Origin of the sequence: Bradyrhizobium jicamae (assembly GCF_018130215.1) — a bacterium.
In the GTDB taxonomy this organism is placed as follows: Bacteria; Pseudomonadota; Alphaproteobacteria; order Rhizobiales; family Xanthobacteraceae; genus Bradyrhizobium; species Bradyrhizobium jicamae_A.
The window spans coordinates 1-57,671 of record NZ_JAFCKQ010000041.1; the positions used below are offsets into that span (position 1 = coordinate 1).

Here is a 57,671-nt window from a genome sequence, read left to right on the forward strand (position 1 = left end):
CCTTAAAGCTAGACTAAAGGTCACACGCTTCGCGAATTACCACCCGTCACGCAAGACGGCCCTCGTCGGAGGCGTACTCAATGCCGACGCACAGACCGAACGATTCTTGGCCGCTCATGAAGAATCCGCCGAGAGGGACGGCGGAAAATTGCTTCGCGACGCCGTCAAAATCGATTTTCATCATGTTGCTCCTTAGCTTTAGTCCGATCTCGATCGACCGTCGGATCAGCCAGGTCGCAGAATGGATTTTCGGGTTACGGAAAGGCTTTTACCGCAAGTTGCAATTCTTGGACTCGGATCAGAGGCTGGCGCAAATGCCGCGCTGCACGAGGACTCAGTGCAAGCCTAAAAGCATCCCGCAACCGATAGTGGAAGGCAACGGGGGCCCGGGCTTTTCCGGTGATTAAGCGACAGGCGCCCTACTGCTTCGTGCTAGCGGGGGCCTTTTGCTGTCTGGGCGTTGGTCGCCCTTTCCTGGAAGCCAGCCGGACGACGCTCTTGCATTTCGGGCAACACAACAGCTGCACCTCGTATTCAGCATTCAGCGGCTCGACACCGATCGAGCGTCTCGGACCGCGGCAAGTCTCGCACAACTGCTCAACGGAAATGGTCATGGCGAACCAGATACGAGGCGAATTGTTTCGAGGGCGGCTATGCAGTGAGATCAAGAAGCAGGACGACAGAAAAGGGCGGCCCCGGCTCGTCACGGACCGAGGCCGTCAGGCGTAGGGTCCTCTGTCGCCCCAGAACGGGGGCCGGTGGACAGAGTAGCGTCTGATTATCAGTCCAGGCTTACACACACCTTACCGCGCGTTGGCTTTCTCGACCCGATCGAAGGCGGGTGCGTCGGGTTTTTCGCCTTGATCCAGTCTTTCGACGGGCCGCCGCGGCATTGACAAATATGCCCTCAGGTCGGCGGTGCAGCAGCCGTTCGAGGTTCGTTGCGCATCGACAGCGGCAGGCCTCGCAGATCCTCGTCGGTCGTGCACCGCATCGAGCCACGGGACCGTCGGTAACGCTGCGTTCAGCAGTCTGGGGCTATGATCTGCGGCGTCAGGTAACCCTTGCCAGCCTGCCTGATGCGTAGAGTTGGAATGAGGAAGGCCCCGGATCTGTCCCCGGGGCCTTTTCTTTTTTAGAGGTGCGACTCGCGAGCATCGGTGTTGGGTCCGTGTTGCGTTCCGGGATAGCGGGCACCCAGGCCCAACTCCCCGGCGCATCTCCATCCTCTTGTGCACACAGGGAGCGCGAAGCCGTCCACCAACAGGGGCGCCTTCGCCGGATTACAGAAGGAGAACCGCGGCGAGCGCGATCGCCTGCCAGGATTAAGGGGTATCCGGCAATCGCAATCTCGTCGGGCCGTCCGTTCGTCATGCTGGGACGGTTGTTTCAAACGCCAGCACGACGTTGATTCAAGTTAAACGACCCAAATGGGCCTCCAGTGTTCTTCGGCTGTGAACACAATGTTTTCTACTGGTCAGGAACGCATACCGAGATCTGAACGCAATAAGCCCGCCCCGAGAGGCGCCCTTGGTCGCCTTTGAACCCAGTCGGTGGCGTCCGGCACGTGGGCGGGATCGCCGCCAGTTGGAGCAAGCGGCGATCCCTGATCGCGCGGTACGCACGGCCAAGCGGCGTCGGCCAACCCGCGCAACTGTCGACAGGCTAAAATTCAGAACGCCCCCGGCAATTGCGATATCGGAGCAGAAAACCGACTCGTTAGGGGTAATCTCATGGGGTCGGGCCGAACAGGCCTTTCCCGGCCCGAGCCAAGCCGCGCAGGCTTACATCAACCTGTCAGTGATGGTTTCTATGTATTCTGGCGGCATGGCTGGGCGGGATCGTCGCCCCTTGGGGATGAAGCGGCGATCCCTGATCGCGCGACGGTCGGGGGATTGCGTGGGGCGCATCGGCCAATCTACACGACTGACGATATCGTAGATGCTAGAATGGAAGCAGCAATTGCCATTCCGGACTAGCCCTAAAGGCTGGGCGAAGCGGCGACTGGCCGATGAGTGCGATGCCGCGTATGAAGGCGGCGAGGTCGCTAAGAACGGTGGCGCTCGCGGCAACCAGTTTGCCGGCTTTCCGCGAGAGAACACTGCCACCTCGGCCGACCTCGGTCTCTCCCGCAAGTCGCCGCCGGGGATCATCGATATGAGCACTGCAGCGGTATCGCTGAGCACACGACGAACAAGTCCTGTCGTTTGCAGCATCAGATCATCTCGCGTTCGTCACCCGCATTTCAGACAGGGAAGACACCCGGCATCGGTGCCGGGTTGCCGACGTAGCGGTTGACCACGCGGAAGAGGTTCAGGATCGAGGCTTGGTTGGTGGTGATCGAATAGAGGTCGCAATACAGGATCCGCCGCCGATGCACTCGAAGCTAGATCACTCTCTTTTTGGAAGCTCGCAAGCTGCGAACGTAATACCCCTGTCTCTCAACGGCAGACTTGATCTCATCACTGACCTTGAAAACTCTTTGTCTGCTCTTGCGCCATTTATGACTGGAAGAGAGCACGGGTATCGCAGAGCCTCTGCTTAGTACGAGTACGTCGCGCTTATCGTTGCGATAGATATCAAACACTTCTCGCTCCGCTGATAATATTGAAACAAGCATGAAGTATATTTTCGTTCGTCCGGGTGGGTCAGCGTAGTATCTCGGACGACTGCGCGGGTTGTAAATTTGCAACGCCGACGACTTCTGCTTCACCGCGTTCCAAGCAGGGAACAGGTCGAACCCACATTGTGGATTGCGGGGGAAATTCTGACGCGTGCAACGATCGCCGTGGCGTGTGCCTGCAATTTACGGCGCGGCCGGGTTTGTTGTCTCCTCGAAGATCTTCACGCCCGTCGCCCTCGCGTACCAGCAGTGCTTCGCCGCTCCACCGGGGGGCCAGACTTGGTCCTCCGTGGTCATCCGGATGGACGCTCAACCTGCTTTTGTGCGGTTGGCCGCTTCAGCCTCCCGCGCCAGCCGTTCTGCCTTTAGGCGCTCTCGATTATCGTGGAACGCTTTTTGGGCTTTGGCGTAATCGGTCATAGCTTCCTTCGCGCTGACCGCCTTGAATACCTTGTGGGCTTCGCGTTCCGCAGCAGTCGTTGGCAGCCGCTTTCGGTCTCTGATCATAGTTGACCTCCCCACTTGGGGCTCAATAGTCAACGCGCGGAGAGGGCTTTCGATCCTGTCCGCCAGCCAACTCATCTGACCTTCGCCTTCAGTCCGATCTCGACCGGCGGATGGCCGCGGGGTCCGGGGAGATCGGCCTGGATGCGCCGCCAATCGTCGAGCGACTTCAAGGCGTCAGCCTTCACATAGGTCAACTCGCCGGTTCACGCCGGCGGGTTTTCCCTTGGCGCAATTTCCATTGTTTCAGGTGGTCGACGGCGACGCGCGCTATGTTCGGTCATGGCTTTCACCGCCTCATTTTCGTCGGCGCAGAAAGCGATGCTTCGCCGATCGGCAAACACCAGCCACTGGCGAAGGCCAACTTCCCTGATGACGTACTCGGTCATTTTCGAGCGTCCTGCAGCGAGTAGAACTGCATCTTATGCGAGCGACGTTGCTGTTCCATTAATCAGAAGCCAGCCGAGGCGGTGACGAATGGAGCGGCGAGCGAAAGGCCGGCGTTCTTTCCAGAGATTGGGAGCGGTCGCCGCCAGGAAGCGCGGGCCGCAACGTCCAGCCTCCTATGATTTCGGCCGCGACCTCTGCTTCCAGGGCATCGGCGCCTCCGGCTTTGCAATGGGAGCGATCGGGACCAGGGAGCCGCCCGCAAGCGGCGGGTTCGCGCTGCGCTATGCCGCGGTCATGCAGAGCCTGCGCGACGAATGGTGCGGCCACGATGATCAGACCAACCATCATGTCCCGATAGCGAGGCGGCTACTCATCGACCTCGTCGGCGGCGAGTGCGCGCAGTCCCTCCGCGAACAGTTCGCTTGGCTCCGAAACTCTTCTCGGTGGGGCCCGTCCGGACGTCTTCGGCGGGCCTTTTCTGTTATCGGACCAGACGGGAAAGCCTGAAACCAAAAGGTCTTCCGCCACACTGGATGAGACGCGCAAATCTCGAGGACAAACCTGGCAACCTTTTGAAAATACTGGCGATCCCGGCAGGATTCGAACCTGCAACCCGCGGAGTAGAAATCCGCTACTCTATCCAGTTGAGCTACGGGACCGTTAGCCGTCTTCTAGCACCGGCAATATGAAAAATCCGCTGTCGCGCCAAGCCTGTCCCGGCCGATTTTTTGTGAATGGGAGCCGTGGGCGTTCGCCGGGTGCGGCATTTTCGCGCCGTGCTGGCTTCTGTGAACGAACCCACATGTTCGCGCTTAACGTGCGTGATATTTCTGAACATGTCCAGCGTGTGATGGCCTGCGCTGGCTGAAACGACGCGAGACTGCCGGCAATCTGCGGATCAAACCCCATCAATGGAGATGAATATGCCTCATCATTTTGGTCGAGCAGCGTTACCCCTGTTGTGCCTCGCCCTCGCGGCCTCGGTCACCCCGGCGCGTGCGGAGCAGGCGCCGTCGATCCAGGTCGGATCGGATACCAGGGCGAAGTCCGTAACGGAATGTTTGAAGGACGCAAAGTTCGCCATCACGGAGACCGGCCTCAGCGTGACCTTCACGTCCGGGCCGCATATCGGCGGCGCCGGAACGCTGCGGGGCACCGGCGCGGCCGTGCTCGTCACCTGCCTCGAGCAGGGCGGACGAACCTTCATCGAGGTGGTCGGCACCAGCCTCGACGGGGGCGCCGCCGAGGAAGCCCGCAACCGGGTGCGCACCATCACGATGGGGCCGCCGAGCTGAGGCCCGCAATCGGTTCGCGATCGCGCCGGGTGGCGAGCCCGGCGCGACGCGTCATCCTCCTGTACCGTCCCCGCGAAACATCCACCCATTCCCGACATTGGTCCGAACCGATGCTTGCGATCGTGCGACAAAGGCGGGTGGGGACCGCGTGCGGCGGTTGCCCCACTCGGTTCGGCACTTCTCCGGTGCGGTCGAGGGATCGGTTTGGCAATGCAGGCCGCGACATCGTTGCTCGTTCATCTTGACGCCTTCACTCCGTCACCTTTTCGCGCATTTTTGTCTGCCACGCGGCTGACGTCCGCGGCCCAGGGAGCTCCATCATGGTCGGTTTGATTCGTGCCGCGGCATTTTGCGCCACGCTGGCGCTTGGCCTCAGCCTTGGTGTCGCACAGGCCGCCGACAAGGCCTTCAGGCGCGACGATCTCGCCGATTCCGCGATCAAGCTGGAGGCCCAGATCAAGAGCGAGGCGGGCGCCGTCAACAAGCCGGCCGCGACCTTGCGCACCGACGCGGACGCCGCCTTCAAGCGCAACGACTTCCGCTCGGGACTGCAGATCCTCGGCCAGATCGCGGCCACCACGCCGGAGGACGGCGCCAACTGGCTGCGGCTCGCCAAGACCATCTTCCAGATCCGCTCGAACAGCACGAGCGAGCAGACCTTCCTGCTGGAGCGGGCCTCGACTGCGGCCTACATGGCCTATCAGCGCGCCGGCAACCAGGGCGAGGAGGCCGATGCGCTCGCCGTGCTAGGCAAGGCCTTCGCGGAGCGCAAGCTGTGGCGGCCCGCCCTGGATAGCTTGCGGATGTCGCTCGACATGCGCGAGGTGGCCGATGTCCGCGGCCAGTATGAGAAGATGCGCGACGAGCACGGCTTCCGCCTGCTCGACTATACCGTCGATTCCGATTCGGCGTCGCCCAGGGCCTGCTTCCAGTTCTCCGAGGACCTGGCCAAACGCGTCGACTTCGCGCCGTTCCTCGCGCTCGCCGGCACCGACAAGCCGGCGCTCTCGGCCGAGGACAGGCAGCTCTGCGTCGACGGGCTGAAGCACGGCGAGCGCTACAACATCAACCTGCGCGCCGGGCTGCCGTCCGCCGTCAAGGAGGGCTTACCGAAATCGGCCGAGTTCAACATCTACGTCCGCGACCGCAAGCCCTTCGTGCGCTTCACCGGCCGCGCCTACGTGCTGCCGCGCACCGGCCAGCGCGGCATCCCGCTGGTCAGCGTCAACACGCAGGCGGCGGTCATCAACGTGTTCCGGATCGGCGACCGCAACCTGATCAACACGGTGATCGACTCCGACTTCCAGACCGCGCTGAGCAGCTACCAGCTCTCCGAACTCGGCGGCCAGCGCGGTGTCAAGGTCTGGTCCGGCGAGCTTGCGACCGCTGCTACCCTGAACCAGGACGTCGTCACAGCGTTCCCGGTCGACCAGGCGCTCGGCGACCTCGCGCCCGGTGTCTACGTGATGACCGCCACGGCCAAGGGGCCGGGCAGCGAGGAGGACGGATCGCTTGCGACGCAGTGGTTCATCGTCTCCGACATGGGCCTCTCGGCGTTCTCGGGTAACGACGGTATCCACGTCTTCGTCAACTCGCTGGCGTCGACCGATGCTGTGGCGAATGCCGAGGTGAAGCTGGTCGCGCGCAACAACGAGATCCTCGCGACCCGCAAGAGCGACGCGGCCGGCCACGTGCTGTTCGAGGCCGGACTCGCGCGCGGCGAGGGCGGACTGGCGCCGGCCTTGCTGACGGTGACGAGCGAGAAGGCGGATTATGCCTTTCTCAGCCTGAAGACCAACGCCTTCGACCTGACCGACCGCGGCGTCGCGGGAAGAGCGATTCCGACCGGTGCGGACGCCTTCGTCTATGCCGAGCGCGGCGTTTACCGCTCCAACGAGACCGTGTATCTCACCGCGCTGCTCCGCGACGGGCAAGGCAACGCGCTGACCGCAACGCCGCTGACCATGGTGATCGAGCGGCCCGACGGCGTCGAATTCCGCCGCGCCGTGCTACCAGACCAGGGCGCCGGCGGCCGCACGCTGGCGGTGGCGCTGAACTCGGCGGTGCCGTCAGGCACCTGGCGGGTCCGCGTGTTCACCGATCCGAAGGGCAATTCGGTCGGCGAAACCACCTTCATGGTCGAGGATTACATCCCCGAGCGGATTGAATTCGACCTCACGGCCAAGGACAAGCTGATCAAGGCTGAAGTTCCAGTGGAACTTCAGGTCAATGGCCATTTCCTGTACGGCGCGCCGGCCTCCGGCCTCCAGCTCGAGGGCGACATGCTGGTGGCCCCCGCGGCCGCCGGCCGGCCCGGCTATCCCGGCTACCAGTTCGGCGTCGACGACGAGCAGAGCGCGAGCAACGAACGCACCTCGATCGGCGACCTGCCGGAGGCCGACGCCAATGGCGCGGCGACCTTCCCGGTGAAGCTGGAGAAGGCACCGACCTCGACGCGGCCTCAGGAGGCCCAGATCTTCGTCCGCATGGCAGAGACCGGCGGCCGCGCGGTCGAGCGCAAGATCGTGCTGCCGGTTGCGCCTGCGACCTCGCTGATCGGCGTCAAGCCACTGTTCGGGGACAAGAGCGTCGCCGAGGGCGACAAGGCCGAGTTCGACGTCGTGTTCGTCGCTCCCGACGGCAAGCAGATGTCGCGGGACGGGCTTCGCTACGAACTGCTGAAGATGGAGTCGCGTTATCAATGGTATCGGCAGAACTCGTCCTGGGACTATGAGCCGGTCAAGTCGACCACGCGAGTGGCCGACGGCGATGTGAACCTTGCCGCCGACAAGCCGATGCGGCTCACGTTCCAGCCCCAGCCCGGCCGCTACCGGCTCGACGTCAAGTCGCCCGATGCCGACGGTCCGGTGACCTCGGTGCAGTTCGACGTGGGCTGGTATTCCGACGGCAGCGCCGACACGCCCGATCTGCTGGAGACCTCGATCGACAGGCCGGAATACGCGTCGGGCGATACCATGACGGTGTCGGTCAATGCGCGCACGGCCGGCAAGCTTTCGGTCTATGTGCTCGGCGACCGCCTGCTGACCACGGACAGCGTCGACGTCAAGGAAGGCACCCAGCAGGTCAGGATCCCGGTCGGCAAGGACTGGGGCACCGGTGCCTATGTGATGACGACCTTGCGCCGTCCGCTCGACGTCGCCGCCGGGCGGATGCCGGGCCGCGCGATCGGATTGAAATGGTTCGGCATCGACAAGAAGACCCGCACGCTCGCCGTCGAGCTCACGCCACCCGCTTTGGTGCGGCCCGGCTCGACGTTGAAGATTCCGGTCAGGCTCGGCGGGCTCAATCCCGGAGAGGACGCCAAGGTGGTGATGGCGGCGGTCGATGTCGGCATCCTCAATCTGACCAACTACAAGCCGCCGGCGCCCGACGATTACTATCTCGGCCAGCGCCGCCTCACCGCCGAGATCCGCGACCTCTACGGCCAGTTGATCGACGGCATGCAGGGCACGCGCGGCCAGATCCGGAGCGGCGGTGACGCCGCCGGCGCCGAGCTGCAGGGCTCGCCGCCGACTCAAAAGCCGCTCGCGCTCTTTTCCGGCATCGTCACGGTCGGGCCCGACGGCGCGGCGGAAGTGAGTTTCGACATCCCCGAATTCGCCGGGACCGCACGGGTGATGGCGGTGGCGTGGAGCGCCACGAAGCTCGGCCGCGCCACCACTGACGTCACGGTGCGCGATCCCGTCGTGCTGACCGCGACGCTGCCGCGCTTCCTGCTGTCAGGTGACAAGGGCACCATGAGCATGGACATCGACAATGTCGAAGGCACCGCGGGCGACTACTCCATCAGCGTCAAGGCGAGCGGACCGGTCAAGGTCTCGGGCAATCCGACCACGACCCTGAAGCTGTCAGCCAGGCAGCGCTCCTCGCTGTCGCTCGGGCTGGAAGCCGGGGGCGCCGGACGCGCCGAGTTCGACGTCGATATCGCTGGCCCCAACGGGCTGACATTGGCGCGGCACTACGCGCTCGACGTCAAGCCGGCGACGCAGGTCCTGGCGCGCCGCTCGATCCGGACGCTCGCGAAGGGCGAGAGCCTGACGCTGACCTCTGACATGTTCTCCGATCTCGTCCCGGGCACCGGCAGCGTGTCGATCTCGGCCTCGCTCTCGACCGCGCTCGACGCTGCGAGCATCCTGAAGGCGCTCGATCGCTATCCCTACGGCTGCTCGGAGCAGATCACGAGCCGCGCGCTGCCGCTGCTCTATGTCAACGATCTCGCCGCCGGCGCGCACCTGGCGATGGATACCGCGGTCGACCAGCGCATCCGCGACGCGATCGACCGGCTGCTGGCTCGACAGGGGTCCAACGGCTCGTTCGGCCTGTGGTCGGCGGGCGGCGACGATGCCTGGCTTGACGCTTACGTGACCGACTTCCTGACCCGCGCCCGTGAAAAGGGCTTTGTGGTGCCCGACGTGCTCTTCAAGAGCGCACTCGACCGCGTCAGGAACTCGGTGGTCAACGCCAACGAGCCGGAGAAGGACGGTGGCCGCGATCTGGCCTATGGCCTCTACGTGCTCGCACGCAACGGCGCCGCACCGATCGGCGATTTGCGATATCTCGCGGACACCAAGCTCACCAATCTGGCGACACCGATCTCGAAAGCGCAGCTCGCCGCTGCGCTGGCGCTGGTCGGCGACAAGGCGCGTGCCGAGCGGGTCTACAGCGCCGCGCTCGATGCGCTGAACCCGAAGCCTGTGCTCGAGTTCGGGCGGGTCGATTACGGCTCGGCGCTGCGCGACGCCGCAGCACTGGTCTCGCTGGCGGGCGAGGGCAACGCACCGCGCGCGACGCTGACGCAGGCGGTGTTGCGGGTCGAGGCGGCCCGTGGGCTTTCGTCCTACACCTCGACGCAGGAGAATGCGTGGATGGTGCTGGCGGCGCGTGCGCTCGCCAAGGAGACGCTGGCGCTCGACATCAACGGCCAGGCGATCAAGACCGCGGTCTATCGCAGCTACAAGGCCGGGGAGATGACGGGCCAGCCGCTCAAGATAACCAACACCGGCGAGGCACCGGTGCAGGCGGTGATCTCGGTGTCGGGCTCGCCGGTCACGCCGGAGCCTGCGGCCTCCAATGGCTTCAGGATCGAGCGCGCCTACTACACGCTCGACGGCGAGCCGGCCGATGTCGGCAAGGCGAAGCAGAACGATCGTTTTGCGGTCGTCCTGAAGATCACGGAAGCCAAGCCGGAATTCGGGCACATCATGGTGGCCGATTATCTGCCGGCCGGGCTCGAGATCGACAATCCGCATCTGGTGTCGTCAGGCGATTCCGGCACGCTTGACTGGATCGAGGATGGCGTCGAGCCCAAGGACACCGAGTTCCGCGATGACCGCTTCACCGCGGCGATCGACCGCGCCGCCAACGACAAATCGGTGTTCACCGTCGCCTATGTCGTGCGTGCGGTGTCGCCGGGCAAATACGTGCTGCCGCAGGCCTATGTCGAGGACATGTACAACCCTTCGCGCTACGGCCGCAGCGGCACCGGCGCGGTCGAGGTCCGGGCGGCGAAATGAGCGAGGCGGCGACCATCGGGCCGGTGCGCGGATCGCGCTGGCGCTGGATCAAAGCGACGGCAGCGATCACTGTCGTCGCGGCCGTGATTGTGACTGGCGCCTTCACGGCCTGGGTCGCTTCGCTCGGACCGTTGCCGATTGGCGAGGCGAGGCAGGTCTCGACCTCGGTGGTCGACCGCAACGGAAAGCTGCTGCGCGCCTATGCGATGGCCGACGGGCGCTGGCGGCTGCCGGTCGATGCGAAGACCGCGGTCGATCCAGGTTACCTCAAGCTGCTGTTCGCCTATGAGGACAAGCGCTTCTACCAGCACGGCGGCATCGATCCGCTGGCACTGTCGCGGGCGGCGTTCCAGCTCGCCACCCGCGGACACATAGTGTCCGGCGGCTCGACCATCACCATGCAGCTCGCGCGGCTGATGGAGCCGCGGCACCAACGCTCGGTGTACGCAAAATTGCGGCAGATGGTGCGCGCGATCGAGCTCGAGCGCCAACTCTCCAAGGACCAGATCCTCGACCTCTACCTCACGCTGGCACCGTTCGGCGGCAATCTCGAGGGGGTGCGTGCCGCCTCGATCGCCTATTTCGGCAAGGAGCCGAAGCGGCTCTCGCTGGCGGAGTCCGCACTGCTGGTGGCCTTGCCGCAATCGCCGGAGCGGCGGCGGCTCGATCGCTATCCGGACGCCGCGCATGCAGCACGTGACCGCGTGCTCGACCGCATGGTCGAGGATGGCGCAGTGTCGATGGAGGATGCCGCGCAGGCCAAGGAAACACCGGTGCCGAAGATGCGTCGGCAGATCCCGATCCTTGCGCCGCATTCCGCCGACCAGGCGATCGCGACGATGAAGGATGAGCCCGTCATCAAGCTGACGCTGGATGCCGCCTTGCAGAAAAACCTCGAGGCGCTGGCACGCGACCGCGCCATCGCGCTGGGGCCCGACGTCTCGGTTGCGATCATCGCGGTCGACAATGACAGCGGTGACGTGCTGGCGCGGGTCGGCTCGGCGGATTATTTCGACGAGCGGCGGGCAGGGCAGGTCGATATGACGCGCGCGGTGCGCTCGCCGGGCTCGACCCTGAAGCCGTTCATCTATGGCCTCGCCTTCGAGGACGGCTTCGTGCATCCCGACAGCCTGATCGAGGATCGCCCGATCCGGTTCGGCACCTATGCGCCGGAAAATTTCGACCTGACGTTCCAGGGCACGGTGCCGGTGCGCAAGGCGCTGCAATTGTCGCTGAACGTCCCGGCGATCGAACTGCTCGACCGCGTCGGCGCGAGCCGGCTGTCGTCGCGGCTTAGGCAGGCCGGCACCAGCCTCGTGCTGCCGAAGGATGAGACGCCGGGGCTCGCGATGGGTCTCGGTGGCGTCGGAGTGACCTTGCAGGATCTCGTGCAGCTCTACACCGGGCTGGCGCGCCTCGGCGCGACGAAACCGCTGCGCGAGATCGTGCGGGCCGATGACAACCGCGACACCATGCGGCTGATGGATCAGGCGGCGGCGTGGCAGGTCGGCAACGTCCTGCTCGGTACCCCGCCGCCGGAGAACGGCGTGCACGGAAAGATCGCGTTCAAGACCGGCACCAGCTATGGCTATCGCGACGCCTGGTCGGTCGGCTTCGACGGCCGTATCACGATCGGCGTCTGGGTCGGCCGTCCCGACGGCACGCCGGTACCGGGCCTGGTCGGCCGCGCCGCCGCCGCGCCGATCCTGTTCGATGCGTTCGCGCGGACCGGCAAGATGCCGGCGGCACTGCCGAAGGCGCCGCGCGGCGTGCTGGTCGCCAGCAACGCCAGGCTGCCGCCGCCGCTGCGCCGCTTCCGCCCGCTCGGCGAACTCGTGCGCTCCGGCAACGACCAGGCGCCGCATATCCAGTTCCCGCTGAACGGCTCGCGCATCGACGTCGATCATTCCGACGATGGCCGCTATGCGGCGATGCCGGTGAAGGTCGCCGGTGGCGTGCTGCCGCTGACGGTGCTGGTCAATGGTGTCTCAGCCGGAGACATCGACAGCCGGCGCCAGCGCCTGATCGACCCGCCCGGGCCCGGCTTTGCGCGCCTGACCGTCATCGATGCCACGGGGGCTGCGGATACCGTTGTGATCCGCGTGCAATGATCGCGCAGGAAAGCGGAACAGCACGGTTGTTTGCGCTGCAGTTTCATCGTATGCGAAGCCCATGGTGGATGGCCTCCAATCCCGGCGCTTTGGAGCAGGGCAACAGTCTGTAAAACCTGCGCATTCCAGCCGCAGGCTATTCATGGCGTTCGAGTTCGCGACGGCCAGCCAATGGCGTTCGGTCGCGTTCCTGACGCTGACCTGTCTGATCCTGTTCCTGCCCGGCTTCTTCACCATCCCGCCGATCGACCGCGACGAGGTGCGCTTTGCCCAGGCCACCAAGCAGATGGTCGAGAGCGGCGACTTCGTCGACATCCGCTTCCAGGACGACGTCCGCTACAAGAAGCCGGTCGGCATCTACTGGATGCAGGCGGCGGCACTGAAGACCATATCCGCGCTCGGGGTGCCGCGCGCGCAAGTCCGGATCTGGGTCTACCGCCTGCCATCGCTGCTCGGCGCCATCGGCGCGGTGCTGCTGACCTACTGGTCCGCGCTCGCTTTCGCGACACGGCGTGGCGCCGTGCTGGCTGCCTTGATGATGGCGAGCTGCGTGCTGCTTGGGGTCGAGGCGCGGCTGGCCAAGACCGATGCGATGCTGCTGCTCACCGTCACCGCGGCGATGGGTGCGATGGCGCGGGTCTATCTGTCCTGGCAGCGCGGCGAGGATCCGGCTCATCCGCCATGGGCGCCGCCGGCGATCTTCTGGACGGCGCTGGCGGCCGGCATCCTGATCAAGGGGCCGCTGATCCTGATGTTCGTCGGCCTCGCGATCGCCGTGCTCGCATTCCTCGACAGGTCGGCGGCATGGCTCTGGCGCATGCGTCCGGTCTGGGGACTGATGTGGATGCTGGTGCTGGTATTGCCGTGGTTCGTGCTGATCTTCCTGCGCGCCGGCGACGCCTTCTTTGCCGACTCGGTCGGTGGCGACATGCTGAGCAAGCTCGGCGCCCAGGAATCCCACGGCGCGCCGCCCGGCATCTATCTGCTGCTGTTCTGGATCACGTTCTGGCCCGGCGCGCCGCTCGCCGCCATGGCGGCGCCCGCAGTCTGGCGCGCGCGGCGCGAGCCCGGCGCGCAATTCCTGCTTGCCTGGCTGATCCCGTCCTGGCTCGTATTCGAGGCCGTGCTGACCAAGCTGCCGCATTACGTGCTGCCGCTGTATCCGGCGATCGCGATCCTGACCGCGGGTGCCGTGGAGCGGCGCGTGCTGTCGCGCTCCTGGCTGGTGCGCGGCGCCGCCTGGTGGTTTGCGATTCCTGCGCTTGGCGCGGTGCTCGTGATCGTCGGCGCGATCAAGGCGATTCATCAGCCGGTGTTTCCGGCCTGGCCGCTGTTTGCGGTCGCGATGGTGTTCGGCCTGGTCGCCTGGTGGCTGTTCGAGGACAGCCGCGCGGAGCGCTCGCTGCTCAACGCCGTGATCGCGGCGGCGCTGATGGCCGCCGGCACCTATGGCGTGGTTCTGCCGCGGCTCACCACGATGTTTCCGAGCCAGGAGGTCGCGCGCGCGCTGCGCAACGTGACCTGCGTCGGGCCCAAGGCGGCGGCGGCGGGATTTCTCGAGCCGAGCCTCGTGTTCATGACGGATACCTCGACCTTGCTGACCGACGGATCGGGCGCGGCCGATTTCCTGGCCCAGGGCTCCTGCCGCTTCGCGCTGGTCGAGCAGCGTTCCGAGCGGTCCTTCGTCCAGCGCGCCGAGGCGATCGGGCTGCGCTACAACGCGCCGGTGCGCATCGAAGGCTACAACATCTCCCAGGGCAAGGCCGTCTCGATCGCGATCTTCCGCTCCGAAGGAACGGAATGACATGCCGTCGCTGCCAGCACGCCCGGAGTCTGTGAATTATTTCGGACGATTGCTGACGCTGGTCCGGCTGTCGGCGGTTCAACTCGTGCGCGCACCGACGCATTCGCGCCGGTCGGAAGCGGGGCGCCGCGCCGCACGCCACGCGCTGCTGCTCGTGGTCATCGCCGGGGTCGTGATCCTGACATTGATGTACGCCGTCGACGTCGCGGAGATCAGCCTGATGCCGCCGCGCGGCACGCCGAGCCTGTGGTGGGTCCGGATCCTGACCGACTTCGGCAAGGACGTGTACGTGCTCTGGGCGCTCGGCGTCCTGCTCGTCGCGGTCGCGCTGGTGGCACCGGCTCTGCACGGGAGATCGCGCGTGATCGCTCTCGGCCTCGGCACGCGTCTGCAATACCTGTTCCTGTCGGTCGCGCTTTCGGTTGCCGTCGGCGAGGTCGTCAAGTGGATCGTCGGCCGCGGCCGACCCTTTGTCGGCGGCAAGGCCAATGCCTTCAACTTCCAGCATTTCGCCGGCACCGAAGCCTATGCGAGTTTCCCGTCGGGGCATGCGATCACGGCCTTCGCGCTGGCCTTCGCCGTGTCAGCGGTGTGGCCGCGGGCGCGCATCCCGATGCTGATTTACGCCTTGATCATCGCGGCGACCCGGCTGGTGCTGCTGGCGCATCACCCGAGCGATGTGGTCGCCGGCGCGCTGGTCGGCGTGATCGGCGCCATGGCGGTGCGCCACTGGTTCGCGGCCCGCCGCCTTGGTTTTGCCATCCATCAGGACGGCGCCATCGTGTCCCTGGCGGGGTCCCCGGAAGGGCGTCTCAAAAGGGTTGCGAGGAGCGCTTTCGCCTCATAAAAGCGGTCGCCCGGCGGCCGGACCGGGCCGGTTCCAGCCGCTGATAATACCAACCACGAGTGCCGATTTGCCTGCTCCCGACCAGATGCCGGTCGCCGTCTCCATCGTCGTGCCTGTGCGCAACGAGGCCGACAACGTTGCTCCGCTGATATCCGAGATCGCGGCCGCGCTCGACGACCGCTGGGCCTACGAGATCATCTACGTCAATGACGGCTCGACCGACGCGACGGGCGAGCGGCTCGCCGAGATCATGGCGCAACGCTCCAACCTCAGGCAGCTTCGGCATGCAGTGTCGTCAGGTCAATCGGCGGCAGTGCGCAGCGGAGTGCGCGCGGCGCGGGGCGCGATCGTGGCGACGCTCGACGGTGACGGGCAGAACAATCCGGCGTTCCTGCCCGATCTGGTCGCGGCGATCGAGAGCGGCGGCGGCCGCGTCGGCCTCGCCGCGGGCCAACGGGTCGGACGCAAGGATACCGGCTTCAAGAAGCTGCAGTCGCGCATCGCCAATGCCGTGCGCGGCACGATCCTCCGCGACGGCACCCGCGACACCGGTTGCGGTTTGAAGGCGTTTCCGCGCGAGGTGTTCCTGTCGATGCCTTATTTCGACGGGCTGCATCGCTTCCTGCCGGCGCTGGTTCGCCGCGAGGGATTTGCAATCGCCTATGTCGACGTCGTCGACCGCCCGCGCCATTCAGGTGTGTCGAACTATGGCTTCTTCGACCGGCTCTGGATCGGGATCCTCGATCTTGCCGGCGTGTGGTGGCTGATCCGCCGCAAGAAGCCGACGCCGACGGTCACCGAAGTGCCCGATGTCACTGAAGCGCCCGATGTCACTGGCGTGCCGGGCGCAACCGAGGTGAAGTGATGCTGATTCAATACGGCCAGGCGCTCAATGCCTATCTGTACGACGTGTTCGTCGCCAAGTTCGATTTCTGGCTGGCGTTCGGCCTCGTCGCGCAACTCCTGTTCACCGCGCGCTTCCTGGTGCAGTGGATCTCGAGCGAACGCGCCGGCCAGAGCGTGGTGCCGATGGCGTTCTGGTTCTTCTCAATGGGCGGCGGCTTCATGACGCTGATCTACGGCCTCGCCAAGCGCGAACCGGTCATCATCATCGGCCAGGGCCTTGCCACGCTGATCTATGTCCGCAACATCATGCTGATCGTGAAGAACCGCGGCAAGGCGTCGAAGACGCTCGAGCGGTAAATTGTGATCCGGAAAAGTGTGAAGCCGTTTTCCGAAAAGATCATGCGCGCGATGACGATTCAGCCCTATCTCATCGCGCTTTAGGTCAGCGAAACGACGAAGCGCAGGCTGATGAAGATCAGGTACGCGGACAGGGCGATCTCCATCTGGCGCTTGTTCAGCTGATGCGCAAGGCTGACGCCATAGCGCACCGTGAGCAAGCTCAGCGGGGTCAGCAGTGCAAACCCGATCAGCGATACATAGCCCAGCGAGAGCGGTGGCAGGCCGGGGTGCCCCCAGCCGGCCACGACGTAGCCGATCGCGCCGGGAATCGAAACGATGACGCCGACGCCGGACGCCGTTGCGACTGCGGCGTGGATGGGGAATCGGTAGAGGCTGAGAACCACGTTCGCCACCAGTCCACCGCCGATGCCCATAAGCGACGCCGACGAGCCGGTCACAAGGCCGTAGATCGCCATGGCGCTCCTGCCAGGCAACTTGTCTCCGAGCTTCCATGTGTCCTTGCCGGCCAGAAGCCTGACGGCAAGAAACAGGCAGACGAGGATGAAAACGGCCTTGAACAGGACAGGCCTGGCGAAAGCTGCGGCGATAACTCCGATGCCGACGCCGGCCGCGATCGGCACGATCCACATGCGCAGCACACCGGTGTTCACCTGTCCCTTCCTGGTGTGACCAAGAAACGACGAGATCGAGGTGGGCACGATGACGGCAAGCGAGGTGCCGACGCAGAGCGGCATCCGGATCTCGTCCGGCACGCCATAGAGTTCGAACACCTCGTAGAGCACGGGCACGATGACGGTGCCGCCGCCGACCCCGAACAGGCCTGCCAGGATCCCGGTGCATGCGCCAGCAGCCGCAAGCGCAGCGGCGAGCCATGCGGTGTGACCAAATGCGAGTGCGGCCATCGGTCATGCCTCCGCAGCTAATGGGGTGGGGGTAGTCTCGAATTCCAGGTCGTCGCACGCTCATAGGCCCGGGCCAATTGCAGAGCGGCGATGTCGCCATGGGCGGGCGCGAGAATCTGCAGGCCCATCGGCAATCCCTCGGGCGAAAAGCCGGCAGGCACGTTGATGGCTGGACATCCGGCCATGGTTGCCGGGATCACCACCTCCATCCAGCGATGGTAAGTATCCATGCTGCGACCGCCGACGGTTCTTGGCCACGTCAGGCTGGCATCAAACGGAAAACACTGCGCCGTCGGCAGGACCAGGAAATCGAATCTCTCAAACAGCCGGGCGACCGTCCGGCACCAGGCGGCGCGGCGCGTCGATGCCTCGAACACGTCCATGGCGGACAGACGCAAGGCGCGCTCGACCTCCCAGCAGGCCTCGTCCTTCATCAGCGCCCGCTTGGCCGGATCGGAGAAGCGGCCGGCGAGGGCGCCTCCGGTGAGCCAGGCGCGGAGAATGATCCAGTAGTCCCAGACCTCCTCCATCGGATGATCGACCGGCAGCGGCTCCACGTCACAGCCGATGTCGGCAAAGGTCTGCAGGGCGCTTTCGCAGAGATCGAGCACGCCGGGTTCGAAGGCGAGATAGCCGCCGAGATCACCGAGCCAGCCGATCCTGATGCCCTGAACGTCGCGTTTCAGCCGCTCGCGAAAGGCATTCGGATTTTCGCTGCCGGCCTGGACGGCGAGCAGCATGGCGAGGTCATCGACCGTTCGCGCCATCGGCCCGACCGTCCCGAGTGACGGCAGGCAAATGTCCCGTCCCTCGGCGGGGATCAGCCCCTGAGTGGGACGCAGTGCAAAGACGTTGTTGTAGGCCGCGGGATTGCGTATCGAGCCCGCGCTGTCGCTGCCGTCGGCGACCGGCAACATCCGCGTCGCCAATGCGACGGCGGCACCGCCGCTGCTGCCCCCGGCTGTGCGGGTTCGATCGAACGCATTGAGGGTGGTGCCGAACACCGGGTTGTAGGTCTGGGATCCCAGACCGAATTCGGCCGTGTTGGTCTTGCCGATCACAATGGCGCCCGCGCGCTTCATCCTGCGGACAAACCCCGCGTCTTGCGCGGGAAGGGCGTCGCGATGGAGCGGAGAACCTTGCGTGGTCCGCAAGCCCTTGGTCGCGGCGAGATCCTTGATGGCTTGCGGAAAGCCGTGCATCCAGCCCTGACGCTGGCCGTGGGCAAGGAGGTCGTCCTTTTCGCGCGCCTCCGCAAGGACGTCGCCGCGATCGCGCATCGACACGATCGCATTATGGGCCGGGTTGGTGCGCTCGATGTGGTCCAGATAGATCGTGGCAACCTCGGCGCAGGAAATGTCGCGCGCTGCAATCAGATTCGAAAGCGCGCGAGCGTCGAGATTGAGGACGGCGTCCTGCCGGACATCGAACGAGCCAGTCTTGAAATCCTGGAGGCTCGCTTGGTCTTCAACGGACGGATTGAAATTGCGCTTTTGATGAAACATGTTTTGCCAAGGCCCTGTTCATTGACGTTGCTCGTTGGCTGCGGCTCTGCCTAAGGGGACCTGCAGGTAGAGAATTGTTTTGTTTATGAAATCGCGTCCGGCGCGGTTCGGCCGGCTACTGTCGTCTGCGGAACGACCGCAGTATGCTCAGCACTGATAATTTCGGATGCGCGGTTCGTATTCGCCGGGCATTTGCCCAGACATCACTGAAATAAATCGCTCGAATTTTCCGGCAGCGTCTTGCCCAAGCATGGCGTTCGCGCCGCGTGAGGTAAAGTCAGACAGATCACATTTCGCAAAGTTTTGGTTCGATTGCGCTTGGCCAAATGCAGCCCGCTGGAAATCGTAAACCAATCCTGAAACCGTCGGATCAATTGCGACGAGTTCAGCTAGGCAGTTTCCAATCTTTTGCCGCTATCAAGGCTGGAACCGAAAACTGTCCAGCAAGGGTTGGGGATCAGAATGTTTGTCAATCGCCGCAAGAGCGAACGCCGTGCCTGCAGAAGCGTCGCCAAGATCCAGGTGGCAACCGGCTCGCTGCCGCGCGACTGCATGATCACGGATATCTCGTCCGGCGGCGTCAAGGTGATCGCCGAATATCTGGAGATTCCTCCGGAATTCACCATCATCTTCTCGACCGGCAGTCCGCGTCAGTGCCGCCTGGCCTGGCGCATCGGGCATGAATTCGGTGCCCAGTTCGTCGACTGACCTGACATTCGTGCGAGGGGCGGCGGGAAGCCGCCTCTAGCCTGGCCCGGTGACCCAAGATCGGGCAGGTATGACGGCGGCATGATACCGGGCTTAACCGGACCTTAGGGTTAAGCTGTGAGCATCCCGGAACCTTCGCTGTTCCGAGTCCCCGTTGATGTTCCAGAAGTCGTCCCGACAAATAAGCCGCGTGAGTCGTCTCGCGGGCGCCGCATCTGCTGCGATCCTGCTGATCGGGCTGTCCGCCTGCCAGACCTCGGGACCTTCCGACATCGCAGACATCACTGGGTCATTGGGCGACAAGGCGGACCAGACCCAGGCGTCTGCCGATCCCCGGCGCGACCTCGAGACCTATCGCGAGCGGGTCCACGCCAACCCGAAGGATGTCGACGCGGCACTGCAATATGCCAAGGCGCTGCGCGCCACCGGCCAGCGCGCGCAGGCGGCGGCCATGCTGGAGCAGGCGGTGCTCGCGCAACCCAACAACAAGGCGCTACTCGCCGGCTACGGCCGCGCGCTCGCCGACAACGGCAATTTCCAGCAGGCGTTCGACGTGCTCGGGCGCGCCCACACTCCGGAAGATCCGGACTGGCGCATCCTGTCGGCGCAAGGCGCCGTGCTCGATCAGCTCGATCGCCACGACGAGGCGCGGCAATATTATGACAGCGCGCTCAAGATCAGGCCCGACGATCCGTCGGTGCTCTCCAATCTCGGGTTGTCCTACCTGCTCTCGAAGGATCTGCCGAAAGCCGAGGAGACGCTGCGCCATGCCCGGGACCTCGCCCCGGCCGACATGCGCGTGCGCACCAATCTCGCCGTGGTGGTGAGCCTTGAGGGCCGGCAGTCCGAGGCGGAGACCATCATGAAGGCCAATCTGCCGCCGGAAGAGGGCGCCGCCAATGTCGCCGCGCTCAAGCGACTGCTGTCGCGCCGGGAGGCAAGCCGGTCGGACACGGACAAGATTCCGGTCGCCGGCGGCCGCCGCAACGACTGAAAGACCTTTTCGTTTCGATGGAATTGGAACGGAGTTCGAGATTGCCTGCGCCGATTATCCGGCGGCCCTGCGACCACCCTGCAGCTTGTTGAGGATCGGTGACAGGAATGAGTCTCGCTGTTCGGCGAGGTCGGGACGACCGGTCAGTCGATGCGCCATCCGCAGGAAGGTCTTGGTGGTGCGGTGACGTCCCGAGACCTCCGCAATCATCTGGCCATTGTTGGCGGCTTCGCCGAACAGCCGACAGTCGAACGGAATGCTGGCGATCGGCTGGGTCTCGATTGTCTTGGCGAATTCCTTGACCTCGATCTCGGGGCGCTTTGGCATGCCGACCTGGTTCAGGCAGTAGAGCGGCGGGCGGTCGTTCGGGCGCGCAGCCTTGAGCAGGCTCAGCATGTTCTTGGTGTTGCGCATGTTGGCGAGGTCGGGCTCGGCGACGATCAGAATGTCGTCGGCGCCGATCAGCACGCGCTTGGTCCAGGCGGTCCATTGATGCGGAACGTCGAGCACGATGCATGACGTGGTCATGCGCATCGTGTCGAAGATCGCGTCGAACGCGTCGGCGCCGAAATCGTAGACCTGGTCGAGTGTGGACGGCGCGGCCAGCAGGCTGAGATGGTCGCTGCACTTGGAGAGCAGGCGTTCCATATAGGCGGTATCGGGCCGCTCGGGCGAGAACACCGCGTTGGCGATACCCTGCACCGGGTCCTGGTTGTAGTCGAGCCCGGCGGTGCCGAAGGCGAGGTCGAGGTCGACGACAACGCAATCGAGGCCGATATCGCGCGCAATCGTCCAGGCGACGTTGTGGGCCACCGTCGATGCCCCGACGCCGCCCTTGGCGCCGGCAACCGCGATCAGGCGGCCCACCGAGACGGCCTCCGATGCCGAGAACAGGCTGCAGATCGTGCGCACGATGTCGAGCACCTGCACCGGCCCGATGACGTAGTCGTTGACGCCGCGGCGGACCAGCTCGCGATAGGGCGCAACATCGCCGGGATTGCCGAGCACGACGACGCGGGTGCCGGGATCGCAGACGCCGGCAAGCTCGTCGAGGCCGGCGAGGAAATCGCTGTTCGGCTCGGTCTCGATCACGATGACGTTCGGCGTCGGCGCCTTGTGATAGGCGTCGACCGCAGCGGCGATGCCGCCCATGTGGACGGACAGGTGGGCCTTGGCGAGCCGGCGGTCCGCCGCGGCGGCCTTTGCGTTCGCGGCCGTGGCAACGGTGGCGCAGAACGCCTGCACCGAGATGCGCGGCGCAGGCGCGATGTAGTCGTCGGCCTGCGGCGGTTGATTTTGTTGGGCGCTCATTTGCCTGCGTCGCTCAGCTTGGCCTTTTCGGCTTCGGGATAGTTGGTCGCGGTGGGCGTGCCCTTGCGGTACTTGTCGAATTCGATCCCGCGACGCGGTGCATACGGGGCGGTCTCGCTGCGCGGCTGCTCGAGGTCGGACGGATTGTCGATCATGGCGGCCAGGTTGCGCTGCGTGGCGCAGCCGAAATTGTAGTACGACTTGTTCTCGCTGTAGTTCGGATTGTAGAGCGAGGGGCCGAGGTCGTTCGGCCAGGTTCCGCAGGGACCGGCGACCGCGGTCATCTTCGGATAGCTCAGGCGGATGGTGGCAAGCGCGCGCGGATCGTCATTGCGATAGGGGCGCCTGGTGATGGCGTGAGCCGGCACGCCCATCGACGACAGGATGCCGTGGATTTCGCTATAGACGGCCTGTGCGGCGCGCGAATTCGGCGTATCCTCCGGCACGTCGGCGACAATCGCACCGGTACCTTCGCGGCGCCAGCTGCGCGCCAGTCCCATGACGTCATCGCGCTGCGTCGCGGTCAGGTTGCCGCGGCTCTTGCCGACGAACACGACGATCGACTGTTCGCCTTCAGTGACGGCGATCGGATGGCGTTGGCGGTAGTCGTCGGGCACGGTTCCCGTGACGACGTCGGTGGTCTGGATATTGCAGCCGCCGAGCGTGATCGTCGCGACGAAGAGGGCCCCGAACAGCGGCAACGTTGCGATGCGGCCGGCTTGTGTGTTGCGCGTCATCTTGCGATCCCCCAATCCCAAGCCCGGTGTCAGTCGATGATGAAGCCGAAATCGACCGGCGTGGCGCCGATCGGTTCGGCGCGTGCGGCGACGCCATAGATGCGGTTGATGCGTGCCAGCAGCGCCGACTGGGCGTCGGAGGCGGGCGCGAAGCCGTCATCCGGACGCGACAGCTCTTTCTGCGCGACGGCGCGCACCACATAGGGCGTCACGATGACCATCAGCTCGGTCTGGTTGTTGACGAAGTCCTGGCTCCTGAAGAGCTGACCGAAGATCGGGATCTGGTCGACGCCGGGCATTCCGTTGATGGCCTGCTTGGTCTGTTCCTGGATCAAACCCGCCATCGCGACCGAGCCCCCGGAGGGGACCTCCAGCGTCGTGTCGGCGCGACGGGTCTTGATCGAGGGAATCGTCGTTCCGCCCTGGCCGCCGGTCAAAGCGTTGTCCATCGAGACTTCGGACACTTCGGTCATGACCTTCAGGCTGATGCGCCCCTCCGAAAGCACCACCGGCGTGAAGTTGAGCGAGATGCCGAATTTCTTGAAGGAGACCGTCTGCACGCAGTTTCCGATCGTACCCGTCGTCGACGTCTGACAGGTGACGCCGGTGGGGATGGGAAACTCGCCGCCGGAAACGAAGGTCGCGGACTCGCCCGAGATTGCGGTCAGGTTCGGCTCCGCCAGCGTTCGCACGACGCCGGCGCTTTCCATCGCGCGCAGCGTTGCGGTCACCGACGGCAGGCCGGCCTTCGTCAAGGCCGATGTCGTCAGTGAGTTGCCGGAGACCAGGGGGCCATTGTTGGCGCTGAACGGATTGCTGTTGTTGAAGACAACGGCTGCGGAGCCGTAGTTCATGCTGGCGCTGAGATCGATGCCGAGCTGCTTGATGATGTTCCGCTGCACTTCGGCAACCGTCACCTTCAGCATCACCTGATCGCGGCCGCGCACCGTGATCGAATTGACCACCTTGTCGGCGTTGCCGACCAGCTTTGCCGCGATGTCGGCCGCGGTCTGGGCCTCGACCGGCGTCGCCACCGAGCCGGTCAGAACGACGCTGTCGCCGACGCCTTCGACCTCGACGCCAGGCGCTACCTGCCTGAGGGTCGTGCGCATGCCGTTGAGGTCGCGCTTGATCGCGATGTCGTAGGAGGCGACCTGCTGGCCGTCGGCGTCGAAGAACACCACGTTGGTCTGGCCGACGGAGGCGCCGATGATGTAGGCACGCTGCGACGAGCGGATCACGGCGTTGGCAATCTTGGGATCGGCGACCAGCACGTCCTTGGCCTCGCGCGGCAAGTCGACCACCACGGACTTGCCGACGCCGAGCGCAACGAAGCGGGTCTTGGTCGGGATGCTGCTGGTGAACGTGACGTCGCCTGTCTTGTCGGTGGTCTTGTCCTGGTCGGCTGCAACCGCCGGCGCTAGGACAGGGACGAGGGTCAGCGCGGCGACCGCCGAAAACGACAGCAAGCGAACCAGGGTGGTCCGTAGCGTCGGTTGTTTTGCACCGGATGTCATCTCGAAGTCCCCCACTTCACTTCTGTGTCGTCTGAGAGCTGAGGACGCCGTAGCGGACCACATTGATGCTCTCGCCCCGCTTCGGGGCCTGTTCGTTGGCCGAAACCTCGACCGACGTTTCCTTGTTGTCGACAATGCTGCGCAGCGCGAGCGCCAGGGTGCCGGTTTGCCGTCCCCGGGCGAGCGTCTCGGCCTGATCGGGCTTCAGCTCGAGCGTCACGGTCTTGCCGACCAGCGAGTTGCTGCCTTCCTTCTCCTTCGGAGCCTGGTCGATCGCGAGTACGCGGACGTTGGCAAGCAGGATCTCGGTGACGATGATGTCCGGACCGACGTGATCGGGATTCTTGTCGCGCCGCGACAGGATCACGTCGACGCGGTCGCCCGGCAGGATGAAGCCGCCGGCGCCGGTCTCCGGCGAGATTTCGGTGGAGATCGCGCGCATCCCGCTGGGGAGTATCGCGGCCATGAAGCCGCTTCCGTTGGCCTTCACCAGCTTCTGCTCGCGGATCGGCTCGCCGACGATGAAAGGCGCGCGCGCGATTGCGCCGATGACATCCTTCATGGCGTCGACATTGGTGTCGCGGCGCATGAAGCCGGCGCTGGCGGTTTCAGCCGGCCAGCGCTGCCATTGCACGTCTTCGGGTTTGACCGCCTGCCCGAGGCCGATTTCGGATTTGGCCACCAGCACGTCGACGGTCGGCAGCTGGACCACCGGTGCGGCGGGGGCCGGCGTGTGAGTGTCGGTCCTGCTCGCGAGATAGGTCGCGGCGAGACCGGCGACGCCGGCGATAGCCAGGACCACGATGCGTGCCGTCTTCATGTGATTGTCTGAATGCCCTTGCCAGCGGCGGTCGCGACCTTGCGGTGCTGACAGCCCTTCCCGGGAGCATGACTACGGCAGCAAAAGTGTAAGCGAACTTGATAGGAGGTTCGGTCGATTAAGGGATTGGTGGGGATGGTGAACGCTTGGTTATCGGCACCACTAGCAACTCCGCAAAATCCCGGAGATCGCGCAGGCGATCGACCCGTGAGGCGATGTCACTTAACCCGTGGTTGAGGCACTGCGAAGACGCCGCGCGAACGCCGGTCAGAGCGGAGCCTTCAGCGCGGCGAATCCGCGATCGAGATCGGCCTTGAGATCGTCGACGCTCTCCAGCCCGATATGCAGCCGCAGCGTCGGGCCGCCCGGCGCCCATTTCGTCGCGGTGCGATAGTCGCTGCAATCGAACGGGACCGCGAGGCTCTCGAAGCCGCCCCAGGAAAAGCCCATGCCGAACAGGCGCAGCGTGTTGAGCATGGTGTCGACCGCCGGCTGTGGCACCGGCTTCAGCACGATACTGAACAGGCCAGAGGCGCCGGTGAAGTCTCGCTTCCAGATCTCATGCCCGGGATCGGTTTCGAGGGCAGGGTGCAGCACACGGTCGACTTCCGGGCGGCCCGCGAGCCAGCGCGCCATTTCGAGCCCGGAGCGGTGGTGCTGCGCAAGCCGCACCGACAGGGTGCGCACCCCGCGCAGCGCAAGATAGACGTCGTCGGGGCCGGCGCAGACGCCAAGCAGGCGGATCGCTTCCGAGACCTTGGGCCAGGCCTTGGCGTTCGCCGAGATAGTGCCGAACATGATGTCGGAATGTCCGCCGATATATTTGGTCGCGGCCTGCATGCTGATGTCGACACCCTGCTCGAGCGAACGGTGATAAAGCGGGGTCGCCCAGGTGTTGTCGTCGATCATGATCGCGCCGCGGGCGTGGGCCGCGGCGGCGATCGCGGGCACGTCGGGCATCTCGAAGGACTGCGAGCCCGGCGCTTCGAGCAGCACCGCGCGGGTGTTCGGCTTGAACAGCGCCTCGATGCCGGCGCCGATCAGGGGATCGAAATAGCTGGTCTCGATGCCGAAGCGCGTCAGCATGCCGTTGCAGAAATTTCGCGTCGGCCGGTAGACGTTGTCGCAGACCAGGAGATGGTCGCCCGCCTTCAGCACCGCGAGGAGCGTTGTCGAGATGGCGGCGAGGCCCGACGGCGCCAGCCCGACGCCGGCGCATTGCGGGCCCTCCAGCGCCATCAGCACGTCCTGCAGCGCCCGCGTGGTCGGGTTGCCGTGGCGGCCATAGGTGAACTCGGCGCGATGGGCGTGGAGGTCCTCGGCGGTCGGATAGAGCACGGTCGAGCCGTGGAACACCGGCGGGTTGACGAAGCCCCTTTGCCCCTGTGTGTCGCGCCCGGCGGTGACCAGGCGGGTTGCTGCATGTTGCTGGGAGGCGGGGGGGTGGCCGTTGGAAGTGGTCATGGGTATCAGACTTTTTGCCGCGGCCGTGACGGGTCGGGACGACGGGATCACGCCGGGGGTGTTACTAACAGGACGCAGAAGAGGCACGTCAACCCCTTGACCCGGAACGTCAGTCGCTATGTGATGCGCCGCAACTTCCAGTCGCCGCACGTTGAGGGGCCTGCCGCGACTTTCGATCCTTTGCCTGGCCGACATGTTCGTCAATCTGCCGGTCAGAACAGCGTTTTCTGCTGCAAGGGATCGATCCGGTGGGCCCGTGAGCGCCAGGCGGTCAAATGCAACGTCCACGGACGACCCTGAAAGGCCTGCCCATGAAACGCGTTTCCCTGGCTCTCACCCTTGTCGCTGCCACCGCCCTTTCGGTCCAGGGCGTCTCGGCGCAAACCCTCAAGACCGTCCAGGACCGGGGCATGTTGTCCTGCGGCGTCAGCCAGGGCCTGCCCGGTTTTTCCTCTCCTGACGACAAGGGAAACTGGACCGGGCTCGACGTCGACGTCTGCCGCGCGCTCGCCGCGGCGGTCCTCAACGATCCGTCCAAGATCAAGTTCGTGCCGCTCTCGGCCAAGGATCGTTTCACGGCGTTGCAGTCCGGCGAAATCGACGTGCTGTCGCGCAACACCACCTGGACGGTGTCGCGCGATACCTCGCTCGGCGCCAATTTCACCGGCGTGACCTACTATGACGGGCAGGGCTTCATGGTGAAGAAGTCGCTCAAGGTGAATTCGGCGCTCGAACTGAACAGCGCATCGGTCTGCGTGCAGACCGGCACCACGACCGAGCAGAATCTCGCCGACTTCTTCAAGGGCAACAACATGAAGTATGAGGTGATCGCTTTCGGCACCATCGACGAGGCGGTCAAGGCCTATGAATCCGGACGCTGCGACGTCTTCACCGACGACGCCTCCGGGCTCTATGCCAGCCGCCTGAAGCTCGCCAACCCCGCTGATCACGTCGTGCTTCCGGAAATCATCTCCAAGGAGCCGCTGGGGCCGATGGTACGGCACGGCGACGACCAGTGGTTCGACATCGTGAAGTGGACGCTGTTCGCAATGGTCAATGCCGAGGAACTCGGCGTGACCCAGAAGAACGTCGATGAGATGTTGAAATCGGACAAGCCGGAAATGAAGCGGGTGCTGGGCACCGACGGCAATCTGGGCGAACAGCTCGGCCTCACCAAGGACTGGGTGGTGCGCATCGTGAAGGCGGTCGGCAATTACGGTGAAGCGTTCGAACGCAATGTCGGCACCGGATCGCCCCTCGGCATCGCCCGCGGCATCAACAATCTCTGGAACAAGGGCGGTATCCAGTACGCGCCGCCGATCCGCTGATCTGGCCGGCAAGCGGCTGCGGCGATGACCATCGCGCCCCGAAAACCACCGGCGCAGTTTGCCCTCAGGCTGAAGCGCGCGCTTGGCGGCAAGGCAGGCTGGAATGGGCTCGCCGCCCAGCTTGCCTTCGCCGCGGTCCTGGCCTGGATCGCCTACGAGATCGTGGCGAATGCGCGCGCGAACCTGGAGACCCAGCACATTGCGTCGGGCTTCGGCTTCCTCAAGTACAATGCGGGCTTTGACGTCAGTCAAAGCCTGATCTCCTACACGAATTCCGACACCTACTGGCGCGTGTTCTTCGTGGGCCTGCTGAACACGCTCGTTGTCTCCGTGATCGGCATCTTTTTTGCCACCATCATTGGTTTCGTCGTGGCGTTGTGCCGCCTGTCGCCGAACTGGCTGCTGTCGCGGATCGGCGGCATCTATGTCGAAGCCATCCGGAACCTGCCGCTGCTGTTCCAGATCCTGTTCTGGTATCTGGCGGTGCTGGCGGCATTGCCGGCGCCGCGACAGAGCATCTCGATCTTCAGCACCTTCTTTCTCAACAATCGCGGGCTGATCGTGCCGCGACCGATCAGTGAGCCGGGGCTCGATCCGTTCCTGGCCATGCTCGCGATCGGCATCCTCGCGGCGCTGGGCGTGCGGCGCTATGCGCGGCAGGCCCTGTTCCAGCGGGGACAGTTGATCCGGATCTGGCCTTATGTGCTGGGCTTGGTCGTCGGCCTGCCGCTGATCGCGATGCTGATCTTCGGCCGGCCAATGACTTTCGAGGTCCCGCAGCTGAAGGGCTTCAACTTCGCCGGCGGGGCGCGGATCATCCCCGAATTCGTCGCGTTGACGGTGGCGTTGTCGACCTATACGGCGGCCTTCATCGCCGAGATCGTCCGCGCCGGAATCCTGTCGGTCCACAAGGGACAGATGGAGGCGGGCTCCTCGCTCGGCCTGAGCCGCGGCACGACGCTGCGGCTGATCGTGGTGCCGCAGGCGATGCGTGTCATCGTACCGCCGCTGACCAACCAGTACCTCAACCTTACCAAGAACTCGTCGCTTGCGGTCGGCATCGGCTATCCCGACCTGGTGTCGGTCTTTGCCGGCACCGCGGTGAGCCAGACCGGGCAGGCCATCGAGATCATCGCGATGACGATGGGCGTCTATTTGCTGCTTTCGCTGACGACGAGCGCGATCATGAGCATTTATGGCTGGCGCATCAACCGGAGCCTCGGGACATGACGGATCTCGCCGCGCCGACCTTTGTCCGGCAGGATCTGGTTCCCGAGCGCCCGACGCCGGTGAGGACCACGGGCTTCCTCGGCTTTGTGCGCACGCGCCTGTTGAATTCGCCAGGCAACATCCTGCTCACGATCCTCGCGCTATTGCTGCTCTGGTACGTCGTCGTCCCGGCGATCAGGTTCACGCTGGTTGACGCGGTCTGGACCGGCAAGGATCGCACCGCTTGCCTTGCCGAGAAGGCGGGACACGAGGTCGGCGCCTGCTGGCCCTACATCCAGGCAAAGCTGTCGCAGCTGATGTATGGCTTCTATCCGGAAGCCCAGCGCTGGCGCGTCAACCTGACCTTCCTGCTCGGCGCGGTGCTGTTGGTGCCGCTGCTCGTTCCCCGCCTGCCGGCCAAGGGACTGAATTCCGGCCTGTTCTTCTTCGCGTTTCCGGTGGTGGCATTCTTCCTGCTGCGCGGCGGCGGCTTCGCCGGTTTCGGCGTGAGCTGGGCCGCAGGCCTGCTGCAGCTGTTCGAGCAGAGCATCAGCGGCGCAGGCCAGGCCCTGGTCAATGTCAGCCAGACCTCAGCGATCGGTCCGCTGCTTTGGCTGCTCGGCAAGCTGATTGTGCTGATCGGTCTGATGATCCAGTGGCTGATCTTTCCGCTGACCTGGCTGCGTGACCAGTTGCAGGCATCATCCCAGCCGGTCTGGATCGACTTCCTCCTTACTGCCGTGATCGTCTCCGCCGTTCTGTTTGTCCTCGGCGGCGGCGTCCGGACCGGCCGCAGGGCGCTCGTCGGCAGCCTGGTGACGTTTGCCGGGATCGCTGCAATCATCCGGTTGATGGGGCTCGATCGCGGCGGGTTTGCGCTCGTCGATACGCGGCTGTGGGGCGGCCTGCTGGTGACGCTGGTCATCGCCATCACCGGCATCGTCGCATCGATGCCGATCGGGATTGCGCTTGCGCTGGGCCGCCGCTCGACCATTCCGCTGATCCGGATCTTCTCGATCACCTTCATCGAGTTCTGGCGCGGCGTGCCCCTGATCACGGTCCTGTTCTTCGCGACCTACATGCTGCCGCTGTTCGTGCCGTCCAATTTCACCGTGGACGGCCTGTTGCGCGCCCTGATCGGCGTGGCGCTGTTTACCGGCGCCTACATGGCCGAGGTGATCCGGGGCGGCCTCGCCGCGGTGCCGCGCGGGCAGGCTGAAGCCGCGTCTGCGCTCGGCCTGTCGTGGTGGAAGACGACGTCGCTCATCGTGCTGCCGCAGGCGTTGCGCTTCGTCATTCCGGGCATCGTCGGCAGCTTCATCTCGCTGTTCAAGGATACATCGCTGGTGTCGATCGTCGCGCTGTTCGACCTGCTCGGCTCGTTGCGCGCGTCGTTCTCCGATCCGAACTGGACCACGCCGACCACCGCGTTCACGGGCTTCGCCTTCGCCGGAATCCTCTATTTCGCGTTCTGCTTTGGAATGTCGCGCTACTCGCTCTTCGTCGAAAGACGGCTCAACGCCCATCGCCGCAACTGAACAAGGTCATCATGTCCGATCCGATCGTCAACATCTCCGCGCTCAACAAGTGGTATGGCGACTTCCACGTGCTGCGCGACGTCAATCTCGAGGTCGGCAAGGGCGAGCGCATCGTGATCTGCGGCCCCTCGGGCTCGGGAAAATCGACGCTGATCCGCTGCATCAATGCCCTTGAGGAATTCCAGGAAGGCGAGATCGTGGTCGACGGTATCGAACTCGGGCCGAACCTGCGCCGGGTCGACGAGGTTCGCCGCGAGGTCGGCATGGTGTTCCAGAGCTTCAACCTGTTCCCGCATCTCACGGTGCTCGACAATTGCACGCTGGCGCCGATCTGGGTGCGCAACATCCCGAAGAAGGATGCCGAGGCGGCCGCGATGAAGTTCCTCGAGCGGGTCAAGATACCGCATCAGGCCAACAAGTTTCCCGGGCAGATGTCGGGCGGCCAGCAGCAGCGCGTCGCGATCGCACGCGCGCTGACCATGAACCCGAAGGTGATGCTGTTCGACGAGCCGACCTCGGCGCTCGACCCGGAAATGGTCAAGGAGGTGCTCGACACGATGGTGGACCTCGCCAAGGAAGGCATGACCATGCTCGTCGTCACCCACGAGATGGGCTTCGCCCGCGAGGTCGCCAACCGGGTCGTGTTCATGGACGCCGGCCAGATCATCGAGTCGAACACGCCGCAGGAGTTCTTCGCCAATCCGCAGCACGCACGGTCGAAGCTGTTCCTGAGCCAGATATTGCGCTGAGAGCGCGAAAAGGGGCGAAAAGCAGGTAGCGGATGGATTTCCCGCTATTCGCCACTCACCATCCGTTATTCGCGACCTACGCGAACGGCAGGTCGATCTTGGTGCGCCTCTGCAGCCATTCCGGAACCGGCAGGTTCTTCGAACGCATGAAGTCCGGATTGAACAGCTTCGACTGATAGCGATTGCCGGAATCGCAGAGGATCGTGACGATGGTCTTGCCGGGGCCGAGCTTCTTGGCGAGGTGGATCGCGCCTGCGACATTGATTCCGGTTGAGCCGCCGAGGCACAGGCCTTCGTGCTGCAGAAGGTCGTAGATGATCGTCACGGCTTCCTCGTCGGAGATCAGGAATGCGTCGTCGACTTCAGCGGTCGCCACGACCGGCGTTTTGCGTCCGAGTCCGATGCCTTCCGTGATCGAGTTGCCCGGTGTCGATTTGACCTCGCCATGCTTGAACAGTTCGTACATCGCAAAGCCGTGCGGATCAGCGCATGCGGTCACGATGTCCTTGTTCTTTTCCTTCAGGTAGCGGCTGATGCCGGCGAGCGTGCCGCCGGTGCCGACCGAGCAGATGAAGCCGTCGACCTTGCCGTTGGTCTGCTGCCAGATCTCGGGTCCCGTCGAGTCGTAATGCGCCTTCGGGTTATCGAGGTTGTTCCACTGATCGGCGAACAGCACGCCGTTCGGCTCGGTCTTGCGGAGCTGGTCGGCAAGGCGCCGGCCGAGATGCTGATAGTTGTTCGGATTGGAGAAGGGCAGCATCGGCGCCTCGACGAGTTCGGCGCCGCACAGCCGCAGCATGTCCTTCTTTTCCTGGCTCTGCGTTTCCGGAATCACGATCAGGGTACGATAACCCCGCGCGCTCGCCACCACGGCGAGCCCGATACCGGTATTTCCGGCCGTCGACTCGACGACGAGGCCACCGGGTTTGAGATCACCGCGCTTCTCGGCCTCCAGGATCATCCATTTGCCGGCGCGGTCCTTCACCGACTGGCCGGGATTCATGAACTCGGCCTTGCCGAGAATGGTGCAGCCGGTCAGTTCGGACGCGCGGTTCAACTTGATCAGCGGCGTGTTGCCGATCGCTTCGATGACGTCTTTGTTGAAAATCATGTCGGGGGGTATTCTCTTGCCGGTCGTTGCTTTGTCCCAGTCGGAACCTAGTGTGCCTCAGGCAAAAGGGGAAGGCTTTTGCAATGCGGCGAAATCAGCTGACTGTTCCGGGCGTTAACCGATGGCCGGCCACTCGATGAGGCATTCGCAAGAAGCGTTTGTGTGAGCCCTTCAGGGGGACAGAATGTTGCCGAAAATCGCAGTTCCGCAGCAGATCGTACTATTGCGGGCGGCGATCAAATCAGGCTGATCGTTCGATCTTGTAGAGGCCGACATCGAGCGCGCCGATCTCGAAACCCAGCCTGCAATACGAGAGGTAATATTCCCACATCCGCTTGAAGCGAACGTCGAACCCAATCGCTTCGATCGAGGGCCATGCGCTCAGGAAACGCTCGTGCCAGTCGGCCAGAGTTCGGGCGTAGCTGCGGCCGAAGTATTCGGACGACACCAGCCGCAAACCGCTGTTGGCGACCTGCCGCTCCACAATCTGGGCGGTCGGAAGCATTCCGCCCGGGAAAATATAACGCTGGATGAATTCCGGGCGACGGCGATAATTCTCGAAGCGGCTCCGCTCGATGGTGATGACCTGCAACACGGCAATGCCGCCGGGCTTGAGCCGTTGCTGGAGATTGTCGAAGAACAGCGGCCAATAGGCCTCGCCAACTGCCTCGAGCATCTCGATTGACACGACGCGGTCGAAGTTGCCGACGGTGTCGCGATAGTCCTCCAGCCGCAGATCGGCGTTGCCGGCGAGACCGCATTCGGCGATCTGCTCGCGTGCGTAGCCAAGCTGCTCGGTCGACAAGGTGAGGCCGGTGACCTCTGCACCGGCCGCGGTGATGATGTGCCGCGCGAGCGCGCCCCAGCCGCAACCGATTTCGAGGACTTTCTCGCCTCCGCCGAGATCGAGCAGTTCGGTCACACGCTCGAGCTTGTTGCGTTGGGCCTGTTCGAGCGTGCGGCTCGACGACGTATAGATCGCCGACGAATAGGTCATGCTCGGGTCGAGCCAGCGGCGGTAGAAGTCGTTACCGAGGTCGTAATGTGCGCGGATGTTGCGCCGGCTGCCGCGTCTGGTGTTGCGGTTGAGCACGGCATGGCGCAACCATGTGAGCGGTTGCGGCGGCCTCAGCCGCTCGAAGGACGTTGCGCTCGTCGATCGGGGGGCGGCTGCACTCAGGAACGCATGGAGGTTTGGTGTCGACCATTCGCCGGCGAGATACCCCTCGGCGAAACCGAGGTCTCCGCCGGTCAAGAATCGTAGCAGGCATCTCCAACTATGGATTCTGATCTGTGCATGCTCGCCGCGCCGGGTGCCGGCAATGACGATGCTGCGCCCGCCGGGAGCCTGCACGACGATCTCGCCGCAATCGAGCCTGCGAAGCAGCGGCCGCAACAACGCGCCGAGTGTTGCGCTGAGCACGGGCGGCCACGCGACAGCAAGTGAGCCGGGGACGGTCTGCCGACGGTCAGAGGGCATGCGTATCGATCCGTTGCTTCGCCGAGGTGGCTGCGAGCGTGATGTCGTGAGCGGCGGACTGCGGGCGTGCGCGCAGCCGCAGGCCCTTCAGCCAAAGCCGCAAGGCTTCCCAATGAATGGCCAGGATGACTTTGGCCGTGATGAACGGCATCGCGGCGAAATTGCGCAGCAAAGCTGCGTCGCTGAGCGTCTGGCGCGACGCGGCCAGGCAGGCGCTGAGCACCGTGCGCCCGTGCTGGTGTGCCGTGATGCCGAGTTCAAAGCGCTCGTCCGGTCGGGTCAGGCGGAAGCGATAGGACATGTCCATGTCCAGGAAGGGCGATACGTGGAACGTCTTGTAGCAGCCATGGCCGATTGCGCCGGCGCCGGCATCGACCGGCGCCACATAGGCGTGACGTTCGCCGAACGTGTTGTGCACCTGATAGATGATCGCAGCGAGCGCACCGCCTGGCCGATGGCAGAAATAGACGCTAAGCGGGTTGAAGCTGTAGCCGAGGGTTCGCGGCATGCAAAACAGCCGTATCGGTCCGCCGGCGATGTCGATTCCGGTGCGCAACAGGTGCCTTTCGGCTTGCAGGCGCAGCGGGGTTGCGCTGCCGTCGCCGTGATCGGCATCGTAGAGTGCGAACAGGTTGAAGCGGTTGCAGGAGAACAGCCGCAGCTGCGACGCAAGCTCGGGCAATTCGTCGAGGTCGAGCAGCGTCCAGAAGGCGCGGTAGCGAAAATTGTGCACCTTGGGCCGCAGCCTGCGATGCATCACGCTGCCGCGATAGAGATACGAACACGCCGTCATCACTGCGGCTCCGGTTCGGGCACGGGCCGGGCGGCACTGCCGAGCAGGATGCGACCGGACTCGTCGGGCACGGTCCACGGCCGGCGCACACCGCCGAGCTGCTCGGCGACCGCGAGGGCTGATTGCAGTCCATCCTCGTGGAAGCCGGCGCCGAAATGCGCGCCGCAGAACCAGATGTTACCCCGCCCTTGCAGTGACCACAGCCGACGCTGCGCAGCGATCGCGGCGGCATCGAAGATTGGATGCTCGTAGACCTCACTGTGATGAAGCGTTCCGGCGCGTGGTGGACGTGCCGGGTTAAGCGTGACGAACAGCGGCCGTCGTTCGGCAATGCCCTGTAACCTGTTCATCCAGTAGGTGACGCCGACTCCGGCATCGAGCCGGTCGCGCCAACCGACATAATTCCAGCTCGACCAGGCGGCCCGGCGGCGCGGCATGAAGCTCGTATCCGAGTGCAGCACGGCATGGTTGCGGCTGTAGCGGAACGCGCCGAGCAGTTCGCGTTCGGCGAAGGTCGGCGCATCGATGACCGCGAGCGCCTCGTTGGCGTGCGTTGCCAGCACCACGTGGTCGAACCGGTCGATGTCGCCGCGAACGTCAGTGACGACGACGCTGCTGCCGACACGCCGCACATTGGTCACTCCGGACTCCAGGCGGATCCGGTCGGCGAAGCATGCGGCGAGCCGCTGCACATAGACCTTGCTGCCGCCGATGACGGTCTCCCATGGCGGCCGTTGCGCGAGCCGCAGCAGTCCATGACTATGATGGAAGCGGACGAACGTCGCCGCCGGGAAGTCGAGGATTTCATCCGGGGATGCCGACCAGATTGCGCTTGCCATCGGCAGCAGATGATCGTCGCGGAAAGCGGCGCCGTACCCGCCCGTCCTGAGGTAGTCACCGAGGCTGATCGTTTCGTCGGCCAGGATTGCCGCATCGCGCGTGGCGCAGTCGTAGAATCGCATGAGGTCGCGCAGCATCGACCAGAACCTCGGACGCAGCAGGTTGCCGGGCTGCGCCAGTAGACCTGAGATGCCCGTGCCCGAATATTCCAGCTCGCCATCGTTCAACGACACCGACAAGGACATTTCCGACGGCCGGGTGGGAACGCGCAGATGCGCAAACAGCGCGGTGAGGTTCGGGTAGGTCTTGCGGTTGAACACGATGAAGCCGGTATCGACAGGGATGCTGTCGCCGCCGGTCGAGGCCGTCACGGTGTTGGAGTGTCCACCGAGCCGATCGGATTTCTCGTACACAGTTACGTCGTGCCGCTGGTTCAGCAGCCAGGCGGCCGAGAGGCCGGAAATGCCGGTTCCGATCACGGCAATATTGAGTCTAACGTCGCTCCTCAAGATTACCCCCCGGTCGCGATGCTGGCCTGACGGTCGGTTTCCCCAGGCGTCTGAATGAGAAACGATCGGCCCCGGCCATTGGATCACCGGCGGTGATCCATGAGCTGTGGCCGGACGTTTCGGGAGTATGCACGTCACCGCGCGACATACCCTTCGCCGCGACGCTCTGGTCAGGCCGGGCGCGATCCGGTACTCACGTCCCAGCGGTGTTAGCGACCTGGAGCGCCCACAAGGTATGGTGAGCAAGATCAGCGGCGAGGCGGCGCCGGACGGCGCCAGATGGGCGCGGCTGATCGAAGCGATCGCGGTCGATGGGGATCGCGAGGCCTTTGCGGAGCTGTTCCGGTATTTTGCCCCCCGCATCAAGACTTTCATGCAACGGTCCGGCGCGAGCGAGCAGGGCGCTGACGAACTCGCGCAGGATACTCTGCTAGCCGTGTGGTCGAAGGCGGAGCTGTTCGATCCGCGGAGCGTTGGTGCCGCGGCCTGGATATTCACCATTGCGCGCAACCTGCGCATCGACGCGCTCCGTCGTCAGAAACGAACCCCGAGTGATGATACGGGCGGAGCCGAGCTGGAGTTTCGTCTCGACGAAGGTCCGCAACCCGACTCCGGTATCGAGGCCTCGCAGGTCGAGGCCCGGGTGCGGAATGCGATCTCCGCCTTACCCGACGACCAGCTGCGCGTGATCGAGCTGTCCTTCTTTCAGGAGAGGGCCCATGCGGAAATCGCCAAGACGCTCGACATTCCGCTCGGGACGGTCAAGTCACGCCTGCGGCTGGCCATGGCCCGGCTGCGCAACCTGCTGGACGATTTCTCATGACGGTTCATCACCACCCCTCGGATGAGCTGCTGACGGCGTTCGCGGGCGGCACGCTCGACCTCGGTCAGCACATCGCGGTCGCGACGCATCTGGTCGGCTGCCCACGGTGCCGCACCGTGGTGCACGCGATGGAGCATGTCGGCGGCGCGGTACTGGCCGATATGCCGCGGAGCGAGATGTTGCCCGGATCGTTCGAAGCGCTGGAACGCAGGCTGGGCGAACCGATTGCCGCCAACCGGCCGTTGCCCGAGCTGCCTCGGCGCGGATTTGGTGATGTCGGAGGACTGCCGCCGTTTCTCTACGGTTATCCTGACAGCTCCTGGAGATGGATCGCGCCGAAGGTGCATTTGCGGCCGATCCGGCTGCCGCAGCCCAGCCCGACACGGGTGTTTCTCCTGAGGTCCAGTCCGGGAACGAAGATGATCGAGCACACCCACAGCGGCTTCGAGATGACCTGCGTGCTGTCGGGCAGCTTCACCCATGCCGGTGGGCATTTCGGACCTGGCGATTTCGACTTTGGCGACGGATCGGTGGATCACGACGTGATCATCGATTCGACTGATGACTGCGTCTGCCTGGTCGCGATGCAGGGTGATCTGAAGCTCAGCGGCTTGATCGGCCGTCTGCTGCAACCGTTGATCCGCATGTAACGCGCGGCGTTGCGCGGGAGACGCGTCATGAGCCTGCTGCAATTGGTGACCCAACTTGCGATCATGGCATTCGCGCTCGCAGCTGGCATGACGGCCGCCTGGGCGATTCAGCGGCGGACCGGACAGACCGGATGGATCGACGTCTGCTGGACATTCGGCACGGGCGCGGTCGCAGCAGTCGCGAGCCTCGTGCCATGGACGCCAGACGCGATGCCGACGCCGCGCCAGATCGTGGTCGCTATGCTCGTCGTGATCTGGTCATTGCGGCTTGGCGGGCACTTGTTGTCACGCACCCGGCAGCATGGGGACGATCCGCGCTACCGCGACCTGATTGATCAATGGGGTGACACCGCCGACAAGCGGATGTTTCTGCAAGTGCAGGCGCAGTCGGCTGTCGCGCTGATCCTCGCGATGTCGGTCGCGCTCGCCGCGCATAGCCCGCGCCCCAATATCGGACTTGCCGATGGGCTCGGTGCCGCGCTGCTGGTGATCGGGCTGATCGGCGAAGCGCTATCTGACTGGCAGCTCCGCGGATTCCGCGCCGACCCCGCCAACCGCGGGCGGATCTGCGAAGCAGGTTTCTGGCGGTTGTCGCGCCATCCCAACTATTTCTTCGAGTGGCTGTGCTGGCTGGCCTATCCGCTGATCGCGATCGATGCGGGCTATCCCGCCGGGTGGTTCACGCTGCTCGCGCCCGCCACCATGTACTGGGCTCTGGTCCATGTATCAGGGATTCCGCCGCTGGAGCAGCACATGCTGCGATCGCGTGGCGAACAATTCCGCGAGTTGCAGACGCGCACCCGCGCGTTCTTCCCGCTCCCGAAGCCTTCCTCAGGCCGTTAGCCTGGCCGTGACCCAGCAGGCGGCTACTGCAGAGATCGCGCCGAGCAGCGTTCCCCATGTGACGTCGAACAAGCTTAGTTGCGATGTCCAGTTCCGCAACGTGGCCTGGTTTGTCAGGTCATAGGTCAGATAGCTGAAGAAGCCGAACAGCGCACCGCTGAGCGCAGCTTGCGCAAGGCTTTCCGACTTCAGTCCCGGAAGCACCGCGAAGATGACGAGCCCGGCTGGATAGACCAGATAGAAGGCAACCGCCGGAGACAGGTTGACGTCCGTGAGCAGGATGTCGCCAAGCGTCGGGCGGTACAACCGACTTGCCATGGTGCCAAGCCAGGCCATGTCGCAGATCAGGAAGATCACGAGCGTCGACAGATAGGCGAACAGATAAGTCATTTCGAGCCTGCGGTTGGGTCGCCCGATCGACGGCCTCAACTGGTAACGACGCGCCGGGGCACATGGATCATGACCGCCACAGACGCCGTGCAGGCGCAAGCTGCGGATTTGCTGCAACAGGGGCGGGAAATCCCCATGAAATCTTTGTAAGAATCGTGCCGGTGGCGCGGCGATCCGAACCGCGCGGGAACACAGTAAAAACAGGCAAATGTCGAGATTCCGGTCGTCTGGGAATCAGCTCCGGTGCGACGTTGCGGGCTTGGGACAGGGCTGTCCGCACCATCGTCGCAGGGCTAGGATGCCGGTCCGGTTCCTTTGAAAGCATCACCCGTGAACGTCCCTCGGATCATCGCTGACCGCGTCATTCGTGCGCCATGGGTGAGGTGCGTGCTTGGCGGAGCGCAGGTGTGACCGGGCCAGCTCCCGTGACGGTGCCTGCAGGCCGATCGGGCCCCGCCGCGCGTTGGCGGCGACTGGCCGGACGAGCGCTCGTCGCGTTCGGGCTTATCGCAAGCTCTGCCGGCTGCATCCTCACCCAGGATATTCCCGATCCGGCGCTCGACGTGCCAAGGGATTACAAGGGCTACAAGGCTGCCGGGTTCGGCCGGCAAGGCGATGCGCCACCCACGCTCGACTGGTGGCGGGGCTTTCAGTCACCCGAACTGACGCAGCTCATGGAGGAAGCCCAAAAGGTCAACCTCGACATCGCAGTCGCGGTGGCGCAGTTCCGCCAGGCCGATGCGCAGGCCCGGATCGCAGGTGCCGCGCTGTTGCCCACGCTGACCATGGCCGGTCCAGGCAACCTGGCGCAGGAAAGCTATTCCCGGGTTTCGGGCTCCAGCCTGAATGGCCTGTCCACCGGCGGACGCGAGGTGGTCAATTATTCGACGACAATGGCCGCCAGCTACATCCTGGATTTCTGGGGCCAGTATCGCGACGCCGCGCAGGCGGCCGAGGAAACCTCGGTGGCGAACCGGTTCAACCGCGACGTGGTCGCGCTGACGACCCTGACCGCGGTGGCAACCGCATATTTCCAGGTGTTGGCCTCACAGGACCGGATCCGCACCGCCCAGAGCAATATCGCCAGCGCGACGCGGATCCTCGATGCGATCAAGGAACGCTTCAAGGCCGGTACTGGCACCGACCTCGACGTTGCGCAGCAGGAAAGCGTGCTGGCCAATCAGCGCGCCGCCGTGCCGCCTTTGCGGCAGACGCTGGACCAGAGCATCAACGCGCTCGCGCTGCTGGTCTCGCGTCCGCCGGAAAGCGTGAAGATCGACGGAGGCTCGCTGAACCGCATCGCGATCCCGCGCGTGACACCGGGCCTGCCGTCGGAATTGCTGGCGCAGCGTCCGGACATCCGGCGACAGGAAGCCCAGCTCGCCTCGGCGACGGCCAATGTCGGCAGCGCGCGCGCGCAGTTCTTCCCGAGTATTTCGCTGACCGGTTCAGGAGGCTACCAGAGCTCGGCGCTGACATCGCTGTTCCAGCCACATGCGACGTTCTTCAATATGGTCGCCAGCATCAATCAGCCGATCTTCGATGGCGGCGCCATCCTGGGCAATTTCGAATACAACAAGGCCCTGCAGGACCAGATGCTCCAGACCTACCGCAAGACGGTGGTCTCGGCATTCACTGATGTCGACAACGCGCTGGTGGCGATCCGCGACACGTCAGACAAGCTGCGCCTGCAGCAGCAGGTCGTCGCGACCTCGCGGCGGGCCTTTCAACTGGCCGAGCAACAACTCAGGGCCGGGACGGCCGACATTGTCACGGTGCTGAACACGCAACTGACATTATTCCAGGCGGAGGACGCGCTGTCGCAGGCCCAACTGGCCCGGCTGCTCGCAATCATCAGCCTGTATCAGGCGCTGGGGGGCGGCTGGGAGCCGAGGATGGAGAAGCCGGTCAATGCTCTTTAAGCCCGATACAAAGGACGATGAGCAGCGTGCGGTACCGCGCAAGCCCGGCCTGGTTGCACGCCTGCTCAAGCGCATGGTGTCGCTCGCGATCACCCTCGTGATCCTCGGCGGTCTCGGCTATGCGGGCTGGTACGCGTTCCAGCAGAAGCAAGGCGCCGGCGGCCGACGTGCGGGGCTGCGACCGGACCTTGCGGTGCCGGTACTCGCGGCGACGCCGCGCCTGCAGGACGTGCCGGTCTATCTCGACGGCGTCGGCTCCGTGAAGGCGCTGAACACGGTCACCGTGCGCTCGCAGGTCGACGGCAAGTTGATCGCGGTGCATTTCGTCGAGGGCCAGGACGTCCAGAAGGGCGACGTGCTCGGCGAGATCGATCCCGTGATCTATCAGGCGCAATACGACCAGGCCGTCGCCAAAAAGGCGCAGGATGAGGCGCTGCTTGCCAACCAGAAGCTCGATCTCGCACGCTACCAGCAACTCGCCGCCAGCAATGCCGGATCGAAGCAGCAGGCCGATACGCAGAAAGCCGTCGTGGCGCAGCAGGAGGCGCTGGTAAGGGCCGATCAGGCCGCGATCGACAATGCAGCGGCAACGCTCGGCTACACCAGGATCGTCGCACCTATCTCAGGGCGTACCGGCCTCCGCCAGGTTGACCAGGGCAACATCATCCACGCCTCCGATACGACCGGGCTCGCCCTGTTGACGCAGTTGCAGCCGATTGCGGTGTGGTTCAGCCTGCCGCAGCAGCAGATCGTGCGAGTGAATGCGGCAGCCGCCAAGGGCACGCTGGCGGTCGACGTGTTCGGCAATGACGGCATCACCGTGGTGGACACCGGCAAGCTGACCGGAATCGACAACCAGGTCGACCCGACCACCGGCACGCTGAAGCTGAAGGCCGAATTGCCCAACGCGAACTATCAGCTGTGGCCAGGCCAATTCGTCAACGTGCGCCTCAAGGTCGAAACCCTGTCGCAGGTGATCGTGGTGCCGACATCAGCGGTGCAGCGCGGGCCTGCCGGCACATTCAGCTACGTGATCGGCGAGGACGACGTCGTCACTGCCAAGCCGGTGACCGTAACCCAGCAGAACGAGCATGACGCCGTCATCGCGAGCGGTCTGACCACATCGGACCGGGTCGTGACCACGGGCTTCGCCAATCTGGCCGACGGCTCCAAGGTTGTCGTCGGCAAGGACGGGCAGGCGCCGACCGCCGACCTGGCGCCGCGCAAGCGCAGCCGCAATCCGGATGGCCGACGCGGCGGCCAAGGTGAGGGGCAGAGCCGCGAAGGCAGGAAGGATGGGGAAGGCAAGCGGGAGTGGCAGGGCAAGACCGGCGAGCATCGCGGCCGACGTGAGCGTGGCGATGGGGATCAAAAGGGGCAGACCGGACCGGCGCCCGCGCCGCCGGCAGTGAGTGAACAGTCTGATGGCACGGCGAAGTCGCCGCCATGACTGAACCGTCGACCTGATGTCTGATTTCGCAACGGGCACTTGAGCCATGGGCGTCTCTGAACCGTTCATCCGCCGGCCGATCGCGACCTCTCTGCTCGGGATCGCGCTTCTGATCGGCGGCGCGCTCGGTTACTGGGCGTTGCCGGTCTCGGCGCTGCCGCAGGTCGACTTCCCGACCGTAGAGGTGACGACACAACTCCCCGGCGCAAGCCCCGACGTGATCGCCTCGCTCATCACGGCGCCGCTGGAGCGCCAGCTTGGCCAGATCCCGTCGCTGTCATCGATGAACTCGACGAGCTCGTTCGGCATCAGCCAGATCTCGTTGCAGTTCGATCTCAACCGCGACATCGACGGCGCCACCCAGGATGTCCAGGCCGCGATCAATGCCGCGGCCGGCATTTTGCCGAAGACGCTGCCGTATCCGCCTGTCTACGCCAAGGTGAACCCGGCGGACGCGCCGGTCATGACGCTGGCGCTGACCTCGGACACGATCTCGCTGCGGGCGATGAGCGATCTCGCCGACACCATCCTCGGCCAGCGGTTGAGCCAGATTTCCGGCGTCGGCCGGGTCTCGATCCTCGGCGGGCTGAAGCCCGCGGTGCGGGTGCAGGCCGACCTCGCCCGGCTAGCCGCATACGGCATCGCGATGGAGGACCTGCGCAGCGCGATCGCGGGCGCCAACGTCTCGGGGCCGAAAGGCTCGCTCGACGGCGCCCAGCAGTCCTACACGATCGCCGCCAACGACCAGATCGCCGCGGCCGACGCCTACAAGCCCGTTATCATCGCCTATCGAAACGGATCGCCGGTGACGATCGGCGATGTCGCCCAGATCGTCGACGGGCTCGAGAACGACCGCACCGGCGGCTGGTACAACGGAACGCCGGCCGTCATCATCGACATCCAGCGCCAGCCGGGCGCCAATGTGATCGACGTGGTCCGCCAGATCCGCGCCGAGATTCCGCGGCTGCAGCGGGCGGTCCCGGCCGGCGTCAGGCTCACCGTGGTCGCCGACCGCACGGTGACGATCCGCGCATCGGTCCATGACGTGCAGTTCACGCTGCTGCTGAGCGTGGTGCTGGTGACGCTGGTGGTGCTGCTGTTCCTGCGCTCGCTGCGTGCCACCCTGATCGCGGGCGTCGCGCTGCCGCTGTCGCTGATCACGAGCTTCGGGATCATGTATTTCGCCGGCTTCAGCCTCGACAATCTGTCGCTGATGGCACTGACCATCGGCACCGGCTTCGTGGTCGACGACGCCATCGTCATGATCGAGAACATCGTCCGCCACATGGAGGAGGGCGAAACGGTGATGGAGGCGTCACTGAAGGGCGCCAGCGAAATCGGCTTCACCGTGATCTCGTTGACGCTGTCGCTGATCGCCGTGTTCATCCCGCTGTTGTTCATGTCCGGCCTGGTCGGCCGCATGTTCCGCGAGTTCGCGCTGACGCTGACGATCGCCGTCGTGACCTCGGCGGTGGTTTCGCTGACCCTGACGCCGATGATGTGCTCGCGGTTGCTCAGGAACATCCACGAGGAGATCGCGGTCCCGGGTCTCGCGGCCGTCAGCCGTCTCATCGACCACATGGTGACGTTCTACCACCGCACGCTGCTGTGGGTCCTGCGGCGTCAGCGCGCCACGCTGGCGGTGACGTTCGCAACCCTTGCGCTGACGCTTGTCATGTATGTGATCGCGCCGAAGGGCTTTCTGCCGCTGCAGGACACCTCGTCGATAACAGCGGTGACCGAGGCCGGTCCCGACGTCTCGTTTGCCGAGATGCAGCGGCGGCAGGCCGCGGCTTCGGGCCTGATCAAGGCCGATCCCGACGTGGCCGGCGTCGTCTCGGTGATCGGCGCGGGCTCGGTCAATCCGACCACCAATGTCGGCCGCCTGGTGATGACGCTCAAGCCGCGCGACCGGCGGCGCGGCGACATGGCGACGGTGGTCGCGCGGCTGAAGGAGAAGGTGGCGTCGATCCCCGGCATGACGGTCTACTTCCAGCCGGTGCAGGACGTGCAGATCTCGACCGAGTCGAGCCGCTCGCAATACCAGTATACGCTGACCGGGACCGACGCGGCCGACGTGTCGCGATGGGCACGAAGGCTCGTTGCCGAAATGCGCCGCGACCCCATCTTCCGCGACGTCTCGTCGGAGGCGCAGGAGGGCGGCTTGCGTGCCGATCTCAATATCAACCGCCAGCGCGCCGGCCAACTCGGCGTCAATCTGCAGGGCGTCACCGATACACTGAACGATGCCTTCGCGCAGCGGCAGATATCGACGATCTACGGCCAGGCCAACCAGTACCGCGTGGTGCTCGAGGCTCTGCCGATGTACCAGCGCGATCCATCGATCCTCGACAAGCTCTATCTGCCCGGCGCCAACGGCGCGCAGGTGCCGCTGTCGGCAGTGGCGACGCTGGTGCGGACGACGACGCCGCTCGCGATCTCGCATCAGGCGCAATTCCCCTCGGTCTCGCTCAGCTTCAACCTCGCGCCGGGGGAGGCGCTCGGCGACGCAGTCGAAGCCGTCAAGGCGATCGAGACCCGCATCGAGATGCCGGGCAGCATCGTCGGCATCTATTCCGGCGACGCCGCGGAATTCGCCAGGTCACTGGCCGGACAGCCCTGGCTGATCCTGGCCGCGATCATCACCATCTACATCGTGTTGGGCGTGCTCTACGAGAGCTACATCCACCCGATCACCATCCTCTCGACGCTGCCCTCGGCCGGCGTCGGCGCCATCCTCGCCCTGATGCTGTGCGGGCAGGATCTCTCGGTGATCGGCCTGATCGGCATCATCCTGCTGATGGGCATCGTCAAGAAGAACGCGATCATGATGATCGACTTCGCGCTGGAGGCCGAGCGGCATCAGGGCATGTCGTCCGATGACGCGATCGTGCAGGCCTGCCTGCTGCGCTTCCGTCCGATCATGATGACGACGCTGGCGGCGCTGTTCGGCGCGCTGCCGCTCGCGATCGAAAGCGGCACCGGCGCCGAGCTGCGCTTTCCGCTCGGCATCTCCATCATCGGCGGCCTTCTGCTCAGCCAGTTGCTGACGCTCTACACCACGCCGGTGATCTATCTCGCGCTCGACCGGCTGAACCGGCGGATCGAGACGGCGGTGCCGGAGCCCGGGCCGCAGGGGCCGCCGGTCGCCGGCGCGACCGAGGGGATGCAATGATCTCGATCTCGGTGCCGTTCATCCGCAGGCCGGTGGGCACAACGCTGCTTGCGATCGGGCTGTTCCTGATCGGGATCGTCGCCTACGAATTCCTGCCGGTCTCCTCGGTTCCCAATGTCGACTTCCCGATGATCCGGGTGTCGGCGAGCCGGCCCGGCGCCGATCCGTCGATCATGGCCGCGACCGTGGCGGCACCGCTCGAGCGCAAGCTCGGCGCGATCGCCGGCATCGACCAGATCACGTCGACAAGCTCGCTCGGCTCGACCTCGATCCAGGTCCAGTTCTCGATCGGACGCGACGTCGACCGTGCCGCGCGCGACGTGCAGGCCGCGATCAACGCCTCGCTCGCCGACCTGCCGAGCGACCTGCCGTCGCTGCCGAAATTTCGCAAGGCCAATCCGGCGGCCGCGCCCGTCTTCGTGCTGGCGCTGACCTCCAGGACGATCTCGACCAGCGCGATGTACGACGTTGCCGACACCGTGCTGGCGCAGCGCATCTCGCAGGTGCCGGGGGTGGGCGAGGTCACAGTCAGCGGCGCCGACCAGCCGGCGGTGCGCATCGCGCTCAACCCGGTGGCGCTGGCCAATGCCGGGATCGCGACCGACGACGTCCGAACCGCTGTTATCAACGCCAATCCGCTCGGTCCGGTCGGCATCTTCAATGGCGACCGGCAGAGCGAAACCCTCTCGATCAACAAGCAGATGCGCACCGCAGCCGAGTTCCGCGACATCCTGATCAAGAGCTCGAACGGCAATTTCGTGCGCCTGTCCGACGTCGCCGAGGTCGAGGATTCCGTCCGCAACGCCCGCTCCATCGCCTGGTTCAACAAGCAGCCCGCAGTGCTGATCCAGATCACCAAGCAGGGCGATGCCAACGTCATCGACACGGTCGATCGGGTCCGCGCGCTGCTTCCCGAGCTGAAGCAGTGGATTCCGGCGGGGGTCGATATCTCGACCCTGGTCGACCGCACCGGCACGATCCGCGCCAGCGTCCTCGACATGCAGCTCACGCTGCTGGCGACCGTCGTGCTGGTGATGGCCGTCGTGTTCGTGTTCCTGCGCCGTGTGGTGCCGACGATCGCCGCCGGCGTCTCGGTGCCGCTGGCGCTGGCCGGCACCTGCGCCGGCATGTGGCTCGCCGGCTTTTCGATCGACAATCTCTCGCTGATGGCGCTGGCGATTTCCGTCGGCTTCGTGGTCGACGACGCCATCGTGATGATCGAGAACATGTACCGCAATCTCGAGCAGGGCATGGCGCCGTATCCGGCAGCGCTCGAAGGCGCCAGGCAGATCGGTTTCACGGTGTTGTCGATCTCGGTGTCGCTGGTCGCGGCGTTCGTGCCGCTGATCTTCATGGACGGAGTTGTCGGCCGGCTGCTCCGCGAGTTCTCGCTGACCCTCACCTTCGCGATCGCGGTTTCCACCGTGGTGTCGCTCACGGTCACCCCGATGATCTGCGCCCACTACATCAAGGAAGCGACCTCGCACCACGCCACCTGGTACGATCGCGCCATCGAGGGTGCGCTGTCGCGGGTCGTCGCGTTCTATGCCTGGACGCTGCGGGCAGTGCTCGGCTATCCCTGGCTGACGATGGTGGTGTTCTTCGCCACCATCGCCTTGACTGTGACGCTCTACATCAAGACGCCGAAGGCTTATTTCCCGACCGATGACAGCGGCTTCGTGATCGGCTCGACCCGCGCTTCCCCCGATATTTCATTCCAGGCGATGCTCGGCCTGCAGCAGCAGCTCGCCGATATCGTGATGGCGGATCCGGCCGTCGCCGGCATCGGCTCGTCGGTCGGCGGCAGCACCGCGAACCGCGGCTCCATGTTCATCAGCCTCAAGCCGCCGGAGCAAAGGGACGGCCTGGCGACCGAGCAGGTGATCGACCGGCTGCGACGCAACCTTTTCATGGTGCCGGGCATTCGCCTGTTCATGTTCGCGGCACAGGATATCCGCGCCGGCGGCCGGCAGAGCGATTCCAACTACCAGTACACGCTTTCCTCGACCGATCTCGATCTGTTGCAGAAATGGGCGCCGATCGTGGCCAAGCGCATGGAGACGGTGGAGGGCATCACCGACATTTCCGCCGATCGCGACCCGGGCGGCCTGCAGCTCAATCTCGTGATCGACCGCAGGACCGCCTCAAGTCTCGGCGTCCGCGTGCCGGACATCGACAACGCGCTCAACAACGCCTTCTCGCAGCGGCAGATCTCGATCATCTACACCCAGCGCAACCAATACATGGTGGTGCTCGAGATCGATCCCAAATTCCAGGACGATCCGTCGAACCTGGAGCGGATCTATGTCGCCGGTGCCAATGACGTACAGGTACCGCTGTCGGTGCTGGTACACTATCAGCGTGGATTGGCGCCGCTCGCGGTGTTCCATTCGCAAGCGTTCCCTTCGACCACCGTATCGTTCAACCTCTTGCCCGATGTGCCGCTGGAAGTCGCGACCACGAACATCCAGCGGGCCGTCGGCGAGCTGCATATGCCGGAGGGCATTCGCGGCAGCTTCGACGGCAATGCCGGCGACTTCAACAAGACCACCGGCCGCCAGCCTCTGCTGATTCTCGGCGCGCTGATCGCGATGTATATCGTGCTCGGCGTGCTCTATGAGAGCCTCGCGCATCCGATCACGATCATCTCGACCTTGCCGTCGGCCGGCCTCGGCGCATTGCTGGCGCTGCAGGTCACCAACACGCCGCTGACGGTGATCGCATTCGTCGGCATCATCCTGTTGATCGGCATCGTCAAGAAGAACGGCATCATGATGGTCGACTTTGCGCTGGACGCCGAACGCCATCAGGGCCTGTCGTCGCGCGATGCGATCTTCGAGGCCTGCCGGGCCCGCTTTCGCCCGATCCTGATGACGACGATGGCGGCGCTGTTCGCCGGCATCCCGCTGGTGATCGCCACGGGGCCGGGTACCGAGCTGCGCCGGCCGCTCGGCATCACCATCATTGGCGGCCTTTTCGTCTCGCAGATCCTCACACTGTACACGACGCCGGTGATCTATCTGTTGATCGACCGTCTGCGCCGGCGTTCCGCACCGTCGGCCGCGCACGCCCCGGCGGAATAGGTTGAATTGCGCGATCCTGAGCGTATAGCGGACGGATGTCTGATCAGACCGAAGCCGAGACCAGGGATGCGGCCGCTGATGCAGCGGACTGCCCGCATTGCGGCAAGCCGCTGCCGCTCTGCATCTGCGACAGCGTCACGCCGATCGAAAGCCGTATCCAGCTTTTGATCCTGCAGCATCCGCAGGAGCAGGACAGGGCGCTGGGTACGGCGCGGCTGACGGCGCGGCATTTCAAGGACGCCGTGGTTCGGATCGGGCTGTCGTGGCCAAGCCTCGCCAAGGCGCTCGGCCGGCCTGTGGCCGACCCGTCACGTTGGGCGGTGCTCTATCTCGGTTCGGCCAAGGTCGACGACCTCGATACCGATGCCGAGATCGTCGCGATCAACCGAAAGGGCGAGCTGGAGCCGCACCAACGCGGCATTCTCGCCGATATCGAGGGCATCGTGCTGCTGGATGGCACCTGGAGCCAGGCCAAGGCGCTGTGGTGGCGCAATGCCTGGATGCTGAAATGCCAGCGGGTGATTCTCGGGCCGAAGCGGCCCTCGCGATACGGCAAGCTGCGCCGGGAACCGCGGCGCGACGGCCTTTCGACCATCGAGGCCGCGGCGCTGCTGCTGGCGCGACTGGAGAAGCGGCCGGATATTGCCGAAACGCTAATCGGCAGTTTCGAGCGGATGCTGGCCAGATTTCGCGAAGTGCAGGCAGACATGCCCGAATTGGCGCCGAAACCGAAGAAGCGGGACTTCCGTCGACGCCGCCGCTAACCGTCCGGCTTGGTTGCCTATCCGGAAGAGGCCGTATATGAGTGCGCCTCACGGGGCCACGTGGCGGAGTGGTGACGCAACGGTCTGCAAAACCGTGTACACCGGTTCAATTCCGGTCGTGGCCTCCAACAAATTCAATAGTTTAAGAGAGTTCCTTCTCACGGCGTCAATTCGTCGTCAGCGTTTCGGGGCCTTCCAGGTCGTGGGAGACCGGACAGCCGACATGAAGCGAGCGGGTGCTGCCTGTCAGGCAATGGTTGTGGTGCTCCGACCCGACCCGTGGCCGCCGACGACGGTTTGAGCGCGGTGCCGGATTCGGATTCCGCCGATAGCGGCGCAAAACGACTGGCCGGACGCCAACGCAAAAACGCATTCGACGATCAGGCGGCGCAGCGGCGAGACCTCGTGATCTGCCAAGGCTGCGTCGCAAGCCAATCCAAGGCCCAATGATTCCGACCTGCAAAACCGTGTACCGGTTCGATTCCGGTCGTGGCCTGCACTCATCTCATCAATGGCTTGCAATCGATAGATGAGAAGCTGCTTCAAAGCGTAACGCGATCCCGCTTTGGTTTCTTGTCTAGTCAGCTTGCGGCGTACCAGCCCTCGGGAAACGGGATCAGCGGCCAGGGCGCCTGGTTGTCGTTTGCAGCGCGCGGCTGCGGCTGGATGCGAGGCTGGGGCTGCGATTGCGACGGGGCCAAAAAAACCTCCTCGGAAACGGGCGCGACGGCCGTTCGCACGGCGTCCAATAACAAATCAAATTCGACTTCGCTCATCGCGCTCTCCGGGGGTTCGAGAGCGCCATGATCGCAAAACTGTCTTGTGCCTGGATTGAGCCGATCGTTCGAATTTTAGCTAAAGAACGCCCGCATCCAGTTCAGTTAATGAATTGCTGGTGAACCCCGCCCTGGAACTTAGGTCCGGTCGCCCGGACCCTGGTGTGAGAGAAATCACATTCTTAGAAAATCTGTTCGCGTAGTCCCGGCGATGCCCGCGACCGGCGGGCGTCGCAGTGATTTTAGGGAGACGTGATCATGAAGGCAAGCTTCGCCCCGACATCGGCGATCAAGCGTCGCGCCCATTGTGCATTGCTGATTGGCCTTCTGCTCGCATCGCTCGCAAGTGCTGCCCAGGCCGAGCCCGGCACGCCGGAGCAGCGCAAGGCGTGCACGCCGGATGTCTATCGACTGTGCGCCGGCGAGATCCCCAACGTTCGCGCCATCACCGCCTGCCTCCGCCGCAACCGGGCGAGCCTGAGCGCGGCCTGCGCAGCGGTGTTTGAGCAGTGACGCTGGAGCGCCGCCAGGTCACTTCTGAAAGGTCGTGCGGCAGTATCGCCTTGAACCGCGCCAGCGCATCGCTCGCTCGTTGTTCATGCCTCTCTTCCTCGGCACGACGCTCGCCTGCCTGCTGGCAGGAGCGGGGCGCGATCGCGGTGATTTGCGGGGGCGCCCTCTATGTTGCCGGCATGTTCGTCGTCACGGTCGGGTTCAACGTGCAGCTCAACGACCAGCTCGCCGCGGCCGATACCGCGACCGGCGCAGCGACGCCGGTCTGTGCGCGTTACCTGACCGAATGGACATTCTGGAATCACGTGCGGACGATCGCCTCGACGGCGGCTGTGCTGTTCATCGTCGCGATCGCCACGCGTCCGTGAGATTGCGCCAAGATCCAGCCGCCAGGCGAATTTCGGAATCGCCCGCGCGTTTGCTTCTCGGGGAGCCCACGGCAGGCGCGGCAGAGCAGGCGGGTCCCCGGACTGCCCCTTCAGATCCGGTAAGCCATTGCGCCGCAGCAGCTTTCCGGTCCCTGTTAAAGTTGCGCGAGAGCACCATTTGGTTCTTTGCAAGGCCGGAAGGCTTTGTTATACGCTGCCCCGCGCGCGAACAGATGTTCGCCTATTCCTCGGTAGCTCAGCGGTAGAGCATTCGACTGTTAATCGAATGGTCGCTGGTTCGAATCCAGCCCGGGGAGCCAGTTCTGGCCCCAGCGACATGTCCTTATCCCTGGATCACAACCCCGTGGCCTGCGGCCGGGAGGGAAAATTAGTCGCCAAATCGACTTAATCGCTTTCGACGTTACGCCTTGCCGGGTTTTGCAAGGTGATTCCGAATGTCCGTGAACCTGATCGACCTGTCGTTGCGCCAGCCGACCCTCGTTCCGAGAGATGGCCCCGAGATCAGCGACGACGAGTGCGTGCGCCGGCTGGCAAAAGCCCTTGAGGAGCCCGATTCCGAGCATCTGGATGAGGTCGCCCGGTTGATCGGCCGGCTCGCGGTCACCATCGAATAGGCTGGCCTGACACGGTGGGCTTGCGGTGCGCTCGCGCGCGCCAACGGCGTGTTGCGTTTTGGCGGAGCTTGCTCCAAAAGATGGCCCGGTTCTAGCTCCTACAGCGGCAACGCCGCGCGACTTGCAGGGTCCCGCCAATGTCCGGTTTTTCGACCGCGCGCCAGTTCATGGTCGATGGTCAAGTGCGTCCGAGCGACGTCACTGATGAGCGCATCCTCGATGCCATGTTGATGGTGCCGCGCGAGGCCTTCGTGCCGGACGGCAAGCAGGCGTTGGCCTATCTGGATCTTGATCTTGACGTTGCCGAGGGCGGAGCAGCCAGGCGCTGCCTGATCAAGCCGGCGCTGCTCGCCAAGATGCTGCAGGCGGCCGAGATCAAGAGCACCGATCGCGTGCTGGTTGTCGGCTGTGCGACCGGATATGCCGCCGCCGTGCTGGCGCGCTTCGTGGGGCAGGTGAATGCGACGGAAAGCGATTCGTCGCTGGCGGCCAGGGCGACCGCGGCGCTGGCCGCGCTCGGCATCCAGAACGTGTCAGTCACCACCGCAGCCGCGGCCGACGGCGACGCGGCGGGGGCGCCGTTTGACGTCATCGTCCTCAATGGCGCCACCGAGGTCGTCCCGACCGGGCTCTATGGCCAGCTCAAGGACGGCGGTCGGCTGGTCGGGGTCTTCGCCCTGGAGCAGCCGCCGCGTGCCAGCCTCGTGGCCCATTCCCACGACGATTTCGGGCACCGGGAACTGTTCGATGCGACGGCTCCCGTCCTGCCCGGGCTCGAGCGGCTACCCGCGTTCGTGTTCTGACCCGCTACCAAGGGCTGATAAAATCCCATTCTGAATCAGAAGTGTGGCCCGTTTGCCCCACGTGAAGAGTTTCCATCGTGTTCCATTGCGGGGTGGTTCCGTTGCCCCCAGCTGCAGACTAAGGTGAGGCGGGACTCACTTCGTCTGAAGCGACGCTTGGCCCATATCCGGGGCCGGCGACTACAAATGAATGGAATACTGGGGATGCATGGGGTGAAGGTAATCACCGCGGCTGCGATTGCGGTCCTTCTGACGGCCGAGATGGGCCCGACCGCGGCTTTGGCCGATACGATTGAGGCCGCGCTGGTGCGTGCCTACCAGAACAATCCCCAGCTCAACGCACAGCGCGCGCAGGTGCGAGCAACCGACGAAAACGTCCCGCAGGCCCTCTCGGGCTATCGTCCGAGGGCGGCGCTAACCGCAAGTGGCGGGTATCAATACTCCGACGACAAGTTGAGTGTGGACGGCACCCCGATCAGCGGCAGTCAAGCGCCGCGCAGCGTTGGCGTGACGGTGAACCAGTCATTGTTCAACGCGCAGAACGCGCCCAAGGTGCGCGCGGCGGAAAGCCAGGTGTCGTCGGCCCGCGAGGGATTGCGCGTGCTTGAGCAGACCGTGATCTTGAACGCGGCCACGATCTACATGGACTATCTGCGCGACTCCGCAATCGTCGAAGTCCAGCGCAGCAACACCCGCGTGCTCGAGCAGACGCTGAAGCAGACCCAGGATCGCTTCAATGTCGGCGAGGTGACGCGGACCGACGTCGCGCAATCCGAGGCCCAGCTCGCTGCCGGCAAGACCCAGCAGCTCCAGGCCGAATCGAACCTGACGACGACGCGGTCGAACTTCCGACGCATCATCGGCAACGAGCCGCAAAATCTTGCACCGGGCTCGCCGGTCGATCGTTTCCTGCCGTCGACGCTCCCCGCGGCCGTGGAACTCAGCCTGACCCAGAACCCGAACGTGACGGCCGCGATGTTCGGCGTCGACATCAATTTCCTGCAGCAGAAGGTTGCCGAGGGCGCGCTGCTCCCGACCGTCGGGTTGGCGCTGTCGGCGACCCAGGCGGTCGATCAGCAGTTGACGGTGTACCGTGCCTTCACTACCTCGGCGCAGGTTCAGGTGTCGGTGCCGATCTATCAGGGCGGCGGCGAGTACTCGCTGATCCGGCAATCGAAGGAATCGCTCGCGCAGCAACGTCTGGTGCTGGAGCAGACCCGCGATCAGGCCCGCGCCAACACGGTCACTGCATGGGGCCAGCTGGTTGCCGGCAAGGCCCAGGTGGCGTCTGCGCAGTCGCAGGTGACGGCGTCAGAAATCGCGCTCAACGGCGTGCGCGAGGAAGCCAAGGCCGGTCAGCGCACCACGCTCGACGTGCTGAACGCACAGCAGGCGCTGGTCAATGCCCGCAATGCGCTGGTGACCGCGCAGCACGACCGCGTCGTCGCCTCCTATAACGTTCTCAACGCGATCGGCCGGCTCGCGCCGCAGGTGCTCGGCCTGAAGACCAACGTCTACGATCCGAGCGTGCACTACCAGCAGGTTCGTGACAGCTGGGCCGGCGTGCGCACGCCTGACGGCCGCTAACCGCCACATCAACGTCGCTTGCCGGGCCTAGTCTAAGGTTCTGAGTTCAATCAGAACCTCAGACGGGCCCGTTTGCTTGCAATCGATAATTGGCCTGACATACCGTTTTGTCGGGCAGCAAAGCGATTCGCGACGAGGCGCGGCTCGACGCGATGCCGGGTGTCTTGATGTCAGCTGTTGATGTCGAGTGTCTCGGGCGACACGCGCCCGCGCGAAGCACTGGGTGGGCTTGATCTGGGGACAAGTCGGGCGCGAGAGATGAAATTCTCCGCCCGCATCATCGGAACCGGCGAATCCTTTCGGGCTTGGTGTAAAATGGTTTCGATGTGGAGTCGGCGATGACGCAACCTGCGAAGGTCCAAGAGCCCTCGATGGAGGAGATTCTGGCGTCGATCCGTCGCATCATCGCCGATGATGAGGCCAAGCCGGCCGCCGCCGAAAAGCCGGCCGCCGCGGCTGCGCCGCCGGCAGATCCACCGCCGGCGCCTGTCAAGGCCGCGAACCCTCCGTCGGCGCCCGCCGCGACGGCTGCCGCACCCGCGCCGAAGGCGCCATCACCTCCGTCGCCGGCTCCAGCCGCAAGCAACAGCCAGGACGACATCGATTCCCTTCTCGCCAGCCTCGACGAGGCAACGCCAGCTTCCGAAATCAGGCCGCCACAGCCGGACGGCGACGTGTTCGAACTCACCGATGAGATGGCCTTGCCGGACCCGGAAGCAGCACCGGCTGCCGCACCTTCGTTCCGCAAGGTCGAGCCGCAGGACGATGTCGAGTTCACGGAATCGGCCGCCACAAAAGGGTTGAACCGCCAGCCGGCCTACGAGCCGCCGCCGATCGAGACCGCGCCCGTTCCGCCGATCATCTCGGGGACGACGATGCGGGCGGTCGAATCCGCCTTCAACTCTCTGGCCAACACCGTGCTCAGCAACAATGCGCGCACACTGGAGGATCTGGTCAAGGAGATGCTCCGGCCGATGCTGAAGAACTGGCTGGACGACAACCTGCCGGGGCTGGTCGAGCGCATCGTGAAGGCCGAGATCGAGCGGGTCTCGCGCGGACGATAGGTCCTTGGCCGCAGGGCCGGAACGGCCCTCATTCAGCCTTCCAAAGAGGCTAAACGCCGTTTCCGCGCACCGGTCCGGTTGACTCGGTGGCTCCGGGCGGCTTTCTAGCCGTTTCCATGGTCCAAATCGTATTGTCATGATCGAGAAAAACTACCAGCCTGCCGATATCGAGAGCCGGATGTCCCGCATCTGGGAGGAGAGCGGTGCGTTCAAGGCCGGACGGCCCGAGCGCAAGGACGCCACGCCCTTCACCATCGTAATCCCGCCGCCGAACGTGACGGGGTCGCTGCATATGGGTCACGCCCTCAACAACACGCTGCAGGACATACTGTGCCGGTTCGAGCGGATGCGCGGCCGGGACGTGCTCTGGCAGCCCGGCACGGACCACGCCGGGATCGCGACCCAGATGGTGGTCGAGCGGCAGTTGATGGAACGGCAGGAGCCGGGTCGGCGAGACATGGGCCGTGCCAAGTTCCTCGAGCGGGTCTGGCAATGGAAGGCCGAGAGCGGCGGCACCATCGTCAACCAGTTGAAGCGCCTCGGCGCTTCCTGCGACTGGTCGCGCGAGCGTTTCACCATGGACGAGGGGCTGTCGCGCGCCGTCGTCAAGGTGTTCGTCGAACTGCACCGCGACGGGCTGATCTACAAGGACAAGCGGCTGGTCAATTGGGACCCGAAGCTGCTCACCGCGATCTCCGATCTCGAGGTGCAGCAGGTCGAGGTCAAGGGCAGCCTGTGGTACCTGCGTTACCCGATCGAGGGCCGGACGTTCAGTCCTGATGATCCAAAGTCCTTCATCGTGGTCGCGACAACGCGCCCCGAGACCATGCTCGGCGACACCGCCGTCGCCGTGCACCCGGATGACGAGCGCTATACCGACCTGGTCGGCAAGCACGTCATCCTGCCGCTGGTCGGACGCAAGATTCCGATCGTCGCCGACGACTATTCCGATCCCGAGAAGGGCTCGGGCGCCGTCAAGGTGACGCCCGCGCATGACTTCAACGACTTTGAGATCGGCAAGCGCCACGGCCTGCCGCAGATCAGCGTGCTCGACCAGGAGGGCTCCCTCAACCTGGTCGACAACGAGGATTATCTGCGCGGGCTGCCTGAAGGCGCCTCGCAGTTCGCCGAGGAATTTCATCAGATCGAGCGCTTCGCCGCGCGCAGGAAGATCGTCGCACGGCTGGAGGAGTTCGGCTTCCTCGAGAGGATCGAACCGAACACCCACATGGTGCCGCACGGCGACCGCTCCGGTGTCGTGATCGAGCCCTATCTGACCGACCAGTGGTACGTCGATGCCAAGACGATGGCGCAGCCGGCGATGGCGGCGGTGCGTTCGGGCGAAACCACATTCGTGCCGAAGAACTGGGAAAAGACCTATTTCGAATGGATGGAGAACATCCAGCCCTGGTGCATCTCGCGCCAGCTGTGGTGGGGCCATCAGATTCCCGCCTGGTACGGGCCCGACGGCAAGGTGTTCGTCGCCGAGACCGAGGAAGAGGCGGTCGGCCACGCGCTCGGCTATTACGTCGAGCAGGAGATCATCACGCCGGAGCAGGGCCATGAGATGGCCGTGGACTCGTCGAAGCGCGAGGGCTTCATCACGCGCGACGAGGACGTGCTCGACACCTGGTTTTCGTCGGCACTGTGGCCGTTCTCGACGCTGGGCTGGCCGGACGACACGCCGGAGGTTGCGCGCTATTACCCGACCAACACGCTGGTCACGGGCTTCGACATCATCTTCTTCTGGGTCGCCCGAATGATGATGATGGGCCTGCACTTCATGAAGCAGGCGCCGTTCTCGACCGTCTACATCCACCGCCTCGTCCGCGACGAGAAGGGCGCAAAGATGTCGAAGTCGAAGGGCAACGTCATCGACCCGCTCGGCGTGATCGACGAATACGGCGCCGACGCGCTGCGCTTTGCGCTGACCCGCGAGGCCGCGCAGGGGCACGACATCCGCCTGTCGCCGCATCTGGTCGAGACCAACCGCAACTTCGCGACCAAGTTCTGGAACGCCTGCCGCTTCGCCGAGATGAACGAATGCGTCAAGCCTGACGATTTCGACCCCAAGGGCGCGAAGCAGACGCTGAACCGCTGGATCGCGCACGAGACCTCTCGCGTCACCCGCGAGGTGACGGAGGCGATCGAGAGCCATCGTTTCAACGATGGGGCCGGCGCGATCTACCGCTTCGTCTGGAACGTGTTCTGCGACTGGTATCTCGAACTGGCAAAACCGGTGCTGATGGGCGAGGAGGGTGCAGCCAAGGCCGAAACTCGCGCCATGGTCGCCTGGACGCGCGACGAGATCCTCAAGTTGCTGCATCCGTTCATGCCCTTCATTTCGGAGGAGCTATGGGCGGTCACCGCAAGGCGCGAAGGCCTGCTGGTGCTCGCACGGTGGCCCCGCAAGCCGGCGACCCTGACCGGCGAGCAGCTGGCATCGATGGCGATGGCCGGACCGAATGGCGAAATCCTTCCGCCCGTCATCGTCGCACCTGACGAAGACGATTTCAGCGATCCGGCGGCGGAGGCCGAGATCGGCTGGGTGGTCGACCTCGTCACTTCGATGCGCTCGGTCAAGGCGGAGATGAACATTCCGCCGTCGACGCTGACGCCGCTGGTGATCTCGGGCGCCTCCAGCGAGACGAAGGATCGGGCGCAACGCTGGAACGACACCATCAAGCGGCTGGCTCGACTCTCTGACGTCTCGTTTGCAGATCGCCCGCCGGAAGGGGCGATGCAGCTGCTCGTCCGCGGCGAGGTGGTCGCGCTGCCCCTGAAGGGCGTGATCGATCTCGCCGCCGAACGCGCGCGGCTGGAGAAGGAACTCGGCAAGGCCGACGCCGACATCAAGCGGGTCGATGCCAAGCTCTCCAACGAGAAGTTCGTCGCCAACGCGCCGGAAGAACTCGTCGAGGAAGAAAAGGAAAAGCGCGAAGCGGCGTTGGAGCGCAAGGGCAAGATCGTCGAGGCGCTCGCGCGGCTGAAGCAGG

The 57,671-nt window shown here is 64.7% G+C and carries 47 protein-coding genes, 3 tRNA genes and 1 pseudogene (1 of these 51 running past the window's edge); 32 read left to right on the forward strand and 19 right to left on the reverse strand.

Annotated features, from left to right (window positions below):
• On the forward strand, positions 1-196 hold a 196-nt coding region (locus JQ586_RS30850; protein WP_212398407.1), incomplete at its 5' end, for a hypothetical protein.
• Between the two features lie 2,055 nt (positions 197-2,251).
• On the opposite strand, the pseudogene JQ586_RS40700 reads toward JQ586_RS30850, so the two are convergent.
• From JQ586_RS40700 to JQ586_RS30865, 6 genes and pseudogenes are all read right to left on the reverse strand, one after another.
• Positions 2,252-2,362: pseudogene (locus JQ586_RS40700) on the reverse strand (SOS response-associated peptidase); the annotation flags it as partial.
• 24 nt (positions 2,363-2,386) lie between these two features.
• On the reverse strand, positions 2,387-2,587 hold the full coding sequence (locus JQ586_RS40705; protein ID WP_312017037.1) for a hypothetical protein: 201 nt from the start codon (positions 2,585-2,587) through the stop codon (positions 2,387-2,389).
• Between the two features lie 345 nt (positions 2,588-2,932).
• Complete coding sequence (locus tag JQ586_RS30855) at positions 2,933-3,130, reverse strand: hypothetical protein (RefSeq protein WP_212398408.1); 198 nt, start codon at positions 3,128-3,130, stop codon at positions 2,933-2,935.
• A gap of 71 nt (positions 3,131-3,201) precedes the next feature.
• A complete protein-coding gene (locus tag JQ586_RS41195; protein ID WP_283815498.1) occupies positions 3,202-3,324 on the reverse strand; it encodes a hypothetical protein in 123 nt (40 codons plus the stop codon).
• A gap of 9 nt (positions 3,325-3,333) precedes the next feature.
• Positions 3,334-3,516: a hypothetical protein gene (locus tag JQ586_RS30860; protein WP_212398409.1), complete on the reverse strand. Its 183-nt coding sequence runs from the start codon at positions 3,514-3,516 to the stop codon at positions 3,334-3,336.
• 583 nt (positions 3,517-4,099) lie between these two features.
• Positions 4,100-4,176 (reverse strand) — tRNA-Arg (locus JQ586_RS30865).
• Between the two features lie 264 nt (positions 4,177-4,440).
• On the opposite strand from JQ586_RS30865, the gene JQ586_RS30870 reads away from it, so the two are divergent.
• The 7 genes from JQ586_RS30870 to JQ586_RS30900 all read left to right on the forward strand — a co-directional run bounded on the left by JQ586_RS30870 (position 4,441) and on the right by JQ586_RS30900 (position 16,311).
• Positions 4,441-4,812, forward strand: coding sequence for a hypothetical protein (locus JQ586_RS30870; RefSeq protein ID WP_212398410.1), 372 nt, complete (start codon positions 4,441-4,443; stop codon positions 4,810-4,812).
• A 320-nt stretch (positions 4,813-5,132) separates the two neighbouring features.
• On the forward strand, positions 5,133-10,346 hold the full coding sequence (locus JQ586_RS30875) for an alpha-2-macroglobulin (RefSeq protein ID WP_212398411.1): 5,214 nt from the start codon (positions 5,133-5,135) through the stop codon (positions 10,344-10,346).
• Positions 10,343-12,457 carry a penicillin-binding protein 1C gene (pbpC, locus tag JQ586_RS30880; protein WP_212398412.1) on the forward strand — a complete coding sequence of 705 codons (2,115 nt, stop codon included), beginning with the start codon at positions 10,343-10,345 and terminating at the stop codon, positions 12,455-12,457. Before JQ586_RS30875 ends, pbpC begins: the two co-directional genes overlap by 4 nt.
• 61 nt (positions 12,458-12,518) lie before the next feature.
• Positions 12,519-14,261, forward strand: coding sequence for a glycosyltransferase family 39 protein (locus tag JQ586_RS30885; RefSeq protein WP_212398413.1), 1,743 nt, complete (start codon positions 12,519-12,521; stop codon positions 14,259-14,261).
• A gap of 1 nt (position 14,262) precedes the next feature.
• Entirely contained in the window at positions 14,263-15,108 is an 846-nt protein-coding gene (locus tag JQ586_RS30890; RefSeq protein WP_212398414.1) for a phosphatase PAP2 family protein, read from the forward strand.
• 85 nt (positions 15,109-15,193) lie between these two features.
• Positions 15,194-15,973 carry a glycosyltransferase family 2 protein gene (locus JQ586_RS30895; RefSeq protein WP_212398456.1) on the forward strand — a complete coding sequence of 260 codons (780 nt, stop codon included), beginning with the start codon at positions 15,194-15,196 and terminating at the stop codon, positions 15,971-15,973.
• Positions 15,973-16,311 carry a lipid-A-disaccharide synthase N-terminal domain-containing protein gene (locus tag JQ586_RS30900; protein ID WP_212398415.1) on the forward strand — a complete coding sequence of 113 codons (339 nt, stop codon included), beginning with the start codon at positions 15,973-15,975 and terminating at the stop codon, positions 16,309-16,311. The genes JQ586_RS30895 and JQ586_RS30900 overlap by 1 nt, the downstream gene beginning before the upstream one ends.
• Positions 16,312-16,391: 80 nt before the next feature.
• Here the strand turns inward: JQ586_RS30900 and JQ586_RS30905 are convergent, their stop codons facing one another.
• Positions 16,392-17,216 carry a sulfite exporter TauE/SafE family protein gene (locus JQ586_RS30905; protein ID WP_212398416.1) on the reverse strand — a complete coding sequence of 275 codons (825 nt, stop codon included), beginning with the start codon at positions 17,214-17,216 and terminating at the stop codon, positions 16,392-16,394.
• 17 nt (positions 17,217-17,233) lie between these two features.
• On the reverse strand, positions 17,234-18,721 hold the full coding sequence (locus JQ586_RS30910) for an amidase (protein WP_212398417.1): 1,488 nt from the start codon (positions 18,719-18,721) through the stop codon (positions 17,234-17,236).
• Positions 18,722-19,183: 462 nt separating this feature from the next.
• On the opposite strand from JQ586_RS30910, the gene JQ586_RS30915 reads away from it, so the two are divergent.
• Both JQ586_RS30915 and JQ586_RS30920 read left to right on the forward strand, forming a co-directional pair.
• The gene (locus tag JQ586_RS30915; protein WP_212398418.1) at positions 19,184-19,429 is read left to right on the forward strand and encodes a PilZ domain-containing protein; all 246 of its coding nucleotides are present in this window, start codon (positions 19,184-19,186) and stop codon (positions 19,427-19,429) included.
• A 157-nt stretch (positions 19,430-19,586) separates the two neighbouring features.
• Positions 19,587-20,423: a tetratricopeptide repeat protein gene (locus JQ586_RS30920; protein ID WP_212398419.1), complete on the forward strand. Its 837-nt coding sequence runs from the start codon at positions 19,587-19,589 to the stop codon at positions 20,421-20,423.
• 54 nt (positions 20,424-20,477) lie between these two features.
• Here the strand turns inward: JQ586_RS30920 and JQ586_RS30925 are convergent, their stop codons facing one another.
• From JQ586_RS30925 to metC, 5 genes are all read right to left on the reverse strand, one after another.
• Positions 20,478-21,734, reverse strand: a complete 1,257-nt coding sequence (locus tag JQ586_RS30925; RefSeq protein WP_212398420.1) for an AAA family ATPase — start codon at positions 21,732-21,734, stop codon at positions 20,478-20,480.
• Positions 21,731-22,471, reverse strand: a complete 741-nt coding sequence (locus JQ586_RS30930; protein ID WP_212398421.1) for a CpaD family pilus assembly protein — start codon at positions 22,469-22,471, stop codon at positions 21,731-21,733. The genes JQ586_RS30925 and JQ586_RS30930 overlap by 4 nt, the downstream gene beginning before the upstream one ends.
• 29 nt (positions 22,472-22,500) lie before the next feature.
• Positions 22,501-23,988, reverse strand: coding sequence for a type II and III secretion system protein family protein (locus tag JQ586_RS30935; RefSeq protein ID WP_212398422.1), 1,488 nt, complete (start codon positions 23,986-23,988; stop codon positions 22,501-22,503).
• A gap of 16 nt (positions 23,989-24,004) precedes the next feature.
• Positions 24,005-24,808 (reverse strand): Flp pilus assembly protein CpaB, encoded by an 804-nt coding sequence (cpaB, locus tag JQ586_RS30940; protein ID WP_212398423.1) that lies wholly within the window; start codon positions 24,806-24,808, stop codon positions 24,005-24,007.
• Between the two features lie 267 nt (positions 24,809-25,075).
• The gene (metC, locus tag JQ586_RS30945) at positions 25,076-26,272 is read right to left on the reverse strand and encodes a cystathionine beta-lyase (protein WP_212398424.1); all 1,197 of its coding nucleotides are present in this window, start codon (positions 26,270-26,272) and stop codon (positions 25,076-25,078) included.
• 311 nt (positions 26,273-26,583) lie between these two features.
• On the opposite strand from metC, the gene JQ586_RS30950 reads away from it, so the two are divergent.
• The 4 genes from JQ586_RS30950 to JQ586_RS30965 are packed head-to-tail and all read left to right on the forward strand — an operon-like array spanning position 26,584 to position 31,096.
• Positions 26,584-27,600 (forward strand): amino acid ABC transporter substrate-binding protein, encoded by a 1,017-nt coding sequence (locus JQ586_RS30950; RefSeq protein ID WP_212398425.1) that lies wholly within the window; start codon positions 26,584-26,586, stop codon positions 27,598-27,600.
• Between the two features lie 24 nt (positions 27,601-27,624).
• Positions 27,625-28,830 carry an amino acid ABC transporter permease gene (locus tag JQ586_RS30955; protein WP_212398426.1) on the forward strand — a complete coding sequence of 402 codons (1,206 nt, stop codon included), beginning with the start codon at positions 27,625-27,627 and terminating at the stop codon, positions 28,828-28,830.
• Positions 28,827-30,347, forward strand: a complete 1,521-nt coding sequence (locus JQ586_RS30960; RefSeq protein WP_212398427.1) for an amino acid ABC transporter permease — start codon at positions 28,827-28,829, stop codon at positions 30,345-30,347. Before JQ586_RS30955 ends, JQ586_RS30960 begins: the two co-directional genes overlap by 4 nt.
• An 11-nt stretch (positions 30,348-30,358) precedes the next feature.
• Positions 30,359-31,096, forward strand: coding sequence for an amino acid ABC transporter ATP-binding protein (locus tag JQ586_RS30965; RefSeq protein ID WP_249148404.1), 738 nt, complete (start codon positions 30,359-30,361; stop codon positions 31,094-31,096).
• A gap of 76 nt (positions 31,097-31,172) precedes the next feature.
• On the opposite strand, the gene JQ586_RS30970 is transcribed toward JQ586_RS30965, so the two are convergent.
• From JQ586_RS30970 to JQ586_RS30985, 4 genes are all read right to left on the reverse strand, one after another.
• The gene (locus tag JQ586_RS30970; RefSeq protein ID WP_212398428.1) at positions 31,173-32,207 is read right to left on the reverse strand and encodes a cysteine synthase A; all 1,035 of its coding nucleotides are present in this window, start codon (positions 32,205-32,207) and stop codon (positions 31,173-31,175) included.
• 241 nt (positions 32,208-32,448) lie between these two features.
• Positions 32,449-33,687, reverse strand: coding sequence for a cyclopropane-fatty-acyl-phospholipid synthase family protein (locus JQ586_RS30975; protein ID WP_212398429.1), 1,239 nt, complete (start codon positions 33,685-33,687; stop codon positions 32,449-32,451).
• Entirely contained in the window at positions 33,677-34,480 is an 804-nt protein-coding gene (locus JQ586_RS30980; RefSeq protein WP_212398430.1) for a DUF1365 domain-containing protein, read from the reverse strand. Before JQ586_RS30980 ends, JQ586_RS30975 begins: the two co-directional genes overlap by 11 nt.
• Complete coding sequence (locus tag JQ586_RS30985; RefSeq protein ID WP_409411033.1) at positions 34,480-35,832, reverse strand: NAD(P)/FAD-dependent oxidoreductase; 1,353 nt, start codon at positions 35,830-35,832, stop codon at positions 34,480-34,482. Before JQ586_RS30985 ends, JQ586_RS30980 begins: the two co-directional genes overlap by 1 nt.
• A gap of 232 nt (positions 35,833-36,064) precedes the next feature.
• On the opposite strand from JQ586_RS30985, the gene JQ586_RS30990 reads away from it, so the two are divergent.
• The 3 genes from JQ586_RS30990 to JQ586_RS31000 are packed head-to-tail and all read left to right on the forward strand — an operon-like array spanning position 36,065 to position 38,145.
• A complete protein-coding gene (locus JQ586_RS30990; RefSeq protein ID WP_212398431.1) occupies positions 36,065-36,652 on the forward strand; it encodes a sigma-70 family RNA polymerase sigma factor in 588 nt (195 codons plus the stop codon).
• A complete protein-coding gene (locus JQ586_RS30995; RefSeq protein ID WP_212398432.1) occupies positions 36,649-37,302 on the forward strand; it encodes a ChrR family anti-sigma-E factor in 654 nt (217 codons plus the stop codon). Before JQ586_RS30990 ends, JQ586_RS30995 begins: the two co-directional genes overlap by 4 nt.
• 27 nt (positions 37,303-37,329) lie before the next feature.
• Positions 37,330-38,145 carry a DUF1295 domain-containing protein gene (locus JQ586_RS31000; protein ID WP_212398433.1) on the forward strand — a complete coding sequence of 272 codons (816 nt, stop codon included), beginning with the start codon at positions 37,330-37,332 and terminating at the stop codon, positions 38,143-38,145.
• Here the strand turns inward: JQ586_RS31000 and JQ586_RS31005 are convergent.
• Entirely contained in the window at positions 38,134-38,535 is a 402-nt protein-coding gene (locus JQ586_RS31005) for a DUF2177 family protein (protein WP_212398434.1), read from the reverse strand. The two genes, JQ586_RS31000 and JQ586_RS31005, sit on opposite strands and share 12 nt — an antisense overlap.
• Before the next feature lie 374 nt (positions 38,536-38,909).
• On the opposite strand from JQ586_RS31005, the gene JQ586_RS31010 reads away from it, so the two are divergent.
• The 7 genes from JQ586_RS31010 to JQ586_RS31040 all read left to right on the forward strand — a co-directional run bounded on the left by JQ586_RS31010 (position 38,910) and on the right by JQ586_RS31040 (position 49,379).
• Positions 38,910-40,457 (forward strand): efflux transporter outer membrane subunit, encoded by a 1,548-nt coding sequence (locus JQ586_RS31010; RefSeq protein WP_212398435.1) that lies wholly within the window; start codon positions 38,910-38,912, stop codon positions 40,455-40,457.
• Positions 40,447-41,907 (forward strand): efflux RND transporter periplasmic adaptor subunit, encoded by a 1,461-nt coding sequence (locus JQ586_RS31015; protein ID WP_212398436.1) that lies wholly within the window; start codon positions 40,447-40,449, stop codon positions 41,905-41,907. The genes JQ586_RS31010 and JQ586_RS31015 overlap by 11 nt, the downstream gene beginning before the upstream one ends.
• Positions 41,908-41,953: 46 nt before the next feature.
• Complete coding sequence (locus JQ586_RS31020; RefSeq protein WP_212398437.1) at positions 41,954-45,082, forward strand: efflux RND transporter permease subunit; 3,129 nt, start codon at positions 41,954-41,956, stop codon at positions 45,080-45,082.
• Entirely contained in the window at positions 45,079-48,165 is a 3,087-nt protein-coding gene (locus JQ586_RS31025; RefSeq protein WP_212398438.1) for an efflux RND transporter permease subunit, read from the forward strand. The genes JQ586_RS31020 and JQ586_RS31025 overlap by 4 nt, the downstream gene beginning before the upstream one ends.
• Before the next feature lie 35 nt (positions 48,166-48,200).
• Complete coding sequence (locus JQ586_RS31030; RefSeq protein ID WP_212398439.1) at positions 48,201-48,929, forward strand: tRNA-uridine aminocarboxypropyltransferase; 729 nt, start codon at positions 48,201-48,203, stop codon at positions 48,927-48,929.
• Positions 48,930-48,983: 54 nt separating this feature from the next.
• Positions 48,984-49,057, forward strand: a tRNA-Cys gene (locus JQ586_RS31035).
• 151 nt (positions 49,058-49,208) lie between these two features.
• The gene (locus JQ586_RS31040; protein ID WP_212398440.1) at positions 49,209-49,379 is read left to right on the forward strand and encodes a hypothetical protein; all 171 of its coding nucleotides are present in this window, start codon (positions 49,209-49,211) and stop codon (positions 49,377-49,379) included.
• A gap of 131 nt (positions 49,380-49,510) precedes the next feature.
• On the opposite strand, the gene JQ586_RS31045 is transcribed toward JQ586_RS31040, so the two are convergent.
• On the reverse strand, positions 49,511-49,705 hold the full coding sequence (locus tag JQ586_RS31045) for a hypothetical protein (RefSeq protein ID WP_212398441.1): 195 nt from the start codon (positions 49,703-49,705) through the stop codon (positions 49,511-49,513).
• A gap of 258 nt (positions 49,706-49,963) precedes the next feature.
• On the opposite strand from JQ586_RS31045, the gene JQ586_RS31050 reads away from it, so the two are divergent.
• The 8 genes from JQ586_RS31050 to JQ586_RS31085 all read left to right on the forward strand — a co-directional run.
• Positions 49,964-50,218, forward strand: a complete 255-nt coding sequence (locus JQ586_RS31050) for a hypothetical protein (protein WP_212398442.1) — start codon at positions 49,964-49,966, stop codon at positions 50,216-50,218.
• Entirely contained in the window at positions 50,215-50,586 is a 372-nt protein-coding gene (locus tag JQ586_RS31055; protein ID WP_312017039.1) for an anthrone oxygenase family protein, read from the forward strand. Before JQ586_RS31050 ends, JQ586_RS31055 begins: the two co-directional genes overlap by 4 nt.
• 245 nt (positions 50,587-50,831) lie before the next feature.
• Positions 50,832-50,906, forward strand: a tRNA-Asn gene (locus tag JQ586_RS31060).
• Between the two features lie 135 nt (positions 50,907-51,041).
• Positions 51,042-51,221 (forward strand): hypothetical protein, encoded by a 180-nt coding sequence (locus tag JQ586_RS31065; protein ID WP_212398443.1) that lies wholly within the window; start codon positions 51,042-51,044, stop codon positions 51,219-51,221.
• Positions 51,222-51,358: 137 nt separating this feature from the next.
• Entirely contained in the window at positions 51,359-52,024 is a 666-nt protein-coding gene (locus tag JQ586_RS31070) for a protein-L-isoaspartate O-methyltransferase (protein ID WP_212398444.1), read from the forward strand.
• Between the two features lie 204 nt (positions 52,025-52,228).
• Positions 52,229-53,611: a TolC family outer membrane protein gene (locus JQ586_RS31075; RefSeq protein ID WP_212398458.1), complete on the forward strand. Its 1,383-nt coding sequence runs from the start codon at positions 52,229-52,231 to the stop codon at positions 53,609-53,611.
• A gap of 338 nt (positions 53,612-53,949) precedes the next feature.
• Entirely contained in the window at positions 53,950-54,675 is a 726-nt protein-coding gene (locus JQ586_RS31080) for a PopZ family protein (RefSeq protein WP_212398445.1), read from the forward strand.
• Between the two features lie 136 nt (positions 54,676-54,811).
• Positions 54,812-57,671 carry the 5' portion of a valine--tRNA ligase gene (locus JQ586_RS31085; protein ID WP_212398446.1) on the forward strand. Its footprint extends 8 nt past the window's final position, so the window shows 2,860 of its 2,868 coding nt (coding positions 1-2,860); its start codon is at positions 54,812-54,814; its stop codon lies off the right edge, out of view.

Bases quoted from the DNA above. Each gene is read 5' to 3' on its own strand.
- JQ586_RS30855 (WP_212398408.1), bottom strand. From the start codon at position 3,130: ATGATCAGAGACCGAAAGCGGCTGCCAACGACTGCTGCGGAACGCGAA.
- JQ586_RS30860 (WP_212398409.1), bottom strand. From the start codon at position 3,516: ATGACCGAGTACGTCATCAGGGAAGTTGGCCTTCGCCAGTGGCTGGTG.
- JQ586_RS30870 (WP_212398410.1), top strand. From the start codon at position 4,441: ATGCCTCATCATTTTGGTCGAGCAGCGTTACCCCTGTTGTGCCTCGCC.
- JQ586_RS30875 (WP_212398411.1), top strand. From the start codon at position 5,133: ATGGTCGGTTTGATTCGTGCCGCGGCATTTTGCGCCACGCTGGCGCTT.
- pbpC (WP_212398412.1), top strand. From the start codon at position 10,343: ATGAGCGAGGCGGCGACCATCGGGCCGGTGCGCGGATCGCGCTGGCGC.
- JQ586_RS30885 (WP_212398413.1), top strand. From the start codon at position 12,519: ATGGTGGATGGCCTCCAATCCCGGCGCTTTGGAGCAGGGCAACAGTCT.
- JQ586_RS30890 (WP_212398414.1), top strand. From the start codon at position 14,263: ATGCCGTCGCTGCCAGCACGCCCGGAGTCTGTGAATTATTTCGGACGA.
- JQ586_RS30895 (WP_212398456.1), top strand. From the start codon at position 15,194: ATGCCGGTCGCCGTCTCCATCGTCGTGCCTGTGCGCAACGAGGCCGAC.
- JQ586_RS30900 (WP_212398415.1), top strand. From the start codon at position 15,973: ATGCTGATTCAATACGGCCAGGCGCTCAATGCCTATCTGTACGACGTG.
- JQ586_RS30905 (WP_212398416.1), bottom strand. From the start codon at position 17,216: ATGGCCGCACTCGCATTTGGTCACACCGCATGGCTCGCCGCTGCGCTT.
- JQ586_RS30910 (WP_212398417.1), bottom strand. From the start codon at position 18,721: ATGTTTCATCAAAAGCGCAATTTCAATCCGTCCGTTGAAGACCAAGCG.
- JQ586_RS30915 (WP_212398418.1), top strand. From the start codon at position 19,184: ATGTTTGTCAATCGCCGCAAGAGCGAACGCCGTGCCTGCAGAAGCGTC.
- JQ586_RS30920 (WP_212398419.1), top strand. From the start codon at position 19,587: ATGTTCCAGAAGTCGTCCCGACAAATAAGCCGCGTGAGTCGTCTCGCG.
- JQ586_RS30925 (WP_212398420.1), bottom strand. From the start codon at position 21,734: ATGAGCGCCCAACAAAATCAACCGCCGCAGGCCGACGACTACATCGCG.
- JQ586_RS30930 (WP_212398421.1), bottom strand. From the start codon at position 22,471: ATGACGCGCAACACACAAGCCGGCCGCATCGCAACGTTGCCGCTGTTC.
- JQ586_RS30935 (WP_212398422.1), bottom strand. From the start codon at position 23,988: ATGACATCCGGTGCAAAACAACCGACGCTACGGACCACCCTGGTTCGC.
- cpaB (WP_212398423.1), bottom strand. From the start codon at position 24,808: ATGAAGACGGCACGCATCGTGGTCCTGGCTATCGCCGGCGTCGCCGGT.
- metC (WP_212398424.1), bottom strand. From the start codon at position 26,272: ATGACCACTTCCAACGGCCACCCCCCCGCCTCCCAGCAACATGCAGCA.
- JQ586_RS30950 (WP_212398425.1), top strand. From the start codon at position 26,584: ATGAAACGCGTTTCCCTGGCTCTCACCCTTGTCGCTGCCACCGCCCTT.
- JQ586_RS30955 (WP_212398426.1), top strand. From the start codon at position 27,625: ATGACCATCGCGCCCCGAAAACCACCGGCGCAGTTTGCCCTCAGGCTG.
- JQ586_RS30960 (WP_212398427.1), top strand. From the start codon at position 28,827: ATGACGGATCTCGCCGCGCCGACCTTTGTCCGGCAGGATCTGGTTCCC.
- JQ586_RS30965 (WP_249148404.1), top strand. From the start codon at position 30,359: ATGTCCGATCCGATCGTCAACATCTCCGCGCTCAACAAGTGGTATGGC.
- JQ586_RS30970 (WP_212398428.1), bottom strand. From the start codon at position 32,207: ATGATTTTCAACAAAGACGTCATCGAAGCGATCGGCAACACGCCGCTG.
- JQ586_RS30975 (WP_212398429.1), bottom strand. From the start codon at position 33,687: ATGCCCTCTGACCGTCGGCAGACCGTCCCCGGCTCACTTGCTGTCGCG.
- JQ586_RS30980 (WP_212398430.1), bottom strand. From the start codon at position 34,480: ATGACGGCGTGTTCGTATCTCTATCGCGGCAGCGTGATGCATCGCAGG.
- JQ586_RS30990 (WP_212398431.1), top strand. From the start codon at position 36,065: ATGGTGAGCAAGATCAGCGGCGAGGCGGCGCCGGACGGCGCCAGATGG.
- JQ586_RS30995 (WP_212398432.1), top strand. From the start codon at position 36,649: ATGACGGTTCATCACCACCCCTCGGATGAGCTGCTGACGGCGTTCGCG.
- JQ586_RS31000 (WP_212398433.1), top strand. From the start codon at position 37,330: ATGAGCCTGCTGCAATTGGTGACCCAACTTGCGATCATGGCATTCGCG.
- JQ586_RS31005 (WP_212398434.1), bottom strand. From the start codon at position 38,535: ATGACTTATCTGTTCGCCTATCTGTCGACGCTCGTGATCTTCCTGATC.
- JQ586_RS31010 (WP_212398435.1), top strand. From the start codon at position 38,910: ATGGGTGAGGTGCGTGCTTGGCGGAGCGCAGGTGTGACCGGGCCAGCT.
- JQ586_RS31015 (WP_212398436.1), top strand. From the start codon at position 40,447: ATGCTCTTTAAGCCCGATACAAAGGACGATGAGCAGCGTGCGGTACCG.
- JQ586_RS31020 (WP_212398437.1), top strand. From the start codon at position 41,954: ATGGGCGTCTCTGAACCGTTCATCCGCCGGCCGATCGCGACCTCTCTG.
- JQ586_RS31025 (WP_212398438.1), top strand. From the start codon at position 45,079: ATGATCTCGATCTCGGTGCCGTTCATCCGCAGGCCGGTGGGCACAACG.
- JQ586_RS31030 (WP_212398439.1), top strand. From the start codon at position 48,201: ATGTCTGATCAGACCGAAGCCGAGACCAGGGATGCGGCCGCTGATGCA.
- JQ586_RS31045 (WP_212398441.1), bottom strand. From the start codon at position 49,705: ATGAGCGAAGTCGAATTTGATTTGTTATTGGACGCCGTGCGAACGGCC.
- JQ586_RS31050 (WP_212398442.1), top strand. From the start codon at position 49,964: ATGAAGGCAAGCTTCGCCCCGACATCGGCGATCAAGCGTCGCGCCCAT.
- JQ586_RS31065 (WP_212398443.1), top strand. From the start codon at position 51,042: ATGTCCGTGAACCTGATCGACCTGTCGTTGCGCCAGCCGACCCTCGTT.
- JQ586_RS31070 (WP_212398444.1), top strand. From the start codon at position 51,359: ATGTCCGGTTTTTCGACCGCGCGCCAGTTCATGGTCGATGGTCAAGTG.
- JQ586_RS31075 (WP_212398458.1), top strand. From the start codon at position 52,229: ATGCATGGGGTGAAGGTAATCACCGCGGCTGCGATTGCGGTCCTTCTG.
- JQ586_RS31080 (WP_212398445.1), top strand. From the start codon at position 53,950: ATGACGCAACCTGCGAAGGTCCAAGAGCCCTCGATGGAGGAGATTCTG.